The sequence below is a fragment of the Nocardia cyriacigeorgica NBRC 100375 genome, assembly GCF_000308555.1.
Lineage (GTDB): Bacteria > Actinomycetota > Actinomycetes > Mycobacteriales > Mycobacteriaceae > Nocardia > Nocardia cyriacigeorgica.
In genome coordinates this window covers 1-44,097 of record NZ_BAFY01000102.1, presented here as the reverse complement: position 1 = coordinate 44,097, position 44,097 = coordinate 1, and the positions used below count along the sequence as shown (strand labels likewise).

37 protein-coding genes are annotated in these 44,097 nt (G+C 69.3%); 14 read left to right on the top strand and 23 right to left on the bottom strand.

From position 1 onward, the window contains the following. Positions 1-402 (bottom strand): FAD-dependent oxidoreductase (locus RJ05_RS09835; RefSeq protein ID WP_156090815.1); only part of this gene is annotated, 402 nt, incomplete at its 3' end. A gap of 54 nt (positions 403-456) precedes the next feature. Between RJ05_RS09835 and RJ05_RS09830 the strand changes: the two genes are divergently transcribed. Next, positions 457-1,089, top strand: coding sequence for a TetR/AcrR family transcriptional regulator (locus RJ05_RS09830; RefSeq protein ID WP_234012288.1), 633 nt, complete (start codon positions 457-459; stop codon positions 1,087-1,089). A gap of 46 nt (positions 1,090-1,135) precedes the next feature. On the opposite strand, the gene ppc is transcribed toward RJ05_RS09830, so the two are convergent. Beyond that, positions 1,136-4,003, bottom strand: a complete 2,868-nt coding sequence (gene ppc, locus RJ05_RS09825; protein ID WP_036535891.1) for a phosphoenolpyruvate carboxylase — start codon at positions 4,001-4,003, stop codon at positions 1,136-1,138. Between the two features lie 108 nt (positions 4,004-4,111). After that, positions 4,112-4,669 carry a sugar O-acetyltransferase gene (locus RJ05_RS09820; protein ID WP_036535889.1) on the bottom strand — a complete coding sequence of 186 codons (558 nt, stop codon included), beginning with the start codon at positions 4,667-4,669 and terminating at the stop codon, positions 4,112-4,114. Between the two features lie 193 nt (positions 4,670-4,862). Here RJ05_RS09820 and RJ05_RS32205 point away from each other — a divergent pair, with 193 nt between their 5' ends. After that, complete coding sequence (locus tag RJ05_RS32205) at positions 4,863-8,186, top strand: protein kinase domain-containing protein (protein WP_085996189.1); 3,324 nt, start codon at positions 4,863-4,865, stop codon at positions 8,184-8,186. Between the two features lie 387 nt (positions 8,187-8,573). On the opposite strand, the gene RJ05_RS09810 is transcribed toward RJ05_RS32205, so the two are convergent. Next, positions 8,574-9,560, bottom strand: a complete 987-nt coding sequence (locus RJ05_RS09810) for a GlxA family transcriptional regulator (RefSeq protein ID WP_036535859.1) — start codon at positions 9,558-9,560, stop codon at positions 8,574-8,576. A gap of 73 nt (positions 9,561-9,633) precedes the next feature. Here RJ05_RS09810 and RJ05_RS29865 point away from each other — a divergent pair, with 73 nt between their 5' ends. Together RJ05_RS29865 and RJ05_RS09800 are read left to right on the top strand one after the other, a co-directional pair. Beyond that, entirely contained in the window at positions 9,634-9,846 is a 213-nt protein-coding gene (locus RJ05_RS29865) for a hypothetical protein (protein ID WP_104359470.1), read from the top strand. Positions 9,847-9,874: 28 nt separating this feature from the next. Further along, positions 9,875-10,399, top strand: coding sequence for a copper chaperone PCu(A)C (locus RJ05_RS09800; RefSeq protein WP_138445740.1), 525 nt, complete (start codon positions 9,875-9,877; stop codon positions 10,397-10,399). Positions 10,400-10,408: 9 nt separating this feature from the next. Here RJ05_RS09800 and RJ05_RS09795 read toward each other — a convergent pair whose 3' ends face one another. From RJ05_RS09795 to RJ05_RS09770, 6 genes are all read right to left on the bottom strand, one after another. Then, the gene (locus RJ05_RS09795) at positions 10,409-11,440 is read right to left on the bottom strand and encodes a hypothetical protein (RefSeq protein WP_036535856.1); all 1,032 of its coding nucleotides are present in this window, start codon (positions 11,438-11,440) and stop codon (positions 10,409-10,411) included. A gap of 46 nt (positions 11,441-11,486) precedes the next feature. Further along, the gene (locus tag RJ05_RS09790) at positions 11,487-11,984 is read right to left on the bottom strand and encodes a hypothetical protein (protein WP_036535853.1); all 498 of its coding nucleotides are present in this window, start codon (positions 11,982-11,984) and stop codon (positions 11,487-11,489) included. A gap of 68 nt (positions 11,985-12,052) precedes the next feature. Further along, positions 12,053-12,823 carry an alpha/beta hydrolase gene (locus tag RJ05_RS09785; RefSeq protein WP_036535851.1) on the bottom strand — a complete coding sequence of 257 codons (771 nt, stop codon included), beginning with the start codon at positions 12,821-12,823 and terminating at the stop codon, positions 12,053-12,055. A gap of 189 nt (positions 12,824-13,012) precedes the next feature. Beyond that, positions 13,013-15,532, bottom strand: a complete 2,520-nt coding sequence (pheT, locus tag RJ05_RS09780) for a phenylalanine--tRNA ligase subunit beta (RefSeq protein WP_036535848.1) — start codon at positions 15,530-15,532, stop codon at positions 13,013-13,015. 30 nt (positions 15,533-15,562) lie between these two features. After that, positions 15,563-16,624, bottom strand: a complete 1,062-nt coding sequence (pheS, locus tag RJ05_RS09775) for a phenylalanine--tRNA ligase subunit alpha (protein ID WP_036535846.1) — start codon at positions 16,622-16,624, stop codon at positions 15,563-15,565. 250 nt (positions 16,625-16,874) lie between these two features. Then, positions 16,875-18,410 (bottom strand): MFS transporter, encoded by a 1,536-nt coding sequence (locus RJ05_RS09770; RefSeq protein ID WP_081597254.1) that lies wholly within the window; start codon positions 18,408-18,410, stop codon positions 16,875-16,877. Positions 18,411-18,512: 102 nt separating this feature from the next. Here RJ05_RS09770 and RJ05_RS09765 point away from each other — a divergent pair, with 102 nt between their 5' ends. Then, positions 18,513-19,070 carry a TetR/AcrR family transcriptional regulator gene (locus RJ05_RS09765; protein ID WP_228789489.1) on the top strand — a complete coding sequence of 186 codons (558 nt, stop codon included), beginning with the start codon at positions 18,513-18,515 and terminating at the stop codon, positions 19,068-19,070. A 66-nt stretch (positions 19,071-19,136) separates the two neighbouring features. Here the strand turns inward: RJ05_RS09765 and RJ05_RS09760 are convergent, their stop codons facing one another. The 4 genes from RJ05_RS09760 to infC form a co-directional block, all read right to left on the bottom strand. Then, positions 19,137-19,943 carry a TrmH family RNA methyltransferase gene (locus tag RJ05_RS09760; RefSeq protein WP_036535841.1) on the bottom strand — a complete coding sequence of 269 codons (807 nt, stop codon included), beginning with the start codon at positions 19,941-19,943 and terminating at the stop codon, positions 19,137-19,139. Positions 19,944-20,047: 104 nt separating this feature from the next. After that, a complete protein-coding gene (gene rplT / locus RJ05_RS09755) occupies positions 20,048-20,428 on the bottom strand; it encodes a 50S ribosomal protein L20 (protein ID WP_011208447.1) in 381 nt (126 codons plus the stop codon). 102 nt (positions 20,429-20,530) lie between these two features. After that, positions 20,531-20,725 (bottom strand): 50S ribosomal protein L35, encoded by a 195-nt coding sequence (gene rpmI / locus RJ05_RS09750; RefSeq protein WP_036535836.1) that lies wholly within the window; start codon positions 20,723-20,725, stop codon positions 20,531-20,533. 61 nt (positions 20,726-20,786) lie between these two features. Further along, positions 20,787-21,440 carry a translation initiation factor IF-3 gene (gene infC / locus RJ05_RS09745; RefSeq protein ID WP_081505581.1) on the bottom strand — a complete coding sequence of 218 codons (654 nt, stop codon included), beginning with the start codon at positions 21,438-21,440 and terminating at the stop codon, positions 20,787-20,789. Positions 21,441-21,788: 348 nt separating this feature from the next. On the opposite strand from infC, the gene RJ05_RS09740 reads away from it, so the two are divergent. From RJ05_RS09740 to RJ05_RS09730, 3 genes are all read left to right on the top strand, one after another. Beyond that, on the top strand, positions 21,789-22,337 hold the full coding sequence (locus RJ05_RS09740) for a DinB family protein (RefSeq protein WP_051016390.1): 549 nt from the start codon (positions 21,789-21,791) through the stop codon (positions 22,335-22,337). Between the two features lie 34 nt (positions 22,338-22,371). Then, positions 22,372-22,713 carry a DUF1844 domain-containing protein gene (locus RJ05_RS09735; protein WP_036535831.1) on the top strand — a complete coding sequence of 114 codons (342 nt, stop codon included), beginning with the start codon at positions 22,372-22,374 and terminating at the stop codon, positions 22,711-22,713. A gap of 568 nt (positions 22,714-23,281) precedes the next feature. Then, on the top strand, positions 23,282-23,986 hold the full coding sequence (locus RJ05_RS09730; protein ID WP_036535829.1) for an alpha/beta fold hydrolase: 705 nt from the start codon (positions 23,282-23,284) through the stop codon (positions 23,984-23,986). A gap of 51 nt (positions 23,987-24,037) precedes the next feature. Here the strand turns inward: RJ05_RS09730 and uvrA are convergent, their stop codons facing one another. Then, positions 24,038-26,965, bottom strand: a complete 2,928-nt coding sequence (gene uvrA / locus RJ05_RS09725; protein ID WP_036535826.1) for an excinuclease ABC subunit UvrA — start codon at positions 26,963-26,965, stop codon at positions 24,038-24,040. A gap of 199 nt (positions 26,966-27,164) precedes the next feature. Between uvrA and RJ05_RS09720 the strand changes: the two genes are divergently transcribed. Next, positions 27,165-27,797, top strand: a complete 633-nt coding sequence (locus RJ05_RS09720; protein WP_014350362.1) for a response regulator transcription factor — start codon at positions 27,165-27,167, stop codon at positions 27,795-27,797. Positions 27,798-27,800: 3 nt separating this feature from the next. Here RJ05_RS09720 and RJ05_RS09715 read toward each other — a convergent pair whose 3' ends face one another. Next, positions 27,801-28,556 carry a sigma 54 modulation/S30EA ribosomal C-terminal domain-containing protein gene (locus RJ05_RS09715; protein WP_036535824.1) on the bottom strand — a complete coding sequence of 252 codons (756 nt, stop codon included), beginning with the start codon at positions 28,554-28,556 and terminating at the stop codon, positions 27,801-27,803. Positions 28,557-28,722: 166 nt separating this feature from the next. Between RJ05_RS09715 and RJ05_RS09710 the strand changes: the two genes are divergently transcribed. Next, positions 28,723-30,558 carry a sensor histidine kinase gene (locus RJ05_RS09710; RefSeq protein WP_228828761.1) on the top strand — a complete coding sequence of 612 codons (1,836 nt, stop codon included), beginning with the start codon at positions 28,723-28,725 and terminating at the stop codon, positions 30,556-30,558. 6 nt (positions 30,559-30,564) lie between these two features. On the opposite strand, the gene RJ05_RS09705 is transcribed toward RJ05_RS09710, so the two are convergent. Continuing rightward, positions 30,565-31,710: a beta-ketoacyl synthase N-terminal-like domain-containing protein gene (locus RJ05_RS09705; RefSeq protein ID WP_036535821.1), complete on the bottom strand. Its 1,146-nt coding sequence runs from the start codon at positions 31,708-31,710 to the stop codon at positions 30,565-30,567. A 238-nt stretch (positions 31,711-31,948) separates the two neighbouring features. On the opposite strand from RJ05_RS09705, the gene RJ05_RS09700 reads away from it, so the two are divergent. Then, positions 31,949-33,280 carry a sensor domain-containing diguanylate cyclase gene (locus RJ05_RS09700; protein WP_036535877.1) on the top strand — a complete coding sequence of 444 codons (1,332 nt, stop codon included), beginning with the start codon at positions 31,949-31,951 and terminating at the stop codon, positions 33,278-33,280. Between the two features lie 165 nt (positions 33,281-33,445). Further along, positions 33,446-35,767, top strand: a complete 2,322-nt coding sequence (locus RJ05_RS09695) for a HelD family protein (protein ID WP_051016393.1) — start codon at positions 33,446-33,448, stop codon at positions 35,765-35,767. A 50-nt stretch (positions 35,768-35,817) separates the two neighbouring features. On the opposite strand, the gene RJ05_RS09690 is transcribed toward RJ05_RS09695, so the two are convergent. The 3 genes from RJ05_RS09690 to RJ05_RS09680 form a co-directional block, all read right to left on the bottom strand. Beyond that, positions 35,818-36,270 (bottom strand): universal stress protein, encoded by a 453-nt coding sequence (locus RJ05_RS09690; RefSeq protein ID WP_036535819.1) that lies wholly within the window; start codon positions 36,268-36,270, stop codon positions 35,818-35,820. A 464-nt stretch (positions 36,271-36,734) separates the two neighbouring features. Then, a complete protein-coding gene (locus RJ05_RS09685; protein ID WP_036535817.1) occupies positions 36,735-37,148 on the bottom strand; it encodes a DoxX family protein in 414 nt (137 codons plus the stop codon). A 79-nt stretch (positions 37,149-37,227) separates the two neighbouring features. Continuing rightward, positions 37,228-38,118, bottom strand: a complete 891-nt coding sequence (locus RJ05_RS09680) for a helix-turn-helix domain-containing protein (RefSeq protein WP_051016389.1) — start codon at positions 38,116-38,118, stop codon at positions 37,228-37,230. A gap of 52 nt (positions 38,119-38,170) precedes the next feature. Here RJ05_RS09680 and RJ05_RS09675 point away from each other — a divergent pair, with 52 nt between their 5' ends. Beyond that, positions 38,171-38,641, top strand: a complete 471-nt coding sequence (locus tag RJ05_RS09675; protein WP_036535869.1) for a VOC family protein — start codon at positions 38,171-38,173, stop codon at positions 38,639-38,641. A gap of 100 nt (positions 38,642-38,741) precedes the next feature. Here the strand turns inward: RJ05_RS09675 and uvrB are convergent, their stop codons facing one another. Next, complete coding sequence (gene uvrB, locus RJ05_RS09670; RefSeq protein WP_036535866.1) at positions 38,742-40,916, bottom strand: excinuclease ABC subunit UvrB; 2,175 nt, start codon at positions 40,914-40,916, stop codon at positions 38,742-38,744. Between the two features lie 100 nt (positions 40,917-41,016). On the opposite strand from uvrB, the gene RJ05_RS09665 reads away from it, so the two are divergent. Then, positions 41,017-41,541, top strand: a complete 525-nt coding sequence (locus RJ05_RS09665; RefSeq protein ID WP_036535816.1) for a ribonuclease FAU-1 family protein — start codon at positions 41,017-41,019, stop codon at positions 41,539-41,541. A 6-nt stretch (positions 41,542-41,547) separates the two neighbouring features. Here the strand turns inward: RJ05_RS09665 and coaE are convergent, their stop codons facing one another. Together coaE and RJ05_RS09650 are read right to left on the bottom strand one after the other, a co-directional pair. After that, entirely contained in the window at positions 41,548-42,753 is a 1,206-nt protein-coding gene (gene coaE, locus RJ05_RS09660) for a dephospho-CoA kinase (RefSeq protein WP_036535815.1), read from the bottom strand. A 672-nt stretch (positions 42,754-43,425) separates the two neighbouring features. After that, positions 43,426-44,097: TetR/AcrR family transcriptional regulator (locus RJ05_RS09650; RefSeq protein WP_162140630.1), on the bottom strand; the 672-nt coding region annotated here is incomplete at its 5' end.

Sequence of the window (44,097 nt, the reverse complement as noted above, 5' to 3'; positions counted from 1 at the left end):
GACTCCGGTCACGGCGCAGCCGAGCCGCACCGAATCCGGTGGCAGCGCGCCGCGCAGGATCTCGAACAGATCGGTGCGCGGGATCATCACGACCTCACCGAACCGACGGGCCAGTTCGTCGGTGTCGGTACGAGTCAGCCAGCGCCCGCCCGGATCGCGGATACCGGCGTCGGTGTCGGCCATGGCCCGGGCGCGGACCTGGGCGCCGACGCCGAGCACATCGAGAGCGCGCAGGCCGTTGGCCCACACCGTCAGACCCGATCCGGCCTCACCGATCTCGGCGGCGCGCTCGAGGATCTGCACCTGCCAGCCGCGCCGGGCCAGTGCGATGGCGGTCGCCAGACCACCGATTCCGGCGCCGACGATGATCGCGCGCCGTCCGTCGTGTGTCGCCCCTGCCATCGAACCCTCCACTACATCCGTAGTAATCGTTACTACAAATGTAGTATGGATCGGGTGGAAGAGAAACCTCTGGTGTCCGGGAACACACCGAGCAGGGCGAACGCACCCGCGGGCCGCTCAGCGGCGAGCAAGCGCGAGCTGGTGCTCGATGCCGCGATCGAGGTGCTCGGCACCCGTGGACCGCGCGCCCTCACCCACCGCGCTGTGGACGAGGCGGCAGCGGTGCCCACCGGAACCACCTCGAACTACTTCCGCACCCGTGAAGCGCTGCTCATCGGCGTCACCGAACGGCTCGAGCAGCGCGATTACGCCGACTGGGCCGCCCTGACCGCTGCGCCGACACCGGACTCGGTCGACGCCCTGGCCGCGGACCTGACGCGGTTCGTCGTGCACGCGGTCACCGCCGACCACACCCGAACCCTGGCCAGGTACGCACTGTTGCTGGAGGCGCAGACCGCCCCCGCCCTACTGGAGTCGCTGCGGCGCGGGCACCTGCGGCTCACCGAGTGGGCGGGCACCATGCTCGGCGGCCTCGGGGCCGACGCCTCGGTCACCACCGCGGTGGTGGACTATCTCGAAGGCGTCATCATGCATCGCCTCGGCGCACCGCGGGCCGACGAGGATCCTGGACCGCAGATGCGCCGGATGCTCGCCGCGTTGATCGGCCCGCCCGATACCGAAAGGTGATCGCCGGACGCGACCCGTTGCCCGGCAACGGTTTGTGCCGCAGTCGCTACCCGGAGTTGCGCAACGCGGTGGCCAGACCGTTCATGGTGAGCAGGATCCCGCGCTTCACCAGCTCCGAGTCGTCGCCTGCCCGCAAACGCCGCAGCAGCTCCACCTGCATCTGGTTGAGCGGTTCCAGGTAGGGGAAGCGGTTGTGGATGGATTCGGCCAGTGACGGATTGTCCGAGAGCAGGTGATCGTTGCCGGTGATGGCGGCGTGCATGCGGATGGTACGGGCGTGCTCGGCGCTGATCATGCCGAAGATCTGCTCGCGCAGCGCCGGGTCCTCGACCAGTTCGGCGTAGCGGGCGGCGATGGCGAGATCGCTCTTGGCCATCACCTGCGCCAGATTCGACAGCACGGTACGGAAGAACGGCCAGCGCCGGTACAGATCGGCGAGGGTGGCCAGCCGCTGCGGATCGTCGCCCACCCAGTCCTCGAGCGCGGTGCCGGTGCCGTACCAACCGGGCAGCATCACCCGGGCCTGACTCCACGACATCACCCACGGGATGGCCCGCAGATCGGCGACCGAGTTGGTGGGCTTGCGTGAGGCGGGCCTGCTGCCGATGTTCAGGTCACCGACCTCGGCGACCGGGGTGGACTGGCGGAAGTACTCGACGAAGCCGGGTGTCTCGTGGACCAGCCGGGCATACGCGGCGCGCGCCCGCCCGGCCAGCTCGTCCATCAGCTGGTAGGACGGTTCGGCGTCGGCGCCGAGACCTTCCACGTCCAGCAGTGTCGACTCCAGGGTGCCGGCGATCAATGACTCCAGATTCCGGTGCGCGGAACCGGATTCGGCGTATTTGGCCGCGATCACCTCGCCCTGTTCGGTGAGCCGCAGCGACCCGTGCACCGCACCGGCCGGTTGGGCCAGGATGGCGTCGTAGCTGCGACCGCCACCGCGGCCGACCGTGCCGCCGCGGCCGTGGAACAGCCGCAACCGGATCCCGGTCTTGCGCGCGACCTCCACGAGATCCAGTTCCGCCCGGTACAGCGCCCAGTTCGCGGCCAGATAACCGCCGTCCTTGTTGGAATCGGAGTAGCCGAGCATCACCTCCTGGCGCATCCCCTTGGCCGCCACCAGATCCCGGTACACCGGCACCTCCAGCGCCGCGGCCAGGGTCGCCGCGCCCGCGCCGAGATCCTCGATGGTCTCGAACAGCGGCACGATCCCGGCCGCGCAACTCGGCGAACCGCCGGGCGCACCCGGATCCAGCAGCCCGCCCTCCTTCAACAGCAGCGCGGCCTCGAGCATGTCGCTCACCGAGGTGCACATGCTGATGATGTAGTTCGGGATGGCGGGCTCGCCGAAGGTCGCGACCACGTCGGCCGCGGCGCGCACGATATCGAGCTCCTTGGCCGCGAGCTCGCTCAGCCGCGCGTGCGGGCCGAGCAGCGGACGGCGAGTGCTCAGCTCCGCCGACAGGATCCGCACCCGTTCCGGCTCCGGCAGACTCGCATAATCCGGATGCACCCCGGCCCACGCCAGCAGTTCGGCCACGACCTGTTCGTGCACCTCCGAGTTCTGCCGCATATCCAGGCCCTGCAGGTGGAAGCCGAAAGTTTCGACGGCATGGCGCAACGCGGCCAGTCGGTCGTCGGCGAGCAGGCCGTCGCCGGAGGCGCGCAGGGAGGCGTCGATCGCGTCGAGATCGTCGAGCAGCGATTGCGGACCGGGATAGGCGGGTGCCGTCGGCGTGTCGGGCGCCGCCGCGACGGGTGCGCCGGGAGCCGGGCCGCCGGGCAGCGCACCGGGGACCGGGCCGATCCCGATTCCGGCGCCCGCGCCGAGCGCGACGACGCCGGTCGAGCGCAGCGGAACGCCGAGCGCCGCCTCCGCTGTGGTGGTCAGGCGCTCCCGGATACGGTGCAGCGCACGGCGATACGGCTCATCGGCGTGGATCGAGGGGTCGGCGTAGCCTGCGGCGGCCAGTTCCGACACCGTCTCGCTCACCTGTACCAGCCGCCCGGACTGCGACAGCGTCTTCTCCAGCTCCACCAGTTCCCGCAGGTACCGGCCGAACGCCAGGCCGGCCGCCTGCCCGGCCGCGGTGCGCACCACCTCGGCGGTGACGTACGGGTTGCCGTCCCGGTCGCCGCCGATCCAGGAACCCGGACGCAGGATCGGCCTCGGCAGCAGCTCGGCGTCGGGCCAGCGCGAGCGCAGCGCGGCGCGGACCTCGGCGTTGATCGCCGGGATCACATCGAAGAGGGTGAGCTCGTAGTAGCGCAGCCCGACCGCGATCTCGTCCTGGATCCGCAAGCGCGCCAACCGGATCAGCGCTGTGCGCCACAGGGCGAGAACCTGACGGCGGATCTCGAGTTCGAGGCCGGCGCGATCGCGTTCCGGATAGTGCTGACGCCTGCGCATCAGTTCGGTGATCCGGCTCTGCACGTCGAACACCGTGCGGCGCCTGGTCTCGGTGGGGTGCGCGGTGATCACCGGCGAGACCAGCGCGTCGGTGAGCAGATCGGCGACCTTGGCGACCGGAAGGGCCGCGGCGTCGAGTTTGCGGTAGGTGGCCGCCAGCGACGAATCCTGCGGCGGCTCCCCCGCCTCCTCATGCGCGGCACGGCGGCGGTCGCGTTGCAGATCCTCGGCGAGATTGGCCAGCAGGACGAAGTAGCTGAAGGCCCGGATCAGCGGTAACGCCACGTCGATGTCGACCCCGTCGAGCATCTCGGCGACGGCGCTGCGCCCGACCTCCTCCCGGCGCACCCGGAAGGCCTCGACGCGGACCCGTTCGATGAGGTCGAACACCTCGGGCCCTTCGTGATCCCGGATGGTGTCGCCGAGTATGCCGCCGAGGAATCGGATGTCCTCGCGCAGCGGCCGGGTCGCGTCCTGCTCGGTCTCGATCCGCGGTTCGGTCATGTTCCGACAGTACTGCCGGAGATTGCCGAACATCTGCTCGGTCGGCGGCGGGTCGGGTGGTACGGGACGGTGCGTCGGTGGCCCGTCCGGCCGCCCGTATGGCGGTCCTCAGAGTTCCCGGATGATTCGTGCGGGGTTGCCCGCCGCGAAGACCCGGTCCGGCAGATCCCGGGTGACCACACTGCCCGCGCCGACCACGGTGTCGTCGCCGACGGTGACCCCGGGGCAGACGATGACCCCGCCGCCGAACCAGACGTTGTCGCCGATGACGATGGGCGCCGCCGACTCCCACCGCTGCCTGCGCCGCTCGTGGTCGGCCATCGGATGCAGGGCCGTCAGCAGCTGGCAGCGCGGCCCGATGGAGACATCGTCGCCGATGGTGATGGGCGCGCAGTCCAGCAGGATCGCGTCGTAATTGAGGAAGCTGTTGGCGCCGATCTCGATGAGGTAGCCGTAATCGCATTGGAAACGCGGCATGATCCAGGAACCCGCGCCGAGCTTGCCGAGCAACTGCCGCAGCACCGCGTCGCGGCGCTCGGTCTCCTCGGGACCGGTGCGGTTGAACTCGTCGCAGAGTTCCTGCGCGCGGCGGCGTTCGGCGACCAGTTCGGGGTCGTTGTCCCGGTAGAGCTCTCCGGCCAGCATGCGTTGTTTGTGCTCTCCCATCGGCCCCACGGTAGCGGGTGGGCGGTGCGGCCGAATCCGCCCGAGTTCGCCGGTCGGGTCGCATCCCCCGCGGGCCGGCCGCGGCACCGAATGCCGGCGCGCGGCGCACTTCCGCTGAACCGCGCGCCGGCGTTCGATATCCTGCGGCGGGCCGGTCACCTGACGGTGACCCGGCGATTTCCGGGAGGGCGACATGGTAGACGGGGCGGCATTCGGGCGGTACCGGTTGGGCCGGATCATCGGCGAGGGCGGCATGGGGCGGGTGTACGAAGCCTTCGACACGGTGACCGAGCGGACGGTGGCGCTGAAGGTGCTGCCCGAGGCCTTGGCGGGCAATCGCGAATTCCGCGAACGTTTCCGGCGCGAAGCGCACGCGGCGGCCCGGTTGAGCGAACCGCATATCGTGCCGATCCACGACTACGGCGAGATCGACGGTCGGCTGTTCCTCGACATGCGCCTGATCCACGGCATGGACCTGGGCACCGTTGTGGCGCAGCACGGTCCGCTGCCGCCCGAACGGGCGGTACACGTCATCGACCAGGTCGCCGCCGCCTTGGACGCCGCACACGCCGCCGGACTGGTCCACCGCGACGTCAAGCCGTCCAATATCGTGCTCGGCGACCGCGATTTCGCCTACCTGATCGATTTCGGCATCGCCCGCGACGATTCCGCGACCGCGATGACGAGCATCGGCACCACCCTCGGCACCTTCGCCTACATGGCGCCGGAGCGCTTCACCCCGGGACAGCGGACCGACGCCCGCGCCGACATCTACTCGCTGGCCTGCGTGCTCTACGAATGTCTCACCGGCGCTCGGCCCTTCCCCGGAGCTGTGCTGGCCGAACAGATCGCCGCCCATCTCACGGCCGAACCACCCAGGCCCAGTTCGGTGGGCCACGGGATCCCCGCCGCCCTCGACGAGGTGATCGCGCGCGGGATGGCGAAGCTGCCGGAGCAGCGGTATCCCAGTGCCGGTGAGTTCGCGGCCGCCGCCCGCCGCGCGCTCGATTCGGTGTCGTCGTCCTCGGCGCCGGAGCCGACGTGGCGGTCGCCGGAACAGGGCGAAACGGTGAGTGCAGATCCGCGTCGAGCGCCGACGTGGATCGGATCGGCAGCGATCAGCCAAGCACGAGGTGGCTCGGCGCCCGGCGCGGCGTCGGTCAGCGCAGCGTCGGCCATGGGATCGGCACCGGGCGGACCCACGCCCGGCGGGTGGACCCCTGGCGGACTGGTCGTCGGCGAGCCGGCACCGGGTGCATCGGCGGCGCCCACCATCGTCGCCTCGCAGGCGACGCCCGCGGCCGCAGCGGCTGACAAGAGTATCGGCGGTCTCGCTCTCACCTGTCTCATGGTCGTCTGCGGGCTGACGATCGCCCGGCTGATCGCGGCCGTGGCGAGCTACGGCGAGCAGCATTCGCTCAGCTTTCCCGACTTCTGGCTGCCTGTGCTGGCATTGATGCTCGTGCTGGCGCTCGCGGTCCGCGCGCTGGTCGTGCGGCGGCGCTCCGCGGTCATCGCGTGTGCGTGTGTGCTGTTCGTCGCGTCGTTTCCGATGGCGCTCGGCGATTGGGGCGCTGATGTCACAGCGAACGTGGCAGCCGCGCTCGGTATCAGTCGAGCCCTGGTACTGCTGGTGGTTTTCGCGGCGTTGGCCGTGCTGATGGGCGTCGGTGTCGCGGCCGGCGCGCCGGGTCGTGCGGCCACGGGAGGACCAAACGGCATCCACGTCGATGGCAGCTGCGCGCCGTACGCCGGCTGGGTGCAGCGAGCGGGTGCGGCGCTGCTGGACGGGCTGCCCGCCGGCCTGCTCGCGGGTCTGGGGATCGGGCTCGCGCGGGCCTCGAGCGGTGCCCACTCGGCCGGTGGGTCGTCCGGCGGCGGGCTCGTGGTGATGATGCTCTGTTACGCCGGGCTGATCGCCTATCTCATCTGGAATGTCGGTTTCCGGCAAGGCCGTTCCGGCCAGACCTGGGGCAAAACGGTCATAGGGATCTCGGTCGTCTCCGCGCAGACCGGACGACCGCTCGGCGTCGGCAGGTCGATCGGCCGCCAGCTCGCGCACATCGTCGACGCGCTGCCCTGCTATCTCGGCTTCCTGTTCCCGCTGTGGGATGCCAAGGCACAGACCCTCGCCGACAAAATCGCCGGCTCGGTCGTCGTGGTGGGCACGCCCGCGCCCTCGGCCCAGCATCCCGCCGCCGACCCGCGCATGGCCGTGACCGAGGTGGCACCGCACTCGCTTCGCTCCGCCGAAGCCGATGCCGCCGATGACAGCCGGCCCGGGCGTCCCGGCGGTCTGTCCGGTGCACCGACAACGGTCGAACCACTGTTGGCCGTGACCGAAGTGACACCGCGCTCGCTTCGCTCCGCCGAAGCCGCTGCCGCCGCCGACGACAATCGGCCCAGGCGTCCCGGCGGTCTGCCCAGTGCACCCACAACGGCCGATCCGCGGTTGGCCGGCACCGGGAACGCCGCGCCACCATCGAACGCGGCGGTCTCCGGGACCGGACAGCCGAGCCAGGGCCGTATCGAGTTCATCTGGGGAGCGGCGGTCCTCGCTGTGGTAGCGGTCGTAGGTGTGGCTGTGGCCGTCACCCAGGCCGAGTCGCGAACCGATAAGACTCGCCTGCCCAGGATCGTCGACACCATCGCGATGCCCGCGGGGGCACGAGAGATCGCCGTCGATCCGAGTAACCGCAGGGCCTACGTCACCGGGAGGGCGGGCACACCCGTGTCGGTGATCGACACCGCAACCAACACCGTGGTCGCGACGATTCCCGTCGGTCCGAATCCCGGCGGTGTGGCAGTCGATCCGGCCCGCGGCACGCTCTACGTCACCGACCGGGACGAACGGACCGTGACGCTGATCGACACCGGTACCCGCGCCGCCGTCGCCTCGATCCCGGTCGGCTTCGACCCGGTGTCGGTGATCGTCGATCCCGATGCGCCGACGGTCTACGTCATCGGCGGCTCCGACGTGTCGGTCATCGATACCAGCACCCGCACGGTGACCGGCACGATCCCGGTGGACAGCGGGACTCGGAAAGCAGCCCTCGATCCGGGCGCCGACACCCTCTACGTCGTCGCGGACAAGGACCTGACGATGATCGACACCAGGACCGCCGGCATCACCGGCAGCCTGGCCATCCCCACCTACGACTACCCGAACCCGCTCGATGTGGCGGTCGACCCGGCCACGCACCTCGTCTATGTGACGGCATACGGGGCCGACGACTCCGACGGCCGGACGCTGTCGATCGTCGACCCCGGCACCCGCGCGGTGCTCGCCGCGCCCGTCGCCGAGGGCAACGCACTCGACATCGCCGTCGATCCGAGCGGCCACACCGCCTATATCGCCAACTACACCGACGTCCGAGTGATCGATACGCAGACCCGAGCGCGGATCGGTTCGATCGACCTCGTCGCCGGGCACAGCGCCGAGGACATCGCGGTCGATACCACCTCGCACACCGCCTATGTGGCCGACGGTAGGTCGGTGCAGGTGATCAGCCGCTGACGGCCGCGCCTATCCGAGGGCCTCGGCACACCGATCGGTGACATCGATCAACCACGGCTCGCCCCCGTGCCGTCTGCCCACACCGTGCACTTCACCGCCCGCACCCGCGCCCATCGGCGAGCGCGTGCGCGATCGAGTTCCGCTGCCTCGCACAGACTCGAGTCCGCACAGCAGCAGCGGTACCGGGTCGGGCGCGCAGGCAGCGCGGCGATCCACCGCTGCCCCGTTCTCCTTCCCTGCCGACGGTCCACGCGCGAAGCCTCCAGGATCACGATCACGCCCCGATGCCATGGACACCGCGGCACTACCCGCGCCCGGAGAGCGCCGCCGATGACGTTGAACGACCACGGAGCAGGCACCGGGGTATCGCCGAGTGCCCGGCGCGGTCTAGGTCCGGGTGCGCCGAGCGCCGGTCGCGAACTTCGCCCGATAACGGCTCGGGGAGATGCCGACGTCCTGGGTGAACACCGAGCGGAAGGTGACCGGTGAGCCGAAGCCGGCTTCCGCGGCGATCCGGTCGACCGTGTAATCGGTGGCCTCGAGCAGTTCCCTGGCCACCGCGAGGCGTTCGGCCGCGACCCAGCGCATCGGGGTGGTGCCGATGTCGCGATCGAAGCGGCGCGCGAGCGTGCGCGGTGACATGTTCGCGGCGCGGCTGAGATCGGCGAGGGTGACCGAGCGGCGCAGGTGTCCGCGCAGCCAGGTACGCAACTGGTCGAGCCAGGTGGCGGCGTCGTCGAGCGGCTCGGCGTGCACGTACTGGGCTTGGTCGCCGTCGCGGTGCGCGGCGATCACGAGGTTGCGCGCGATGGTGTTCGCGGCGCGCTCGCCGTGGTCGCGGCGGATCAAATGCAGGCACAGGTCCAGGCCCGCCGCCGAACCCGCGCTGGTGAAGATGCCACCGTCTTCGAGGTAGATGGCACGGGCGTCGACCTCGACGGCCGGGTACATCCGCTGCAGCAAGGGCGCGTGCCGCCAGTGCGTGGTGGCCCGGCGGCCGTCGAGCAACCCGGCCTCGGCGAGAGCGAAGGTCCCCGTGCACAGTGCGGCGATGCGAGCGCCGCGCCGGGCGGCCGCGCGCAGTTGCCGCACCAGTGGCGCACCGACCGAACGGCCCGGCGGCACGGCGGGAACGAGCACGGTGGCGGCCGCCGAGAGCGCGCTCAGCGGCCGCTGCGGGTGCAGGCGCGCCCCGGTATGGGTGCGGACACCGCGCATATCGCCGCACAGCGTCACGTCATACAGCGGCGGCGCGCCCGGATCCCAGTCGTAGCCGAGAGCTTCCAGCGGCATGCCGATCTCGAACAACGTCATGCCGTCGACGAGCGGGACCGCGATGGACGGTCTGCGTGGGGTGGCGGCGTCATCGTTCATAGTGGCAAAATCCCATCACTTTGTGTCGATTCTGCAACTCGCGACGCCGGGCGTGCGGTGCGATCGTCGAGTCATGTCCACTTCCACGCCATGCACGCAATCCTCCAGGCCGCTGCGCAGCGCACGAGCCCGGAGCCGCCGGGCCGGCCTGGCCCTGCGCGATACCGTCCGCCAGATCGCCGGCGGTGTGGACGCGTTCTCGCGGGTGCGCCACGGCCTGCCCGTGCCGCCCGGCCATCCCGCCCGCAACGACCGGACCGCCACCGGGCGACGTGCGGCTGGTTGAGCACGGCCGATCCGGTTATTCCGCCGGTATGAGACGCGCAGCAACTTTTTCGGCCCTCGCAGTCCTGCTCGTAGCAGCGGGGTGCGGCACGGACAACGCACCGGGAGAATCAAGTTCGCACGCCGCAGGCAGCGAGGCACGCACCGGCGACATCACCCTGCGCAATGTCCATATCGTGCCCGCGGTGGTGCCCGGTCAATGCGTCATCCAGGCCGACGCACCGGCGATGCTGGCGTTCGCGGCGGTGAACAACAGCCCGACCGACGCCGATCGCCTGGTCTCCATCGACACCCCGGCCGCCGAATCGGTGCGCATCCAGGCCACCCAGCAGCAACTGACGCTGCGCCCGGAGACCATGCTCACCGCGGGCCAGCCGGTCGAGCAGGTGCGGCCGCCGTCGGCGCCGGACGAGCCGATCCGGGTGATGCTGATGGATCCGGCCGATTCGGTGCGGCCCGGTAAGCACGTCGAGATGACGTTCACCTTCGACCGCTCCGGTGCGGTCACCGTCGCCGCCCCGATCGACTCCTGCCCGACGCAGCTGTCGGAGTGAGCCCGGCGATCAGCTCCCGGCGCCGCCCAGGATCTCCAGCACCTGATCGGACAGATAGAACGGTTCCAGCCGCTCCCGGATCAGCCCGGCGAGCACGCCGTTCTTCTTGGCGGCCTCGATCACCGCAGGCCCGTACCGCAAAATCTCGGTGGTGACGGCGTCGGGGGTCAGGCCGAGTTCAGGGAGCATGGCGGCCAGGGTGTAGTCGCCGTACTTGGTGAAGAAAACCTGCACGCATTCGTCGACGAGCAGGCCGAAGTACTCCTTCTCCCGGGTGGTGACCGCGATCTCGTAGCAGATGAGCACGAGTTCGCGCAGGTCCTTCTGGGTGAGGTAGTCGCGAAGGCCGCTGACCGGTTCGTCGGCGTGCAGATCCCAGAACTCCATCGCCGCGCCGTGCACCGGGGCATCGCGCAGCATCTCGCGAATCGCGTTGTTGGTGCGGCGCAGCGCGAACAGCGCGCCCTTGCCCGCCATATCGCCGATGAAGGTGTTGTCGGCGGCGACCTTCTTGGCCCGATTGGCCGCCGACTGGCCCAGCGACATCAGCGAGGAGACGCCGGGGATCTTCTCGGCGCGTTCCCGGTTGGCCTGCATGAAGTCGTTGATCAGCTTGTCGACGAACTTCGAGGCGACGGTGGCCACCAGCGGACTCTCGGTCAGCCGGTCCAGGATGCGTTCCTGGGCCTGGTGCATGGCGAAGATCTTCTCCAGCAGCGCCTCCACCGGCTCCCGCTCGACGACCTGACCGAGGGTGTAGTCGTGGCTGCCGGAGATGTTGTCGTAGATGGCGTCGGCGAAGACGCCGACCATATCGGCGATCACCGGGCTGCCGCCGATGAGGTCGATGACGGTGGCGACGGTGGCCTCGGCCTGCTCGATCGACACCACGTCGCGGAAGACGATGGTGTCGGCGACCTCGAGCACCGCGGCCACGTCGCGGGCGACGACTTCGGTGAATCGGTCGCCGCTCACCTCGGCCAGCAGGAATTCCACCTGAGCATCGAGCAGCCGTTCGGCGATATCGCGCGGCTCGGTCATCTGGTCCACCCATTCGTTGTCCGGCGCCGGCCAGACCTCGGATGGGTTACTCGTCGTCGTTGTCGCGCAACGATTTCCGGATCTGCTCCAAGCGCTCACGCGCGGCCTCTTCGCGCGCCTGCCACTGTTCGTCGGCGCTGCGGCCCGCCGGGGTCTGCCGATCGAGTTCACCCATCCCCTGCGCGGTGCCGTAGCGCTGCTCGACTTTATCCCGAACTGACTCGAAAGTAGGTACGCCGCCGGAGGAATACCCGGCGCCGGCCGCACCGCCCACCGAACCCGGTACCGGCGGTACCGCCGAAACGTCTCCGACCTGGCCCGATACCGGAGCACCCGGAGCGGATCCATAGCCTTCGTCGATCACAGTGGGCGGAGACACATCGGGATGCGGATGGATATGACCGGTTTCGGCGGGCAGGTTCACCGCGGCCGCATGCACCGCCGCCAGCGCCACCCGGCCCGCGGTGGCGGTACGGATGACGGCCAGCAGATCGGCATCGGACAGCTCGGCCAGACGCGCGGAGATCTCGGTGAACTCGCTCATACCGACAGGCTACGCAGGCCGGCGCGGATCGCCGGACGATCCGGGCGCCGTGCGCCGAATCAGGCCGATCAGGTCGGGCACACCGCGCGGGCCCAGCGCCCGATGGTGTCGATCCAGCGCCCGGCAGCCAGGGCGATGATGTCGTTGTGGCCCGCGCCGGGGAAGACGACCAGCTCTTTCGGTTCGGGAGCCGCCTCGTACAGCATCCGCGCATGCCGCAGCGGCAGCAGTTCGTCGCGGTCGCCGTGCATGATCAGCAGCGGCGCCCGCAGTTCGCGGATGCGGCGCAGGCTCGGGTAGGCATCCGGGACGAGCGGGGTGGGCAGGAACGGGTACACCGCCCGTGCCGCCGCCCGCAGCCCGGTGAAGGTGGACATCAGGATCAGCCCGGCGGGCGGATGGGCGAGCGCGAGCTCCAGCACGACTGCCCCGCCCAGCGATTCCCCGAGGTACAGCACCCGCTCGGGGTCGACACCCGGCTGATCGAGCAGGATGGTGCGCGCGGCCCTGGCATCCAGGGCGGTGCCGCGTTCGCTCGGACGCCCGGTGCTGCGGCCGTACCCGCGGTAGTCGAAGGCCAGCACATCGAAGCCGGCCTCGGCCAGCAGCGCGTACATCGGCACCCGATCCCCGATATTGCCGCCGTTGCCGTGCGCGAACAGCACGTGCCCGATCGAGCGCGGCGCACGCATCCACCACCCGTGCACGGTCTCGCCATCGGCGGTGGGGATGGACAGCTCCGTGTAGTCCAGCCCGAGCCGCGCCGGTGTCTGCTCGATGCGCCGCGGTTGCGGCTGGAAGGCCAGCGCGTTGAGGACAGGTGTTGCCGGGTGTCGCATGCTCTCGTTCCTACCGCATCCGCAGCCGGTCCTCAGCACGCCGCACGCATCGGGACCGATCTGGTCTCACCCGGCCACACCGGAGATGGTGCGGGCCGGCAGCGCAGCGATCGACCGTGGGCTCAGCCGGGGGAAGCGCAACGGCCCGGCTGCCGATCGACGACAGGCCGGGCCGTGGACAAGATTTCGCTATCCGCGCAGTACCGCGCCGACCGCCGCCGAGGCCGCCGACACCGCCGCATCGCGCGCGGCGCTGGCCTCGTCTTCGGTCAGGGTGCGATCCGGGGCCCGGAAACGCAGCGCGTAGGTGAGTGATTTGCGGCCCTCACCGGCCTGCGCACCCTCGTAGACATCGAACAGCGTGATGTCCTCGAGCAGCTCGCCGCCACCGCTGCGCAGCGCGGACTCCACCCGGGCGGCCGGCACGGCCTTCTCCACGCTCACCGAAACGTCTTGCAGCACTGCGGGGAACGGCGAAACCACCGGCACCGGACGTGCCTCGCGCAACGGCAGCGCGTCCAGGTTCACCTCGAACGCACAGGTACGCGGCGGCAATCCGGACCGTTCCAGCACCGCCGGATGCAGCTCACCGGCATGCCCGACGACCACGCCGTCGACGACCAGTTCGGCGCAGCGACCCGGATGCCACGGCAGGTACGCCCCCGCCCGGCGTTCGATGACGACACCCGCGGCATCGGCGACGGCATCGGCCAGCGCGAAGGCGTCGGCGGCCTCGGCCGGGCGGCCCTCGCCCCACGGACCGCGCGGTTCGCGGCGTCCACTCAGCACCGCGGCGACGTGGACCGGCTGGTCGGGCAGCGAGGCCAGCAGTTCGGCGACCTCGTCCTCGGTCGGGCGCCGGTCCACGGGCAGGGGGTCGACCGGACGGGTGTCCGGTCCGGGCAGCACGACCTGCGCGATCCCATAGATGGCCAGGTCCTTCGCGCCGCGCGAGATATTGCGTCCGGCCACCTCCAGCAGGCCGGGCAGCAGCGTGGTGGCCAGTTCCGGCCGCTCGACATCGAGCGGGTTGAGCACGCGGGTGGTGGTGCGGCGCGGATCGTCGGCGTCCAGGCCCCAGGTGTCGAACACCCCGGCGGGCAGGAACACCGGCGGCGGCACCTCGACGGCTCCGGCGAAGGCCAGTGCGCGGCTCACCGCGCGGCGCCGCCGCTGGGTGGGGGTCAGGCCACGACCCGCGGGGGCGGCCGGCAGCACGGACGGGATCTGCTCGAGACCTTCCAGGCGCAGCACCTCCTCCACCAGGTCGGCGGGCTGGGCCAGGTCCGGGCGCCAGCTCGGCGGGGTGACCACGAGCTGGCCGTGACCGGTCTCGGGCACGTCGACCTCGACGGTGCAGCCGATCTGCGCCAGCCGTCGCGCGGACGTGCCGGTCGGGTAGGTCACCCCTGCCACCCGGTCGGCGAGGTCGATGTCCATGTGGATCGGCTCGGTCGCCGGCACTGGTACCCGGATGTCGGTGAGCGCGGATTCGATGGTGCCGCCGGCGATTTCGGCCAGCAGCGTGGCGGCGCGGTCGAGGGCGGCGACGTTGATCTCCGGATCGACCACCCGCTCGTAGCGCTTGCTCGCCTCCGAGACCAGCTTGTGCCTGCGCGCGGTGCGATAGACCAGCAGCGGATTCCAGGTCGCGGCCTCGAGCACGATATCGGTGGACTCCGCCGACACCTCGGTGCTGGCGCCGCCCATCACACCGGCCAGCGAGATGACGCCGGAATCGTCGGCGATCACCACGTCCTCGGCGTCGAGGGTGCGCTCGGTGTCGTCGAGGGTGCGCAGGGTCTCCCCCGCGTGCGCGGGCCGCACCACCAGGCCACCGGTCAGCTTTGCGGCGTCGAAGGCGTGCAGCGGCTGGCCCAGTTCGAGCATCACGTAGTTGGTGACGTCGACCGCCGGCGAGATCGGCCGCACTCCCGACAGCAGCAGCCGCCGCTGCAACCACCATGGGCTCACCGCGTTCGGATCGATCCCGGTGACCCGGCGCACCGCGAACCGGGTGCACTTCGACTCCGGTTCCAGCCGCACCGGCCAGGCGTCGGCCTCGTCGTCGGGCAGCGTGCGCACCGCCGGATCGGCGTACTCCAGATCGAAGCCGCAGGCCAGCTCACGCGCCAGGCCGCGCACCGAGAAGCAGTAGCCGCGGTCGGGGGTGATGTTCAGTTCGATGACGGTGTCGTCGAGACCGAGCAGCTCGTTGGCGTCGGCGCCGGGTTCGGCGGTGCCGGGCTCGAGCACCAGGATGCCCGAATGGTCCTTGCCGATACCGAGCTCGGCGACCGAGCAGATCATGCCGTTGGAGATGTGACCGTAGGTCTTGCGCGAGGAGATGGCGAAACCACCGGGCAGCACGCCGCCGGGCAGCACCACGACCACCAGATCGCCGACCGTGAAATTGCGGGCACCGCAGACGATTTCCTGCGGCTGTACTTCTGCGCCCGGACCCACCCTGCCGACGTCGACCTTGCAGAACCGGATCGGCTTCTTGAACTCGGTCAGCTCGGTGATCTCCAGGACGCGGCCGACCACCAGCGGCTTGTCGATCTCACCGCCGACCCGCTGCAGGGTGTCGACCTCTTCGACCTCGAGGCCGACGCGGACGAATCCGGCGTCGAGTTCCTCGGGCGTCACCGACCACTCGGGGGCGGTGCGCGCGATGATGTCGGTCAGCCAGGACTGCGCTACTCGCACTTGACGTTTCGCTCTCTCGATCGAAGGTGGTCAGGACCGGATACCGAAGGGCAGCGTGAACCGCACGTCGCCCTCGACGATGTCGCGCATATCCGGAATGCCGTTGCGGAACTGCAGGGTTCGCTCCAGGCCCATACCGAAGGCGAAACCGCTGTATTCCTCGGGATCGATCCCGCTGGCGATGAGCACCTTGGGGTTGACCATGCCGCAGCCGCCCCATTCGACCCAGCCGGCGCCGCCCTTCTTGTCCGGGAACCACACGTCGACCTCGGCGGAGGGCTCGGTGAAGGGGAAGTAGTTGGGGCGCATACGGGTCCGCGTCTCGGGACCGAACAGGGCCCGGGCGAACGCGTCCAGCGTGCCGCGCAGGTGCGCCATGGTCAGGCCCTTGTCCACGGCCAGGCCTTCGACCTGCGAGAAGACCGGGGTGTGGGTGGCGTCGAGCTCATCGGTGCGGAAGGTGCGGCCCGGGCACACGACATAGATCGGCAGCTCACGTTCCAGCATCGAACGCACCTGCACCGGCGAGGTGTGGGTGCGCAGCACCTGCCGCGACCCCTCGGGCGCGATGTGGAAGGTGTCCTGCATGGTGCGGGCGGGATGGTCGGGCAGGAAGTTGAGCGCGTCGAAGTTGAAGTGCTCGGTCTCCACCTCGGGGCCCTCGGCGACCTCCCAGCCCATCGCGACGAACACATCGGCGATCTGCTCGGAGATGACGGTGATCGGGTGTCGTGCGCCGACCGGCTGCCTGCGCGCGGGCAGGGTGACGTCGATGCTCTCGGCGACCAGCACCGCGGCGTCGCGTTCGGCCAGCAGCGCCGCGCGCCGCGCCTCGAAAGCTTCCGAGACCCGGGTGCGGGCCACATTGACGCGCTTGCCCGCGTCGGCCTTCTCCGTCTTGGGCAGTGTGCCGAGGGCACGCTGGGCCAGCGCGATGGGCGACTTGCCGCCGATGTGCTCGGTCTTGGCGACCGCGAGCGCATCCAGGTCGGCGGCCGCCGCGAACGCCTTCTCGGCCGCCGCCGCGGCCGCGGCCAATGCCTCCTCGGTCAGCGAGGCGTTCTGCTCGACTGCGCTGTTGTCGTCGCCCACGATCGTTCGTCTCTCCCCTGGGGATCGGTTCTCCGGGTGCGGACCATTCCTTACCCACATTGCTGCTGGTCGAATCGTATGCGATGCGGATCGGGCAATTCATCCGGATTACCTCGGGCCGGGCGGGGGTGTTGTGCTAGCGCCGCCCTGGCGCTGGTCGACGTGCCGACTCGGCAGCGTGGGCGGGGCGGCGGCCCGACACAGGCAGCCCGGTGGTCGTCGTGACCACCGGGCGTGCCGGGTTCGGCGGTCAGGCGGTGCCGGCCGGTACTTCGCCGTTCTCGGCCGGTGCAGGGAACGGAGCGCCGGCCGACTGTGCGTCGCGGGTCCCGGCCTTCCGGGCGGGGGCTTCGGCGGCTCCCGCCGGTTCGATCCGGCTGGGCAGCAGCAGCGCGACGAACGCGCCGACCGCGACGATCCCGGCGCCCACCCAGACCGCGGGAACCAAGCCGTCCACGTAGCTCTGCGGGTCCAGGTAGGAACCATGGGAGGCGAACACCGACGCCAGCACCGCCACGCCCATCGCGACGCCGACCTCGCGCACGGTGTTGTTCGTCCCCGAGGCGATCGCGCGGTCCTCCGGGTCGGCGGCGGCCATCACCACGGTGGCGCCGGGGGCGAAGGTCAGGCCCATGCCGAGGCCGCCGAGCAGGAACGGCCCGACGAAGGCGCTGTAGCTCGCGTCGACGCTGATGACGGTGGCCATCCAGGCCAGCGCTACCGCCAGCGAGGCCTGCCCGGCGGCCAGCAGTTGGCGCGCGCCGACCCGGTCGACGATCAGCCCGGCGATCGGCGCGACCACCATCGGGGCCATCGTCCACGGCAGGGTGCGGATGCCCGCGGCCAGCGGGTCGAGCCCCTGCACCACCTGGAAATACTGGGCCAGCAGGAAGATCGACCCGAAGACACCGACCGAGAAGGTGAAGCCGGTGGCATTGCTCACCCGGAAGGCCCGCGAACGGAACAGCCGCAATGGAAGCATCGGCTCCGGTACCCGCAACTCCCAGGCGATCAAGCAGGTCAGCAGGATCGCGCCGGCGATCAAGGCGCTGAGCACGCCGAACGAGGTCCAGCCGTCCTCTGCGCCGTGGATCACGCCCCACACCACCGCGAGCACGCCGGCCGAGGCCAGCACCAGCCCGAGCGGATCGAGGCGGCGCGCACCGCCGCGCGATTCGTCCAGGATCCTGGCCGCGAACGGCAACGCCAGCACGCCGATCGGGACGTTGATCCAGAAGATCCACTGCCAGCTCAGCCCGTCGACGACAGCACCGCCCACCACCGGGCCCAGCGCCACGCCGAGACCGGTGATACCGCCCCAAATGCCGATCGCGGCGCTGCGCATCTTTTCCGGCACCGCCGCCGACAGCAGCGTCAACGACAGCGGCATCACCGCGGCCGCCCCGAACCCCTGCACGGCGCGGGCGGCGATCAGCTGCCAGGGTTCGGTGGCCACGGCGCAGGCCGCGGACGCGAGGGTGAACACCGCGATGCCGGCAAGGAAGATGCGCCTGCGCCCGAGCCGGTCACCGACCGCGGAGGCGGTGAGCAGCAGCGACGCGAACGCCAGCGTGTAGGCGTTGACGAACCACTGTAGGTCGGCCAGGGAGGCGCCGAGTTCGGCCCGGATCACCGGTAGCGCATTGGTGACGACGAGGTTGTCCAGCGTGACCATGAAGGTCGGAATACCGACCGCGGCGAGCACCGCGGCCAATGGGCGGCTGCCCTGCTCGCGGAGGCCGGCGGGGGGCGGCGCGCCAGGCGCGGTGGTGAGTATCTCGGTCATGTCCAGCCCTTGTTGTAATCGACTGATAACTAACGTCCAAAGAGTATGCATCGACTGATAACATGTCAATGGGTGGCCGCACCGAGACGATCAGGAGCACCATTGACGACCAAGACCCGGATGAGCGCGGCCGAGCGCGGCGAGCAGGTGCTGGCCGCGGCGATTCAGGCGTTCGCCGAAACCGGTTACGCGGCAACGAAAACCGATGACATCGCCCGTCGCGCGGGGGTCTCCCAGCCCTATGTGATCCGATTGTTCGGCACCAAACAGGAGCTGTTCCTCGCCGCGTTGAACCGGGTCTGCGACCGGATCCAGACGGTGTTCCGCGAGGCCGCGGCGACCGATCCGAACCCGACCGCAGCGACCCTTGGCCACGGCTACAGCACCTTTCTCGCCGAACGCGAGCTGCTCCAACTGCTCCTGCACGGCTTCGCCGCCAGCGCGGATCCGGTCATCGGCGAGCAGACCCGCGCCCGCTTCGGACAGATCTACGACCTGGCCCGTGAGCTGACCGGCGCATCGGCCACCGAGGTCCGCCGGTTCATGTCCACCGGCATGCTCCTGACGGTGATGACATCGATGCAGGTGGCAGGACCGAACGCGATACCCGCGCCGTGGGCGGCGGAAATTCTGGAGGATCTGGGGAAGTCCGGCGACTGAGATCGACCCGGCCTGCCGCCGCCGCGCGGACTGATATCGTTGGCGGGCGCCCGAATCCGGACCCTCTCACGTGTGGCGGAAACGCACTCGCGAGTTCGCGTACAGGCAGATCGATGCGGCTGTGGCCAGGTTGAGGCTTTCGGCTCGCCCGCGGATGGGGATGCGCACCCGATGGTCGGCGCGGGCGGCGACGGACGGATCCAGACCATGTGCCTCGTTGCCGAACAGCCAGACGACAGCTCCGGTGAACAGTTCGTCGGCGTCGTCGAGTTCGACTTCGCCGTCGGCCGCGGTGGCCAGCACGAGGATGCCGGCGGCGGAGATCTCGTCCAACGTCGCGTCGATGTTCCGGCCGCGGGCGATCGGCACGTGGAACAGGCTGCCGGCCGCGGCGCGCACGCATTTGCCGTTGTGCGGGTCCACGGAATCACCGGCCAGGATCACCCCGTCGCCGCCGACCGCGTCGACCACACGAATCAGCGTGCCCGCGTTACCCGGGTCGGCCATCTCCACCGGCACCGCCAGGATGCGCGGCTCCGCGGCCAGGATCGCCCCCGGTTCGACATCGAGCGTCTCGCACACGGCCACCAGCCCCGGCGGCGTCACGGTCTCCCCCAGCGCCTGCGCGGCGCGATCGCTCACCAGCGTGGTCCGCACCCCCTGGGCGGCGGCGCCGGCGACGAGCTCGTGCTCACGAGTGGCGGCGGCCGCCGAATAGAACAGCTCCCGTACCCGTCCGGTCGCCAGGGCCGCGGTCACCGAATTGGCGCCTTCGGCCAGGAACAGGCCGGTCTTGCGCCGCTGCGGCGCGCGATGAAGCTTGACCGCCGACACGATGCGCGGATTGCGCACGTCGATCGCGTCAGCGGTCACGGTCGCCCGCCGGGATCCGACAGCACAGAACGACCCGTGGGTTGCGCTCGGGGAGCGCGTCCACGGGTCGTTCCGGAAGATGTCCGCGAGTCACGGCACCCGGCTCAGGCGGCCGGGGCGTTGACGTCCTGCGGCAGCGCGGCCTTGGCGATGGCGACCAGGCCGGCGAAGGCTTCGGCGTCGGAGACGGCCAGCTCGGCGAGGTTCTTGCGGTCGACCTCGACACCGGCGGCCTTCAGGCCCTGGATGAAGCGGTTGTAGGTGATGTCGTTGAGCCGCGCGGCGGCGTTGATGCGGGCGATCCACAGCTTGCGGAAGTCACCCTTGCGCGCCCGGCGGTCCCGGTAGGCGTAGGTGAGCGAGTGCAGCTGCTGTTCCTTGGCCTTGCGGTACAGCCGCGAGCGCTGGCCGCGGTAGCCCTTGGAGGCCTCGAGGATGGAACGGCGCTTCTTCTGAGCGTTGACGGCCCTTTTGACGCGTGCCACTGGTCAGTCCTGTTCGATCGGGGGGCGCGAGCGGGCGCCCGGGTGTTGTCGGATTGGTCGGCGTCCGTGATCGGAACGCGCGAGCGTGCCTGTGCGGCGGTATCAGATACCGAGCAGCTTCTTCACGCGAGCGACGTCGGCGGACGCGACGACCTCCTTGCCGTCCAGACGACGAGTACGGCGCGTGGGCTTGTGCTCGAGCAAGTGGCGACGGTTCGCCTGCTGACGCAGCAGCTTGCCCTTGCCGGACACCTTGAATCGCTTCGAGGCGCCGCTGTGGCTCTTCATCTTCGGCATGGATTCCTCAATCTGTCTCGTGCCCGCGGTCGCGCATGGACCGCCGACGTTCTGATCGGTATTACTGCGGGCCGGCCTGCTCGGCCTGCTCCGCTTGCCCCGCGGCGCTCGGCTGCGGGCGGGCGGCCGAGTCCTGCTGCGCCTTGGCGCGCGTCTTCGCGCCCTTGTGCGGCGCGAGGACCATGGTCATGTTCCGGCCGTCCTGCTTGGCCGAGGTCTCGACGAAACCCAACTCCGCGACGTCGGAGGCCAGCCGCTGCAGCAACCGGAAACCGAGCTCGGGCCTGGACTGTTCACGACCCCGGAACATGATCGTGACCTTGACCTTGGACCCGGCCTCGAGGAAGCGAACCACGTTGCGCTTCTTGGTCTCGTAGTCGTGGTCGTCGATCTTGGGGCGGAGCTTCTGCTCCTTGATGACGGTCTGGACCTGGTTCTTCCGGGACTCGCGCGCTTTCTGCGCGGTCTCGTACTTGAACTTGCCGTAGTCCATGATCTTGCAGACCGGCGGTCTGGCATCCGGGGCCACCTCGACCAGGTCGAGGTCGGCTTCGAGAGCGACGCGTAGTGCATCTTCAACACGCACGATCCCAACCTGTTCACCGCCGGGTCCGATGAGGCGGACTTCGGGAACGCGGATGCGATCGTTGATGCGGGTCTCAGTGCTGATGGGGCCTCCTAGGTCAAGCGGTGTCGTCGGACGACCGCAGGCAATAACTGCAACCCCTTGTTCAACACAAAGGCCCCGTCGCGGTATTTCCCGCTACGAGGCCCGAGGTCGACCGATCATCGCAGGTGATCACACCTGCGATCCCGCATCGACAGCGATGCGGGAACCCGCCGCGTAGGGCGGGCGACCGGACCGTTGTCCGTACGAATACTCGTCGGCAACGGTGGGAGTCGGGCTCCACTTATCTGCCCCGGCGTCGTCGTGCGTGCGCCGTTCCCGGCTCCACGCACGAACCACCCAGGGCGGTCGTCGCAGAACAGCTTAGCAGCTGCGCCGCCAGGAACCCAATCGGGTCGACGAGCCCACCCCTACGGGCGAAAACCGGTTGCCCGTATGCGGGCCGCGTGCCACGGTCCTTCGGTGCCCGATTCTCATCGCGACCTGTTGACCTGGCAATTCGAGCTGACCTGGGCTGTTGCCGACTATCACCTCGCCGCCCTGGCCGAAGACGATTTCCTGGCCGAGCCCGGCCCGCTCTGCTGGACGGTGCGCCAGGACACCGACGGTCACTGGCGTCCCGATTGGGCCGATACCGAGCCCGATCCGATTCCCGTCCCGACCATCGCATGGCTGAGCTGGCATATCGACTGGTGGTGGAGTACCGCCCTCGATCAACTGAGCGGGCGGCCGTTGCGCACCCGTGAGAGCGTGCACTGGGCGGGGACCGGTGCGGGCGCGGTGGAACGGATCCGGCAGCTGCGCGACGAATGGGTGGCGGGGCTGGGCGCGCTCGGCGAGGCCGACCTCGACGCGCCGGTGGCGTACCCGTGGCCCGCGCAGGCGGGGCTCACGGTAGCCCACCTGGCTGCATGGGTGAATGCGGAGCTCATGAAGAACATCGCCGAGATCGGGCAGCTGCGGCTGACGCGGGCGGCGGGGTGAACGCGCGCCGAGCGCGGGTTCTAGCCTGATAGCCATGACTGAACAGCCCGACAGCTCTGTGCGTGAACTGGCCGATATCCCCGCGGTGGAGGTGATCAGCCGGGCGGCGGTGATGCTGATGAGCTCGGCGGCGGAGAAGCTGGGGCTGGCCGATGAGGACCCGGAGACCAGCAGCCGCCGCGATCTGGACGAGGCCCGGCGGCTGATCACCGCGCTGGCCGGTCTGGTGACGGCATCGGTGGAGTATCTGGGCCCGCACGCGGGGCCGATCCGCGAGGGCCTGCAGTCGTTGCAGAAGGCGTTCCGGGAATCGTCGGCGCATCCGGACGAGCCGGGCAAGGGGCCGGGCGAGAAGTACACCGGTCCGGTGTACTGACCGAGCGTCGTCGCACCGAACACCACGAAGGCCGGGTCCCGCGGGACCCGGCCTTCGTTCGTCGATCACATCCCGGGCGTTACCGAGATGGCCGAGCCGGTGCTGAGCATGTTGGCGATGGCGGTGAAGATGTCGCCGAGGCCCGCGCTTCCTGAGTTCATGGTGGGTGTTCCTTTCGGTGGATCCGCGCTCAGGCAGGCGTGCCCGGTGTGTAGTTGAGGGACGAGCCGCTGCTCAGAAATCCGAGGATCTGGGTGATCAGGGCCCCGATGTCGACGCCTTCCATGGCGGGAATTCCTTTCGTTCTCACCGGCCGCGCCGGCTGTCCAGCGCCGCGCCCCCAACCCTCTGGGACACGCGGTCGCGCCGATCCTACACACGCATGTTTCACTTTTAGGGCAGAATTCCGGCAAATTCCCCCGCCCCGCTGCGCCGGCTGCCGCGAATGCCAGACGCCACCAGCCGCGCCGATGCCTCGAATTCTGAGATACCGTGTCGCACACCACATTTCAGCGGGCTATCCGGAACCGCGCACGGTCCTGTCGGCCCGGCATGGGATGCTCTTGAGATGGCACGGATACTTCTGGTTCCCGGTTTCTGGTTGGGCGCATGGGCGTGGGACGAGGTCGCGGACGATCTGCGCCGCCACGGTGACGAGGTACATGCCCTGACCCTGCCCGGCCTCGACCCGCACGACGAGGACCGGCTCGACGCCACCCTCGAGCGCCAGGCCGAGGCCATCGTCGAGGCCGCCGCGGACCGGACCGCGGTGCTCGTCGCGCATTCCGGTGGGGGCGCGGCCGCCTATCTGGCCTGCGATCTGGCACCGGAGCGGTTCTCCCGGGCGATCTACGTCGACAGCGCGCCGCTGCCCAACGGTTTCGTGCTCAACTCCGAACTCGACCTCGCCGCTCGCGAATATCCGCTGCCGGAGTGGGGCGAACTGACCGCCGACGGCGACAACCTCGCCGGCCTGGACGAGGCGGCCCTGGCGACGTTCCGTGCCCGCGCGGTCTCCGAACCGGCCGCGGTGGCCGCGGCGCCGCTACGGCTCGGCGACCAGCCCGCGGGCCGGCAGATCCCGACCACGGTGATCTGCAATACCTTCACCGCCGAGGTGGTGCGGAAGCTGCGCGACGAGGGCCAGATGCCGATGTTCGCGGAGCTGGCCCGCATCGACGCCGAATACGTCGACCTGCCCACCGGCCACTGGCCGATGTGGTCCAAGCCGCACGAACTCGCCGACCTGATCCACACCATCGCCCAGCGCTGAGCGCGGCGGCGCGGCGGCGGCCGGAGATCCCACGGCCGCCGCGCCGAGCGGTCAGCCGACGACGGCCGCCTTCTTCGCCACCCGTTTGGTCGCGCGCTTGGGTTTCACCGCCGCGGGCTCGGCCGGCTTGCCGAGCACCTCACGCAGGAATTGCCCGGTGTAGCTCTCGGGCACCGCGGCGACGTCTTCCGGTGTGCCCTGGGCGACGACGGTGCCGCCGCCGGAACCGCCCTCGGGACCCATGTCGATCACCCAGTCCGAGGTCTTGATGACGTCGAGGTTGTGCTCGATGACGATCACCGTGTTGCCCTTGTCGACCAGTCCGTTGATGACCACGAGCAGTTTGCGGATGTCCTCGAAATGCAGGCCGGTCGTCGGCTCGTCGAGGATGTAGACCGTGCGTCCGGTCGAGCGCTTCTGTAGCTCGGCGGCCAGCTTCACGCGCTGGGCCTCACCACCGGAGAGCGTGGGCGCGGGCTGGCCGAGCCGCACATAACCCAACCCGACGTCGACGAGAGTCTTGAGGTAGCGGTGGATGGAAGTGACCGGCTCGAAGAACTCGGCGGCCTCCTCGATCGGCATGTCGAGCACCTCGGCGATGGTTTTGCCCTTGTAGTGCACCTCGAGGGTCTCCCGGTTGTACCGGGCACCGTGGCAGACCTCGCACGGGACGTAGACGTCCGGCAGGAAGTTCATCTCGATCTTGAGGGTGCCGTCACCGGAGCAGGCCTCGCAGCGGCCGCCCTTGACGTTGAACGAGAACCGGCCCGGCTGGTACCCGCGCACCTTCGCCTCGGTGGTGGCCGCGAACAGGGTGCGGATCTTGTCGAACACACCGGTGTAGGTGGCGGGGTTGGAGCGCGGGGTACGCCCGATCGGTGACTGATCCACCTGCACCAGCTTGTCCAGGTGGTCGAGCCCGTTGACCCGGGTGTGCCGGCCCGGCACCTGCCGTGCCCCGTTGAGCCGGTTGGCCAGCACGGTCGCGAGGATGTCGTTGACCAGGGTGGACTTGCCCGATCCCGATACGCCGGTGACGGCGGTGAGTACGCCGAGCGGGAACGCGACGTCGATGCCCTTCAGGTTGTGCTCGTTCGCCCCCACCACGGTGACCTGGCGCTTCTTGTTCACCGGGCGGCGCACCAGCGGCACCTCGATCTGCTCGCGACCGGACAGGTAGGCACCGGTCAGCGAGTTCGGGTCGGTGAGCAACTCCTGGTACGGGCCGCTGTGCACCACCTGCCCGCCGTGTTCACCGGCCAGCGGGCCGATGTCGACCACCCAGTCCGAGGCGCGGATGGTGTCCTCGTCGTGTTCGACCACGATCAGGGTGTTGCCGAGCTTCTTGAGCCGGGTCAGGGTTTCGATGAGCCTGCGGTTGTCGCGCTGGTGCAGGCCGATGGACGGTTCGTCGAGCACATACAGCACGCCGACCAGGCCGGAGCCGATCTGGGTGGCCAGCCGGATGCGCTGGGCCTCACCACCGGAGAGGGTGGCCGCGGCGCGCGAGAGCGTGAGGTATTCCAGGCCGACGTCGAGCAGGAAGCCGAGCCGGGCCTGCACCTCTTTGAGCACCTGCCCGGCGATGGCGGCCTCCCGCTCGCCCAGGGTGAGCCCGTTCAGGAACGCCGAGCAGGCGCCGATGGACAGATCGCACACCTCGGCGATGGACTTGCGTTCGCCGTCGGCGGCGAGGGTGACCGCGAGGATCTCCGGACGCAGCCGCGCGCCGTTGCAGACCGGGCACGGCACATCGCGCATGTACCCGTCGTAGTGCTCCTTCATCTGCTCGGACTCGGTGTTCTCCATGCGCCGCTGCAGGAACGGCATCACGCCTTCGAAATCGGCGTAATAGGAGCGCTTGCGCCCGTACCGGTTGGTGTAGGACACGTGCACCTGATCGGAGCTGCCCTCGAGCACCGCCTTGCGGGCCTTCACCGGCAGCTCCCGCCAGGGCGTGTCCATGGAGAAACCGATGGCTTCGGCCAGGCCGGACAGCAAGCGGGTGAAGTATTCGGCGGTCTGCCCGCGCGACCACGGCGCGATCGCGCCCTCGGCCAGGCTCAGGTCGGGATCGGGCACGACCAGTTCCGGATCGACCTCCTTGCGGATGCCGAGGCCGGTGCAGTCCGGGCAGGCACCGTAGGGCGAGTTGAACGAGAACGAACGGGGCTCGAGATCCTCGATATCGAGCGGATGACCGTTGGGGCAGGCCAGCCGTTCGGAGAAGCGGCGCTCGCGGTCGTGGGCGTGTTCGTCGCGGTCGACGAAATCGAGCACCACGATGCCGTCGGCCAGCCGCAGCGCCGTCTCGATGGAGTCGGTGAGCCGCTGCTTGGAACCGGGCTTGACGGCCAGGCGGTCCACGACCACCTCGACGTCGTGCTTTTCCTGCTTCTTCAGCTTCGGCGGATCGGTGAGCGGATACACCACACCGTCGACCCGCACGCGCGCGTAGCCCTGGGTGTTGAGCTGGTCGAACAGGTCGACGAACTCGCCCTTGCGGGTGCGCACCACCGGCGCGAGCACCTGGAATTTGATGCCAGGCTCCATGGCCAGCACCTGGTCGACGATCTGCTGCGGGGTCTGCTTGGCGATGAGCTCACCGCAGACCGGGCAGTGCGGGGTGCCCGCGCGGGCATAGAGCAGACGCAGGTAGTCGTAGACCTCGGTGATGGTGCCGACGGTGGAGCGAGGGTTGCGGTTGGTCGACTTCTGGTCGATCGACACCGCGGGCGACAGGCCCTCGATGAAGTCGACGTCGGGCTTGTCCATCTGCCCGAGGAACTGGCGCGCGTACGCCGACAGCGACTCCACATAACGCCGCTGACCTTCGGCGAAGATGGTGTCGAAGGCCAGGCTCGACTTGCCCGAGCCGGACAACCCGGTGAAGACGATCAGGCTGTCGCGGGGCAGGTCGAGATCGACCCCTTTGAGGTTGTGCTCCCGAGCTCCGCGCACGGTGAGGCGTTCCGCCACCAGGTGGGTCCCTTCTCTCTTCGATGTCCCGCGTACCGGGTTCTGGCATGCCGATATGTCCCCGGCGGCCATGCTAGGCCGGACCACCGACAAGTTTTCCCGGGCGAGGGTCGAGGCCCGCCAGATGACTTTCGGCCATCCCCCACAGCCGTTCGGCGAGCTACCTTGACCAGGGTAGACAAACGAACAGGAGTCGGCTGTGCTCGAGGTGTTCCTGGTCGACGATCACGAGATCGTCCGCCGCGGTCTGATCGACCTGCTGGAGAGCGATCCGGATCTCACCGTCGTCGGCCAGGCCGGCGACGTGGCGAGCGCGATGATCGGCATCCGGGCGCTGCGGCCGCGAGTTGCGGTGCTGGACGTGCGATTACCCGATGGCAACGGCATCGAGCTGTGCCGCGATCTGCTCGCCGAGTTCGACGATCTGCGCTGCCTGATCCTGACCTCCTACACCGACGATCAGGCGATGCTCGACGCGATCCTCGCCGGAGCCAGCGGATATGTGGTGAAGAACATCAAAGGGATGGAGCTCGCCGACGCCGTCAAGGAGGTCGGCGCGGGCCGTTCGCTGCTCGATACCCGCGCGGCGGCGGCCCTGCGGACCCGGCTGCGCCGCAGCACCGAGGACGACGGTCCGCTGGCCGGGCTCACCGAGCAGGAACGCAAACTGCTCACCCTGCTCGGCGAGGGCCTCACGAATCGGCAGATCGCCGCGCGCATGTTCCTGGCGGAGAAGACGGTGAAGAACTACGTCTCCCGGCTGCTCGCCAAGCTCGGTGTGGAGCGGCGCACCCAGGCGGCGGTGCTGGCCACCAAGCTCGGCGAGCGGTAGGCGCTAGCGGGCCGGGCGCACCAGGGCCAGGTCGCCGTCGTAGCGGCGGTAGAGCAGATGACCGCGGCCGGTGCGGGCATCGGTATAGAACAGGAACGGCAGGCCCCGCCAGCACAGCTGGGTGGCGGCGTCGCCCTCGTCCAGTCGCGGCGCGGGTGCGGCGTCCACGGTCAACGCCATCGGCGCCGGCGCGGTTTCGATCGGGTCGGTGGTGTGCTGGCGGATCATGTGCACCCCGTCCGGGTCGATCCAGTGCACCACGGCCTCCTCGCCGGTCGCGGCGTCGGTGAACAGGTGCACGTCGTAATCCATGGCGTCGAGCACCTCGATCGCCTGCGCCGGAGTGCTCGTCACCAGGGCGTAGTCCTTGCGCCGGGTGATCGGGCGCTGTTCGGTGACCCGGGCCAGCGGCGGTCTGGCCGGATCCGGCCAGACCCGCGGGGTCGGATCGGCGCCGAGCCGGGCGATCTGGCGGTCCAGGCGTTCGGCCGCGAAGGTGACCGCGAAACCGCGCGGGCCGGGCACCTGCACCCGGGTGCGGGTGTCGCGGGAGTGGATATTGGCCTGCACGACCGTCGGCGCATCGGCGTCGGCCGGCGCGGTGACGCGCACGTGCGCGGCCGCGTCGAGATGGTGCCTGCGCAGTACCCGCCCGATGGCCCGCACCGCACGGGTCACGTCGGCCGGAGGTACCGCACCACGGGTGGTGACCGCGAGGTCTGGCTCGGTCGCGGTGTCCCACAGTTCCAGCGAATTCATAGGAAACCCCTGCTTTCTATTCTCGCCGTGCGGATATGCCACCATCACGCGGAGATCACGAACAGGGCCGAAAGTCCCCGATCGCGCCATAGCATTGGTCCGACGCCGCATCGGACCGCCGCTGGGGGACGGGCCGCAGCGCGCGGATCACGACAAGGAAGCCGAGATGGCCGAGCAGACCGGAGCCCACCGCCGCAGGTCCTCGGCCGCCCGCGACCCCCGATCACGCCACATCGCCGAGCCGGCGGAATTCACCGTCGCGCCGGCCGAGGCCGCACCGAAGGACCGCACCAGCCCGCCCGCCGTGCGCGGCGCCCTCTACCAGCAGCGGCTGCGCGAACTGCTGACCGAGATCAGCGACCGGGTGGAGGTGTCGGCCGATTCCCGCGGCCGGATGGACGGGTTGATCGAGGCCATGCTGACGGTCACCTCCGGGCTCGATCTCGACGACACGCTCAGCGCGATCGTCCGGACCGCGACCACTCTCATCGACGCCCGCTACGGCGCGCTCGGCGTGCGCGAACACAGCGGCAAGGTCTTCCAGTTCGTCGCGGAGGGCATCGACGACGAGACCAGGGCCAGGATCGGCCGCCTGCCCGCCGGTCATGGAGTGCTCGGCGCGGTCTTCGCCCAGCCGGCGCCGCTACGGCTCGATGACCTGACCGGTCATCCGGCCTCGGTCGGGTTCCCGGCTCACCACCCGCCGATGCGCAGCTTCCTCGGCGTGCCCGTCCGGATCCGCGACGAGGTGTTCGGCAGCCTCTACCTGTGCGAGAAGTCCGGCGGGCAACCGTTCACGGCCGAGGACGAGGTGCTGGTGCAGGCGCTGGCCGCGGCCGCCGGCATCGCGATCGACAACGCGCGCCTCTACGAGTCGGCGCGCACCCGGCAGGAATGGATCGAGGCCACCCGTGACGTCGCCACCGAATTCCTCGCCGTCGGCACCCCGGGCAAGGCCCTGGAACGGGTGGTCGATCACGCGCGGGCGCTGACCGGCTCGCAGCTGTGTTTCCTGGCCGCGGCCGGGCCAGGCGACGTCAGCGAGCTGCTGATCACGCACTGGTCCGGTCCGGACGCGCGCCGGGCCGGGCATCCCATTCCGCTGACCGGCACCGCCGTCGGCGAGGCATTCGGCCGGCGCACCCCGCTGCGCTTCGACGATGCGGGCCAGGTGACGCTCGGCATCACCCTGCCCTCCCCCGGGCCTGCGTTGATCCTGCCGCTGTGCACCCCGGACGCCACCCACGGCACGCTGGTCACCGTGCGTCGCGCGGGCGCGGCGCCGTATTCCGACGAGCTGGTCGAACTCACCTCCGCGTTCACCGATCAGGCGGCGCTGGCGATGCAACTGGCCGACGCACAGCGCCGGATGCGTGAGGTCGACATCCTGGCCGACCGCGACCGCATCGCCCGCGACCTGCACGATCATGTGATCCAGCGGCTGTTCGCGATCGGGCTGACCCTGCAGGGTGCGGTGCCGCGGGCGACCGTGCCCGAGGTCCGCGATCGACTGTCCCGGGTGATCAACGATCTGCAGGAGGTCGTGCAGGAGATCCGGACAACGATCTTCGATCTGCACGGCGGCGCCGACAGCGCGCGGCTGCAACAACGCATCGAACACGCCATCCGCCAGCAGACCGCCGACACCACCATCCGCGCCACCGTGCAGTTCTCCGGGCCGCTGTCGGTGCTCGAACCCGAGCTGGCCGATCATGCCGAAGCGGTGGTGCGGGAGGCGGTGAGCAATGCGGTGCGCCATTCCGGCGGCGACACCGTCACCGTCGATATCGGGGTGTCCGACGATCTGACCATCGTGGTCACCGACAACGGGTGGGGCGTGCCGAATCACGTCATCCGCAGTGGGCTGCGCAACCTCGAGCAGCGCGCCGAGGAAGCCGCGGGCTGGTTCACCGTCACCGCCGCGGTGGCCAGGCACTCGCGCACCGAGAGTGCCGACGCACTGCCGGGGACGCGACTGTGCTGGACCGCGCCACTGCCCTAGCCGGTGTTACGCCGGCGGCGCCAGCACCACCATCGCGTTGTTGCCGCCCATCCCGAGCGACAGCTTCGCCGTGATCCCGCCCGCGCTCGCCACCGGCCCGTCCAGCAACCGCGGATACGGTGAGGCGACGATCGGCGCGGCGGGCACGAGCGCGCGTTCGAAGCCCATGGCCGCGGCGGCGATCTCCACCGCGGCGGCCGCACCCTGGCAGTGGCCGGTCAGCGGTTTGAGGGCGTAGACGGCGGGCCGGTCGTCGAAGACCTCGGTCAGCAGGGCCCGTTCGGCGTTGTCGCACTGGCGGGTGCCGGTGCCGTGGGCATTGAAGTACTCCACCTGATCCGCCGACACGCCCGCCGCGCGCAGCGCCCGGCGCGCGCAGTCGAAGATCTGACCGTGCCCCGGATCCACCGACACCACGTGATAGCCGTCGTTGGTCATCGCGCCACCGAGCACCTTGGCATACGGGCGCGGGGCCGAGCGGCTGAGCACGAACCCCACCGACGCCTCCCCCATGCTGAAACCACGGCTGCCTTCCTGGAACGGCCGGCAGGCCTGTAGCGGTTCGGCATCGGTGACGGCGGCGCCGAGCCGCACGAAATGCTCCACCATCTCCGGTGTCGCCGACAGATCGCTCACCACGCACACCACGTCGTCGGCCTGGCCGCTGTCGAGCCACAGCTGCGCCGTGAGCAATCCGGCGTTGCCGGAACTGCATGCCGCGGACACGTTCATCGCCGGGCCGTGGAAACCGAACTCCTGCATCACCACCGAGATCGGGGTGGACGGCAGCAGCGGCAGATATTCGCGGGAACGCCGGTGGCCGTCGTCGACGATGTAGAAATCGCGCCAGTTCGCCACATCGCCGAGCACGATCGCGTGCAGCAGGCCCACCGTGCGGCCCGGCCGCCAGCCGCGGGTGCCCGCGTCCTCGATGGCCTCGCGCGCCGCCGCATGTACCGCGCGCCCGTACCGGCTGCTGCTGACCCGCGGATCGCCGCCGGACGGGACCAGCGACACCCAGGCAGGTTCATCGCGACGCGCGCCGTATCCGGGCTGCACCCCGGCTGCCGACTTGCCGCTCAGCAGCCCACGCCACAGCGCCTCGCGCCCCCATCCGTACCCGGTGACAGCACCGACACCGGCAATGGACATATGATGATCAGGTTCGGACATGGCATCGCTCCTCGGCCCGATCTTCTCCGGCCACTCGCGCCGGCCCGCCGTCGTGAAGAACCGGTTCTGTCATGATCACCGGATCGAGCCCGGGCGCAGTACCCGACACACACGAAATCCCGGCAATCGCGTCGATCATGTGAACGGCGCACATGTCGGATCCAGAATAATCCCGTGCTCCAATGACCAGCTATCGGTGGACGATCGGGGGTTCGAGGTGGGAGAGGACAGGCTCAGCGCCGCCGAGCAGCTGGCGCAGCGGTACCGGTCTCTGGTCGAACACACTCCGGACGGTATCTGCGTGCACGAACGCGGCATCATCGTCTACGTCAACCCGGCGACGGTGCGGATGCTGGCCGCCGCGGGCCCGGAGGATCTGGTCGGCCGCCCGCTGGTGCAGTTCGTGCATCCGGATTCGGTGCCAGGCATGCTCGACCGCATCTCCCGGCTCACCCGGGCGGGTGCGGCCTCCAAGCCCGCGGAGATGACGTTGCTGCGGCTGGACGGCACGCAGGTGCCGGTGGAGACCGTCTCGGTGCTCACCGTCTGGCACGACCAGGCCGCCTATCAGGTCGTCATCCATGATCTGACCGCTCAACGCGCGGCCGAGGCCGCCCAGCGCCGCGCCGAACAGCACTTCACCACGGTGGTGTCCCAGCTCGAGGAGGGCGTGGCCGTCATCGACCGCGACGGCCGGATCGAATCGGTCAATCCGGCCGCGCGGCGGATCTTCGGCATCGAGGACGCCGGCGACCTGGCCGGTGTGAGCATCGCCGACTTGCCGCTGACGCTGCTGGACACCAACGCCCAGCCGATGGCCACCGCCCGGCATCCGGTCGCGCGCACCCTGGCCACCGGCGAGACCATCACCGGCTACGTCTTCGGCGTCGACCGCTCCGACGGGCAACGGCGCTGGCTGTCGGGGTCGAGCCGGCTACTCAATCCCGGCGATCCGGATTCCTCGGCGGTGTCCTCGTTCGCCGACATCACCGAATACCGGGCCAGCAGGCGGCACCTGGAATATCAGGCCACCCACGATTCGCTGACCGGGCTGGCCAACCGGTCGCTGATCCTGTCGCAGCTGGCGGGCGCGCTGGCGGCCAGCGAGGATCTGCCGGTGTCGGTGGTGATGTTCATCGACCTGGACGGTTTCAAGGCGATCAACGACACCCTCGGCCACGCCATCGGCGACACGGTCCTGCAGATCGTGGCCCAGCGGCTGCAGCGGGCGCTGCGCGCCGACGACATCGTCGGCAGGCTCGGCGGCGACGAATTCCTGGTGCTGCTGTCCGGGCGCACCCGGCAGGCCGATCTGGACGCGCTGATCCTGCGGTTGCAGCGGACCATGGCCGAGCCGATCGTCGCGCGCGGGCATCGCATCGAGGTCAACGCCTCGATCGGGGTCACCGCGCTACGCCCGGGTGACCGGCGCACCCCCGAAGCGGTGCTGCACGACGCGGATGTGGCGATGTATCGCGCCAAACCGGCCGGCCATCGCGAGGGCCTGATCGGCCCCGCTCGACGACCGAACAACACGCACGCGTCCTGAGCGCGGCGGCGACCACGCCGAACGCGCAGTAGACTGGACGATTCCGTTTTCCGATCGTCCGCGCCTGCCACCACGCTGTCGTCCGCCCGCCCACCGGTGCCCGTTCACCCGGGTGACAAGGAGTTCGTTTTGCCCGACCGCCTCACTCAGGATCACCGCTCCCCGATCCCGGACGCCGAGACCACCACCGCACCGAGCACCGACACCGACATCGATCGGGAACAGGCGCATCTGAACGTCCTCTACGACCGCCTCGACGGCATGCGCGCATACGCCACCGAGCGGCTGCGTACCGTCCTGCTGGAGACCGGCGGCACCCCGCAGGCGCGCAGCGAACGCGAGTCGTTCACCCAGCTCTACACCGAGGACCTGGCCAAATACGATGCCGCCGAGCACGGCCTGTGCTTCGGTCGCATCGATCTCGACGGTGACGGCACCGAGGGCGAACCCGACGCCGAACGCCGCTACATCGGCCGCCTCGGCATCCTCGACGAGCACAACGACTACGAGACCTTGCTGCTGGACTGGCGTGCCCCGCTGGCCCGGCCGTTCTACCTGGCCACCACTGCCGCGCCGGACGGCGTGCTGCGCCGCCGCCACATCCGTTCGCGCAACCGCCGGGTCACCGCGATCAACGACGAATACCTGGATCTGGAAGCGGCCAGGCGCGCCGGGGTCACCGAGGACAACGGTGGCGTCGGCAGTGAGAGTGCCCTGCTGTCGGCATTGAACGCCGCCCGTACCGGCCATATGAACGACATCGTCGAGACGATCCAGAGCGAGCAGGACGCGATCATCCGCGCCGAACACAAGAGCGTGCTGGTGGTGCAGGGCGGGCCGGGGACCGGCAAAACCGCCGTCGCGCTGCATCGGGCCGCCTACCTGCTCTACACCTACCGCCAGCAGCTGGCCAAGGCCGGTGTGCTGATCATCGGGCCGAACGCGACCTTCCTCGACTACATCGGCCAGGTGCTGCCCTCACTCGGTGAGACCGGCGTGCTGCTGTCGACCATCGGCGACCTGTATCCGGGGGTGAAGGCCACCCACGAGGATTCCCTGCGGGCCGGCGAGATCAAGGGCTCGCTGAGCATCCTGGAGGTGCTCAAGCAGGCGGTGCGGGACCGGCAGGAGGTGCCGCCGGCGCCGATCGAACTCAGCTTCGACGGGTACCCGTTGACGTTGAACCGCAAGATCGTCACCAAGGCCAGGGGCCGGGCCCGCTCCTCGCGGCGGCCGCACAATCTGGCGCGCCCGATCTTCGCGTCCTCGGTGATCGACGCGCTCACCGAACAGCTCGCCGCCACCATGGGCGCCGACCCCGTCGACGGTGCCCGCAGCCTGCTCAGCAGCACCGACCTGGCCGAGATCGCCGACGAGATGCGTTCGGATCCGCAGATCCAGCGCGCGATCGGCGCGCTGTGGCCGATCCTGACCCCGCAGCAGGTGCTGGCCGATCTGCTGGCCGATCCGGCCCGCCTGGACCGGGCGGCGAGTTCGCTGGATCCGGCCGACCGCGCCGAACTGCTGCGCCCGGACACCGGCGAATTCAGCGCCGCCGACGCCCCGCTGCTCGACGAGCTGGCCGAACTGCTCGGCATCGACGACGCCGAGGAACGTGAACGCGCCCGCCGCCGCTGGCGGGCCCAACTGGCCGAGGCCCAGGACGCGCTCGACATCCTCACCGGGTCCGCGCCGCAGGATCTCGAGGACGAACTCGATCCGGAGATCCTGATGGCCTACGACCTGATCGATGCGAGCCAGTTGGCCGAACGGCAGCAGGTGCGCACCCGCCAGACCACCGCGGAGCGGGCGGCCGGTGACCGGACCTGGGCCTACGGCCACGTCATCGTCGACGAAGCGCAGGAGCTGTCGGAGATGGCCTGGCGAATGGTGATGCGCCGCATCCCGAACCGCTGGATGACGGTGGTCGGTGACGTCGCCCAGACCGGCGATCCGGCGGGCGCCTCCACCTGGCAGACGGTGCTGGAGCCGTACGTGGCACGGCGATGGAAGCTCACCGAACTCACCGTCAACTACCGCACGCCCGCGGAGATCATGGACGTGGCGGCGCAGGTGCTGGCCGCGATCGATCCCGAGGCGCAGGCGCCACGCTCGGTGCGCGAGTCCGGGCATCCGCCGCAGGCATATCGGTGCGAGGAGTCGGCGCTGCGCACCGAGCTCGCGCGACTGCTGGCGGGCGAGCGGGGGCCGGGCACGACCGCGGTGATCGTGCCGCACGCGCTGGCCGACGAACTGGCCGGACTGGCGGCGGAATCGGTTCGCGTGCTGACGGTGCACGAGGTGAAGGGCCTGGAATTCGACGCGGTGTATCTGGTCGCGCCGGAGCGGATCATCGGTGAATCACCGCGCGGGCTCAACGATCTGTACGTCGCGCTGACCCGCGCGACCCAGCGACTGACGGTGCTGCACAGCGCGGAACTACCCGACGTGCTGAGCTCGCTCGGGGCACGCCCGGCCGGAGAATAGTGCCCACACGCGTGGTCGCCGCCGGTGCGGCGGCGACCACGCGGCTGGTGTCAGCGAACGGTGTGCACGATGAGGACGTCGGAGCGCGACTTGCGCGCGACGTCCGAGGGCACCGAGCCGAGCAGTCGCCCGGTCAGGGTGTTGAGGCCGCGGTTACCGACGACGAGCAGATCGGCCTGGGTCTCCTTGACCAGATCGAGCAGCGATTCGACGGGCTCGCCGACGATGGCGCGCTCGACGATCTCCTTGGCGCCCGCGGCGGTGGCCCGGTCGCGGGCGGTGCGCAGGATCTCGTTGGTCGGCGCGGAACCGCGCACCTGATAGGCCTCGTCCTTGAGCACATCGGCGGCCGCGGCGACCTCACGGTCATCGGTCGGGTAGTAGGCGCAGGCCACGATCAGGGTCGAGCCGGCGGCCCCGGCCAATGCGGCGGCCCTGTCGACGGCGACATACGACGAGTCCGAGCCATCGGTACCGACGACAATGGTCCGGTAGGCGGTCATCTCTCCTCCAACTGTGCGGGTCGGACGCCTGCGTCAGGTTTTTCGTCCCGGCGTGTCGGGGCTTCGGCGCGGCGACTGGGTCGACCATAGCGGCAATACGCCCGGAATTATCAGAATTCGCAACACATCACATTCGGAGTGTTCACGCGGGGCGGCAGCGGCCCGGCCTGCGCGAATGCCGCAGGGCCTGCCCTACCTGGGCCGACCCAAACCGAGGCCCGCAGTTCTGTGATCTGCCACAACATCGGCGAACGGCGTTGCCGCCCTGGGACATTCATCACATCGCCGCGACCGGAACAGGTCCGGCCCGTTCGTGATCACGAACGGGCCGGTGGTCTGGCGGGTACCGGGGCTCAGGGCCACTGCCGGTAGTCGGCCCAGAAAATACCCAGAATCGCGCCGATGATGTCCATGCGTTCCCTTTCACTGCGGATGCGGACCGCAATATTAGCGCGTGTGCCCGGTCACATGCTGAAAAGCGGCCCGGTGATGGTCAATCCCAGTTCGTCGGTGTGGGCGAAGAAGGCGAACAGCATCAGTGCCGCGCCCGCCAGCGCGAGATCCTTGTTGAACTGGATCATCTCGCTCTGCTTGGTCTCCGGGTCGGTCTCGGACCAGAACCCGTGCATGAGCACAGCGGTGGGCAGCAACATGATGAACAGCAGCAGCGCACCGAGATCGGCCCAGATGCCGAGCAGCACACTCAGGCCGCCGAGCACCATCAGCACCCCCGATCCGAGCACGCCCGCCTTGGGCGAGGGCACGCCGCGGCTCTGCGCGTAGCCGGTCATCGCCTCGGTCTGGGTGAAGTGACCGAAGGCCGAACCGAGAAAGAGCACGACGAACAACACCCGGCCGATCAACACCACGACATCCATGTCCAGCTCCTCGTTTTGCCGGTGGGTAGATGGTGCGTAATTCAACCACTCGTCCTGCCGGTGTTCGGGCAGAAATGATCTATCGGAACTGTTCCGGTATCTCTGTGCCGCGCGGGAGCATTTTCGCGGTGACCTCGTTGCGGGCGCGGAGGGTGTGTTTGGCGTATTCCGCCGGCGCCATTCCGACTTCCGCGGTGAATTCCCGGGTGAAATGCGCTTGGTCGTAATAGCCGAGTTCGGCCGACAGTGCCGCGAGATCATCGACCCGGCCGCGGGCGAGCAGGTCGGCGGCATCCTGTAGCCGATAGCGGCGCAGCACCCATTTCGGGCCGGCGCCGACATAGCGTCGGAACAGCCGTTGCAGGGTGCGGATCGAGACCGCGTAGCGCTCGGTGACCTGATCGACGCGGGTCAGGTCCTGGTCGGTGGCCATCGCCTCGACGATGCGCAGCACCAGGTCGTAGTTCGGGTCGGGCGCGGACAGCCCGCGCGCGAAGAACGATTCGACGATGTCGCGGCGGCCCTCATCGGAGGATTCGGCCAGCACCGCGCCGGTGAGCCGGTCGACGTCGGGCAGCACCTCGGCCAGGGCGACGCTACGGTCGCGGAATTCTCCGACATCGAGTCCGGTGAACGCGCCGAATCCGCCGGCTCGGAACCTGATCCCGAACGTTTCACCCGCGCCGGTCAATTCGCGGACGAACTTCGTCGTGCAGACGCCGTTGACGAAGCCACCGGTCCTGGTCTCGGACCGTTCGAAGGTGACGTTCACGCACGGGAACGGCAGCACCTCCGCGATATACGGCGGCCGGCCGCGCAGGTCCCAGCGCACCGTCCAGTACCAGTCGATGACCTCGGCCAGCTCTGGGCCTACCGGCAGTCGGCGCAAGGTCCGGTACCTGGCTTGCTCGTCGGGATGCAGGATCCCTTTGCGGCCGGCGAGGGCACCGCGATCACTGCGCTCGGCCATGGTGTCGCTTTCTTACAAGATCGACCGCGCCGCGCGGCCGAAGATGAAAGACATGACAAGCACTGTGCATCCGATTCCCGAGGGCTACCACTCCATCACCTGTTTCCTGGCCGTCGCCGACGCCAACAAGGCGATCGACTTCTATTCCGAGGTCTTCGGCGCCGAGGTGATCACCCGCAACGACCTGCCCGACGGTCAGCCCGCGCACGCGGAACTGAAGATCGGCGATTCCACGCTCCAGCTCGGTATGCCGATCCCGGACAACGGGGTACTCGCCCCGACCGGCGACTGGGTGCACACCTCTATCGTGCATTACTGCCCTGACGTCGACGCGGCCGTCGCCCGTGCGGTCGAGCGTGGCGCCCGCTGCGTGGAGGAGCCGCAGACCTTCGTCACCGGCGACCGCTTCGCTGTGATCATCGACCCGTTCGGGCACCGCTGGGCAGTGATGACCAAGGTCGAGAACGTCTCGCGGGAAGAGGCCGAGCGCCGCGTGAACGAATGGATGGCGACCCAGGGCTGAGCGCGGCATCCGCGCCGTGGCGCCGACCGCGAGCGAAGCGGCGGTGCTGCGGCGCTGCAGCGGCCCGACCGCACCCGGCATCGTCGGAGCAGCGACACGCTCAGCTCAATCCGGCCGCATCCATTCCGCGCAGTTCCTTCTTCAAGTCGGCGATCTCGTCACGCAGTCGACCGGCGAGCTCGAATTGCAGTTCGCGCGCGGCGTTCATCATCTGGTCGGTGAGCTCCTTCACCAGGTCGGCCAGTTCGGCGCGCGGCATGGACTTCACGTCGCGCCCTTCGATGACGCCGGCGCTGACCGCCCGCCCCGGTTCGCCCTGGGCGCGGCGGCCGCGGCTGGCGTTGCGGCCCGAACCGCCGACGGCGACCTCGTCGTCGGCCTCCTGGTACACCTGGTCGAGGATGTCGGCGATCTTCTTGCGCAGCGGCTGCGGGTCGATGCCCATCTCCTCGTTGTAGGCGATCTGCTTGGCCCGGCGGCGTTCGGTCTCGTCGATGGCGTGCCGCATCGAATCGGTGATCTTGTCCGCGTACATGTGCACCTCGCCGGACACATTGCGGGCCGCGCGGCCGATGGTCTGGATCAGGCTGGTGCTGCTGCGCAGGAACCCTTCCTTGTCCGCGTCGAGGATCGCCACCAGCGACACCTCGGGCAGATCGAGGCCCTCGCGCAGCAGGTTGATGCCGACCAGCACGTCGTACTCGCCCAGGCGCAGTTGCCGCAGCAACTCCACTCGGCGCAGGGTGTCGATCTCCGAATGCAGATACCGCACCCGGACACCGAGGCCGAGCAGATAGTCGGTGAGGTCCTCGGCCATCTTCTTGGTGAGCGTGGTGACCAGGACGCGTTCGTCGCGGTCGGTGCGCTGGCGGATCTCGTGCACCAGATCGTCGATCTGGCCCTTGGTCGGTTTGACGATCACCTTCGGATCCACCAGACCGGTCGGGCGGATGACCTGCTCGACCACCTCGCCCCCGGATTGACCCAGCTCGTAGTTGCCGGGAGTGGCCGACAGATAGACCGTCTGCCCGATCCGCTCGGCGAATTCTTCCCAGGTGAGCGGCCGGTTGTCGATGGCCGACGGCAGCCGGAACCCGTATTCGACGAGGTTGCGCTTGCGCGACATATCGCCTTCGTACATGCCGCCGATCTGCGGCACCGTGACATGCGACTCGTCGATGACCAGCAGGAAATCCTCGGGGAAGTAGTCGAGCAGCGTCGCGGGCGCCGACCCGGCCGGACGCCCGTCGATATGGCGCGAATAGTTCTCGATGCCCGAGCAGAACCCGACCTGACGGATCATCTCCAGGTCGTACTGGGTCCGCATGCGCAACCGCTGGGCCTCGAGCAATTTGCCCTGCCGTTCGAATTCGGCGAGCCGCTGCTCGAGTTCGGCCTCGATATCGTGAACCGCCCGCTCCATTCGGTCCGGGCCCGCCACATAGTGGGTGGCCGGGAAGATCCGCAGCGTATCCACCTGACGCACCACATCACCGGTGAGCGGATGCAGGTAATACAGTGCGTCGATCTCGTCGCCGAAGAATTCGATGCGGACCGCCAGCTCCTCATAGGAAGGGATGATCTCGACGGTATCGCCGCGCACCCGGAACGAGCCGCGGGTGAAGGCCATGTCGTTGCGGGTGTACTGCACATCGACCAGCAGCCGCAGCAGCGCATCGCGATCGACCTCGGTGCCCACCTGCAGCTGTACCGAACGGTCGAGATAGGACTGCGGGGTGCCGAGGCCGTAGATGCACGACACCGACGCGACGACCACCACATCCCGGCGCGAGAGCAGGCTCGATGTCGCCGAATGGCGCAGGCGCTCGACGTCGTCGTTGATCGAGCTGTCCTTCTCGATATAGGTATCGGTCTGCGCGATATAGGCCTCGGGCTGGTAGTAGTCGTAATAGGAGACGAAATACTCGACCGCGTTGTGCGGGAGCATTTCGCGCAATTCGTTGGCCAGCTGCGCGGCGAGGGTCTTGTTCGGCGCCATCACCAGCGTGGGCCGCTGCAGCCGCTCGATCAGCCACGCGGTGGTGGCCGACTTACCGGTACCGGTGGCGCCGAGCAGCACCACATCGCGCTCCCCCGCCTTGATGCGGCGTTCGAGCTCATCGATGGCGGCGGGCTGATCGCCTGCGGGCTGGTGCGGGCTGATGACCTCGAACCGGCCACCGGCGCGTTCGATCTCGCCCACCGGACGGAACTCCGAATGGGCCAGCGGGGTGCCGCCCTGTTCGTCGGCCGGGATCTCGGTTGCGAATGCCATGTTCACCAGGGTAGGCGCAGCCACCGACAGATTTCGGCCGGCGAGAGCCGCGCCACGACCCGCCTGGACAACAGCACCGCCGACGGTAGATTCTCGGGACATGACTCAGGCACCATCCGTGCACGTGCACCGGCCGAAGGTGGAGTACTTCAACGTCGCCGACCTCACCAACACCGATCCCAAGGGGTTCGTCCGGCCGGTCGAGAACTACCGCGTCGAGCCGTGGGGCCTGTACATGGCGCGCACCGCCGATCATCCGTCGTTCCACTACATGGAGTCGTGGCTGCTGCCGGAGCTGTCGATCCGGGCGACGGTGTTCCACTACACCGCCGCGCACCTGCGCAACCAGGACTACTACATCGACATCGGCGAGTTCACCGAGGTCGAACCCAAGAAATGGCGGTCGGTGGACCATTATCTGGACCTGCTGGTGCGCACCGGACGCGATACCCGCCTGCTCGATGTCGACGAGCTGCTCGCCGCGCTGCAGGCCGGTCTGGTGGACGCGGCGACGGCGGAAAAGGCGATCGCGACGGCCACCGCCGCCATCGACGGTATCGCCGCGCACGGCCATGACCTGCTGGCCTGGACCGCCTCGCGCGGGATGCCCCTCAGCTGGCTGTAGCGGCGATCAGGCCCGGCCTGCGTGCCACTGCGTGATCCTCGGATAGGCCCGGTCGAACCACGGCTCTTTCACCGCCAGGTAGGCCACCATCGCCTCGTCACCGGACAGGCCCGCCGCCTTCGATTCGGCCTCACCCTTGACCCGCGCGTACTCCTCGCGGGCGGCCGCATCGGCACGCAGCCAATCCCGGAAAACCAGCGCGAACTGCTGGCCGGGCGAGCCCGCGACACGCAGATGCACATTGGCCGGACGGCCCGGATCGGCGCTGCCGTGGAACCTCTTGGCCCACAGCTCGGTGTCGGTGGCGCCGGGGTCCGACTCCGTCGGCTTCGGGTTGTCGTGCACGATGCGGGAATTCACCGGGAACCCGGCCGCACCCAATGCGTCGCGAAGGCCGTCGGCGGCGGCGAGATCGGCGACGGTGATCTGGATATCGATGACGTCCTTGGCCACCAGCCCCGGCACCGACGTCGACCCGATGTGATCGATGCGCGAGGCCGCCGCGCCGGCGACCACCCACAGCCGGGCGATCAACCGCTGCGCCTGCGCCGCCCACTCCGGGTCGGGCGCCAACAGCCGCAGTTCGGGCTCGGCCACCCGGGCCGCGCGCATATTGCGCTCGAAGGGCACCAGTCGCTCGTCCCACAGCCGGTGCACCGCGGATTCGATGGCCTCGGCCGGTCCGTTGTTGTCGAGCAGGACGTCGGCGACGGCACGGCGCTGCTCATCGGTGGCCTGAGCCGAAATGCGGGCGCGCGCATCGGCTTCGGGCACGCCGCGCAGTTGCACCAGACGCCGGATCCGGGTCTCGGCGGCCACGTCCACCACGATCACCAGATTCATCAGCGGAGCGAGGCCGTTTTCCACCAGCAGCGGAATATCTTGCACGACAATGGCATCCGGCGCGGCGGCGGCCAGCAGTTCGGTGGTGCGCCGGCCGACCAGCGGGTGGGTGATCGCGTTCAACCTGGCACGCGCCTCGTCGTCGCCGAAGGCCTTGGCCGCCAGCGCGGGCCGGTTCAGACTGCCGTCGGCGGCGAGAATATCGGACCCGAAGGCCTCCACCAGTGCGGCGAGCCCCTCGGTGCCCGGCGCGACGACCTCGCGCGCGATCGCGTCGGAGTCGATCACCACAGCGCCGCGTTCGGCGAGGATTCGCGCCACGGTCGACTTGCCGGCACCCATGCCTCCGGTGAGGCCGATTCGTAACATCCGACCAGTTTCGCATCCACCCGGCCGAGCGCCCATTCCGCACCCATCCACGAGCAGCGCCGCCACGAACCATTGGGTGCGGGCCGACGACGCCCCGCGTGAATCGGGGCCGGAAATCCGCGGCACCGCACGGAATCGACCCTCGCTTTCGCGATCGAATTGCCGACCGTGCTGGATACCCACTCCCGCATCCCTTTTCACCACCCTGCACGGCAATTGCCCGTTCCGTGACGCGGCCGAGACCATCTCGCAACATTTCCTGCCGAAGTCGGTTTCCAAGCGATAACTTTCCGACACGCCGGGCAATTACTTCGGCAAAATACACTGCCGACGTCTTCGGGTCCGCTAATCTTCGCCGTGGCGATCCAGGCCAGAACCATCAAGCAAAGGAAGAGCATTGGGCACCAGTAACAACCAGACGGGTCGCCACCGCCTGGGAATGGCGGGAGGCGTGCACTGCATCGAAATCCCCGCCGTCGCGGCTGCGCTCGCCGAGCATCGCCGCACATGGTTCACCTCGTTGATCAGTCCGGCTCGGCATAGTTTCGCCGCCATGCGCCGGCGTTCCGCGACGCCCTCGGTGCGCTGGGTTCCCGCCACCGCGGGCTGAGGCCCACTTCCACGACAGTGGCCCGGTCCTCGCGACCGGGCCACTGTCGTGCGCGTCGGCCGCTAATCCCGCGGCACCCGGGACGACAATCCCAGCGAATGCACCAGATCGAGCATCTCGGCCCGGAACAGCTTCGCCGGGTCCTGCGATTGCGGACGCAGATGGCCGTACACCTCGAGCGCGACCAGCCCGTGCATCCGGCCCCACATCCGCAGCGCGAGAGCCAGTCCCGCGGGCGGTAGATCGGGGAAATCCGCACGCACATGGTCGACCAGGTCGGCGTCGAAATCCGTCCACGCGTATTCCGGATCGGCATCGCGGCGCAGGTCGGCGCGATGCGGCCAGGCCGCGGCGGCCAGACCCACCAGACCGGTACATGCCCGCAGCTGAGCCGCGGCGGCCGGGCCACCGGGCGGTGGCTGGTAGCCGGGGACCGGATCGCCGTAGATCAGCCGGAACTCGGCCGGGCGCGCCACCGCCCACTGCCGCACCGTTTCTCCCCACGCGATGATGCGCGCGCCCGGATCGTCGACGGAGATCGCGTCGCGTGCCGCTTCGACCTGATCCAGCAGCGCCATGTAGACCTCGGCGATCAGCGTCGAGATGAGCTCGTCCCTGGTGGCGTAGTAGCCGTAGATGGCACCGGCCGTCATGCCCATCTCGCGAGCGATGGCACGCAGCGTCACGGCGTCGGGACCGCCCTCGTCGAGCAGTCGCAGCGCGACCGTCTTGAT

Excerpts from the sequence above, each read along its gene's own strand:
- coaE (WP_036535815.1), bottom strand. The coding sequence starts at position 42,753 with ATGTTACGAATCGGCCTCACCGGAGGCATGGGTGCCGGCAAGTCGACC.
- RJ05_RS09675 (WP_036535869.1), top strand. The coding sequence starts at position 38,171 with ATGACAAGCACTGTGCATCCGATTCCCGAGGGCTACCACTCCATCACC.
- RJ05_RS32205 (WP_085996189.1), top strand. The coding sequence starts at position 4,863 with ATGGTAGACGGGGCGGCATTCGGGCGGTACCGGTTGGGCCGGATCATC.
- RJ05_RS09820 (WP_036535889.1), bottom strand. The coding sequence starts at position 4,669 with ATGGGAGAGCACAAACAACGCATGCTGGCCGGAGAGCTCTACCGGGAC.
- RJ05_RS09800 (WP_138445740.1), top strand. The coding sequence starts at position 9,875 with ATGAGACGCGCAGCAACTTTTTCGGCCCTCGCAGTCCTGCTCGTAGCA.
- RJ05_RS09680 (WP_051016389.1), bottom strand. The coding sequence starts at position 38,118 with ATGGCCGAGCGCAGTGATCGCGGTGCCCTCGCCGGCCGCAAAGGGATC.
- RJ05_RS09795 (WP_036535856.1), bottom strand. The coding sequence starts at position 11,440 with ATGACCGAGCCGCGCGATATCGCCGAACGGCTGCTCGATGCTCAGGTG.
- RJ05_RS09705 (WP_036535821.1), bottom strand. The coding sequence starts at position 31,710 with ATGTCCATTGCCGGTGTCGGTGCTGTCACCGGGTACGGATGGGGGCGC.
- RJ05_RS09790 (WP_036535853.1), bottom strand. The coding sequence starts at position 11,984 with ATGAGCGAGTTCACCGAGATCTCCGCGCGTCTGGCCGAGCTGTCCGAT.
- RJ05_RS09715 (WP_036535824.1), bottom strand. The coding sequence starts at position 28,556 with ATGAATTCGCTGGAACTGTGGGACACCGCGACCGAGCCAGACCTCGCG.
- RJ05_RS29865 (WP_104359470.1), top strand. The coding sequence starts at position 9,634 with ATGTCCACTTCCACGCCATGCACGCAATCCTCCAGGCCGCTGCGCAGC.
- RJ05_RS09770 (WP_081597254.1), bottom strand. The coding sequence starts at position 18,410 with ATGACCGAGATACTCACCACCGCGCCTGGCGCGCCGCCCCCCGCCGGC.
- RJ05_RS09730 (WP_036535829.1), top strand. The coding sequence starts at position 23,282 with ATGGCACGGATACTTCTGGTTCCCGGTTTCTGGTTGGGCGCATGGGCG.
- RJ05_RS09785 (WP_036535851.1), bottom strand. The coding sequence starts at position 12,823 with ATGCGACACCCGGCAACACCTGTCCTCAACGCGCTGGCCTTCCAGCCG.
- RJ05_RS09810 (WP_036535859.1), bottom strand. The coding sequence starts at position 9,560 with ATGAACGATGACGCCGCCACCCCACGCAGACCGTCCATCGCGGTCCCG.
- RJ05_RS09665 (WP_036535816.1), top strand. The coding sequence starts at position 41,017 with ATGACTCAGGCACCATCCGTGCACGTGCACCGGCCGAAGGTGGAGTAC.
- uvrB (WP_036535866.1), bottom strand. The coding sequence starts at position 40,916 with ATGGCATTCGCAACCGAGATCCCGGCCGACGAACAGGGCGGCACCCCG.
- ppc (WP_036535891.1), bottom strand. The coding sequence starts at position 4,003 with ATGACCGAACCGCGGATCGAGACCGAGCAGGACGCGACCCGGCCGCTG.
- RJ05_RS09685 (WP_036535817.1), bottom strand. The coding sequence starts at position 37,148 with ATGGATGTCGTGGTGTTGATCGGCCGGGTGTTGTTCGTCGTGCTCTTT.
- RJ05_RS09740 (WP_051016390.1), top strand. The coding sequence starts at position 21,789 with ATGCGGGCCGCGTGCCACGGTCCTTCGGTGCCCGATTCTCATCGCGAC.
- rpmI (WP_036535836.1), bottom strand. The coding sequence starts at position 20,725 with ATGCCGAAGATGAAGAGCCACAGCGGCGCCTCGAAGCGATTCAAGGTG.
- RJ05_RS09710 (WP_228828761.1), top strand. The coding sequence starts at position 28,723 with ATGGCCGAGCAGACCGGAGCCCACCGCCGCAGGTCCTCGGCCGCCCGC.
- RJ05_RS09735 (WP_036535831.1), top strand. The coding sequence starts at position 22,372 with ATGACTGAACAGCCCGACAGCTCTGTGCGTGAACTGGCCGATATCCCC.
- RJ05_RS09690 (WP_036535819.1), bottom strand. The coding sequence starts at position 36,270 with ATGACCGCCTACCGGACCATTGTCGTCGGTACCGATGGCTCGGACTCG.